Here is a 57,671-nt window from a genome sequence, read left to right as displayed (position 1 = left end):
AGCGTATACCTTTTTAAGGGCCGGATACGATTCCGACCTTGACAAATTAAAAAATTTCATATATTTGTAATTTGATTGTTAGTTAACAATAGTGCTGGACACACTGTGTATTAATGATCAAAAAATAGAACGGGAAGTGTTGCTGCATTTCCCGTTTTTCGTGCTTCATGGTTGTTACTTCATAGGCAAACTTATTTAGGGGTTATACTTATATTTTTTCCTTTCACGTGATAGGCTATGTTACTTAAATGGGATAAGGCCTCCAATACATCTGCAATTGTTTCTTCCTGTATTACACCATTGTAATGTATATTTTTACCTAAATCTCCCTGAATATGAATATCGACATTATACCATCTTTCTAAATATTTACAGACATCCCCCAATGACATATCATCCATGTAAAGCTTATTATTCAGCCATCCATAAGAATGGGACAAATCACCACTAAGCTGTTTCAATGTACTAGTCCGCTTATCGAACTCTGCCATATCACCTGCTTTCATCTTCAGTTTGTCATTATTATGTCCCAGTTCAATATGCCCCTCCACCAACGAAGCTTGTATAGTCGGGGCATCTGCATACGCTTTCAGGTTAAAAGATGTACCTAATACTTTCACCTCTACTCCATCAGTCATTTTCACAATAAAAGGGATTTTACTTTTCGATACATCAAAATATCCTTCCCCCTGGAAACGAACTTCCCGAATTTTCTTCTTCGAGTTATACACATAGGTAATATCCGACCCTGAATTCAACTTTACGACCGACCCGTCAGGCAACGCTATTTCCGAACGGTTCCCGTAATCGGCGGTCAAGCTGACAGAGATATCCTGCTCCCTATCAAATACTCCGGTAACAGAAAGAACAACCATCAATAAGACAGAGGCTGCGATACCTGACAATGTATAATAAATATTATTCATACGTTTCCGGAGAAGAGCCTTCTGTCTGTTAGACGTATCTACTTTCTCCCAGGCACGATCCACATTAAAAACACCGGGATCCATATAATGTCCGGATTCCTTCCAGATCCTGCGATACCGCTCCAGTTCCTGACAGTTCTCCCCATTTCGATCCAACCATTCCTGTAGGATCGGGTCGGTGACCTCTTTTTCACCGCTGAGCAGGTAATCTATTATATGATCACTTATATGTTCTTTTTCTTCCATGAATCTTCCTTTTATAATTAAGACACAGTAAAACAAAAAAGGTCCTATACGGACCTAAAAAATTTTATATACCTTTTACTTCAAGGCACTTTTTCAATCTCTGGAGAGATACCCATATCTGATTTTTAATTGTTTTGACTGAAATGGATAACTGGTCTGCAATCTCTTTTTGCTTCAGCCCTTTTACGCGGTGAAGGAGTAACACCTCTTTACACCTGTCAGGCAGCAGGTTGATACAATCGTAAAGGGCCATGCGAAATTCTTCAGTCTCAAGCGGATTTTCTTCGTAATAAGGAAGTTGTTCTTCCCGGTTATCTAAAACTGTTTTGTAATTTGTTCGCGTACGGATATGATTCAATGCCAGATTTCTCGCCATCTTATACAGGTAGCCGGAAACATTCTCTCCAACCAATATCCTCTTCCGGTTGTTCCAAAGGGTAAGGAATAGTTCCTGCACAACATCCTCAGCATCCTCTTTCTCTCCTAACAGACGATAGGCATAACAACACAGACGGCTGTAGTAACGGACAAACAGCTTATTGTAACTGATGTAATCATCATTTGCGATTGCAGCAATTAGTTTATCATCTGTAATAGAGATATTCAATATATATTAAGTTAAATATTCAACAAATATTATTCTGTAATTATCACGACTATTTCTTAATGATATGGCTGTATGAGCTAATTAAAATCTTTTTCTATATAATTGCACGCTATAATCCAATGCAAATGTAGACTTATTTTTGTTATAAAAAATAGTATAAAACTACTTATTTGATGGACTATCCTCTGATCCGCCAATCACCTCTTACCGGAAGCTGCCACAAATCGTAAAAGTTCGCAATGCCCGGCAATATCCATTATTCCTTTTTTATCAATTCACTTTCACGATACCTTTACAAAGAAAAGTAGTATATCTTCATGCCCCAATATTCATGCTTAGGTAAAATACACAAAACAGCTAGGTTTTTTACATCGCATGCAGGAAAAGAAAAAAGCAAGATAGATTGTTATTTCCCATATGACAAGCAAAGAGTTTATCGTTTTGTCCTTATATTTGTCTCAAATAAAATAAGTTCGATATGGAAAAAGAAACAGAAGAGAAAATCCAAAAGAACGTTCACCAGGGTTCGAACGTCCGCAAATTACGTAATATAATGGGGATCAAACAGAGCTCATTAGCGAAAGATCTCGGCACTACTCAGCAAGCGGTTTCACGTATCGAAAGCCAACGGGTGATCGAAAAAGATACCTTGATCCAAATCGCGAACATCTTAAATATTTCCCCCAAGATCATTGAAGAACTGGATGAAAATCCGCTGTCAGTTATTATTGAAAATAATAATTTTGAAAGTGGAAGCTATAATACAGGAATAATTTCAAATGATCAATACAATCAAAATACCATTCATCCTTTAGAGAAGATAATGGAGTTGAACAAACAAGCCACCGACCTTTTTGAACGCATGCTGGCCGTTGAAAAAGAAAAGTCCGCTTTGCTAGAACAATTATTGAAGGAGAAAGGGTAATATTCATGGTTACAACCCGATATAACCTGAATTTCATCCCAAAGAAAAGATAAGATCCCGTCATAGTAATTGCTTGTCGACAATTATAAACAAATCTGTCGATAATTGTGAGCAAGCTTGCCGATAACTATCAACAAGCTTGCCGACAATTATCGACAGTAAAATAGTACAACAAAACAACAGCACATTGTTACCGTTCTAATCAGATACCGGTATAACAATATTCCTTGCTTCCTGCCCATTATTATCTATCATTTTCCGGTAACAACCTTAAATGTTGCCAGATTACCTTTATGGTCTGTCGGCCAGATTCCTTTCGGAGTGAAGAACTTGTCCTGAGAATCACTCTCTTCTATCTTTCCACGGATGACAGTTTCAGACGGCCCAACAAGAATACTTTTTTTCAAAGAAAGTGTTGCATAGGTCGGATAATAATAAATAAAATCAATACGATCCCGTTCATCAACATCTGGAGCCCATGCCAGCTTCTCCAACTTTGCCTCTTCAGCCAATTTATTGCCAGCCGGGAATGTGAATCCCGGATATGCAACCGGATCCGGATATTTCTCACGGTAAACATCTTTAAATCCGGCATTATGCAGCATGACAGAACAATCCCAATTAATAACGGCACCATTATGATCCCATAGGTCTTTGGTATTCGCCTGCCAATCCAAATGAGAAGGTTCGTTGAAATCACCTCCCATAATAACAGGAATACCCTTTTGTATTTCAGCCAATGCATCCTGAATAAAAGCAGAGATACTTTCATCCCGGTATGCTAATCGATTAGCCTCCAAAACTGTTTTTTCATCCGTTACCGGAGAATCTATTTTTTCCCAACTCATACCACTGTATCCACGAGGCATATAACATTCATAATGCAAATAATCCAGATGGCAGGAATAGAAAGAAACCGATTGTCCGGCAATCGTAATTGCAGCTTTCAACATTGCCCTACTCTCATCACCGGGGACAATACAGCATTTTACGATACTATCCGGTTTATACTTTGTTAAAAGACCAACTACCATCCCCAAAGTCTCCCCATAATAATGCTTTCCTCGTTTTTCCAAGTCCTTCAAAATTCTAGGCATGAACATTTTCCCATCAAAATCTCTGATTTCACACAAGAAAACAACATCCGCATCGACCTCATCCAAAACATCGAGAATGCCCTGGTATCCATTCGGAACTTTCGAGCCCTCATGCCATAAGTTCATCTGGAAAACAGTAAAAGTATCATTTATTTTTTCCGCATTTATCCATACCGGCACACTCAGCAGGTAGAGTAATAAAAATAATATCTTTTTCATATAATCATCTCTTTTCAATAAAAATTATTTCAACAACCACATCACGTTATTAACATTATCCGTCCCCCCCCATTGACGATCCAATGCTGCAAGATATTGTTCCTTATTATATAATAATTCGTTCTCCGGATATTGCCAGCGCATCGGAATTTTAGTCTTATCATCATTCAGGTTCGTATTCGGATTTATCGGGAACTCCGGATAAGTATTCCGACGATAGTCATAATAATCATCATATTGCATATGATAATAGCGAGCAATATAGGCCTGAATCCAGACCTGTTTCAAACGATCCATCTGCGTCCCTTTCGCATTATAAGCCACATAAGAACCTTTCAAATAACGATCAATATACTCATCTGTTATTTCTCTTCCATTCCGATATTCCGCAGGAACAGTAGTACGCACAAAATTGAAAGAAGCACGGATACCTTCTTCATAATATTTCTGTGCATCTCCTTTTATCCATCCACGCTCTATCGCTTCTGCAATCGTAAAGTTCATATCTGCATATCCTAAACGAATATAAGGTACCCCTGCATAACTTAAGCGGTATACACCATTAGGGCGCGAATGCAACTTATTTGCAATCTTTTTAGATTCTTCTCCAAATACAGCAGCAACATCCAATCCCTGATAAGCATTCCAGTCACTCGGCTCCAATAGTTCCTGTCCCGGAGCCAGATACAGTTCATCGGTCATAGCCTGAGCCGGAGAAAAATAATAGAACAAACGATAATCCTCAAACTTCTTCAACGGATCGATTAACAGAGAAGAACCTGCATACTCATTAATACTTTTCACAAAACTATTATGAAACGGATTCTGCTGCCCCTGCTTATCTGAATAAATAGCCTGCAAATTGTCATCGTTACTTTGGAACAGATTACCTTCTGCCACTATTTCTGCAAATGTGTCCTTAATATTCAACTCTGGTGTATCATCTACTCGTTTCGACAAGGAGATCAACACCTTCAGACGAAGAACATTCGTTGCTTTTCTCCATTTCACCGGATCTCCTTTATAAAACGGATCCCCTTCAAAACTTTTGGCTGTGGCGAAGAACTCATCCGCTTTTTCCAGATCCGATAAAACACCAATAAAAACATCTTTTTGATTGTCATAGACCGGATAACGATATGCCTCAATATCCAGAGCCTGAGAATAAGGGATATCCCCCATACTCATCGTACAACGCCAGAAGTTCCAACCTTTCATGAAATAGAATAACCCGGAATAGGCATCTTTATCATCTTCAGAAGCTAACTCCATCATTTGCTTCGCATTAGTCAGTATCCGAATATAAGAAAAATCATCTGCTCCGAAACGGTTATACTGGGCATTATTAATTTGTTCACCCCAAAACATCCGTCGACTCAGGAATTCATTATATTCCCATATCTTTGTAACCATATCTTTTATTACGTTGGTTGCCAACATAGACGACTTGACTTGTGTCGTAGCATCCGGATTCGTATTCATATCGTCAAAAGTCGATGTACAAGCTGAAAACGAAAGAACATAGATCAGTAAACAGCTTACTATTTTGATACTTTTTATATTTTTCATTTGTATACTTTATTAGAAATCAACTTTAATATTAAAACCCATATATCGTTGAGAGGGAGAGTTCAGTTCTTCTTTCTCACCACCTTTTTCCGGATCTGCATATTTAAAATCTTTAGCCCACAAAAGCAGGTTCTGACCGGTAAAGCTGACTGCTGCATTCTTCATGCCCACTTTATGGCAGACAGCATAGGGTATTTGATATGTCAACGACAAATTCCGAAGTTTAAAGAATGTCTGGCTCAACATATTTTGCCAACTTGGACTGGCATGGGAATCGTGATATTTCGTAATATAACTTTCATAAGACACCACAACATCGTTAGGAGCAAAGACTCTGGTATCTTCCAGCACATTGCCATCCGGATCTCTTCTCACAGCACCGGAAACAACTTTTACACCTTCTCCAACATAAGATATTTTTCCGTCTACTACTTCGTCGTATCGATACTGATTATCCGAATCCACATGTGTTCCCGAATTCCATAACATCTGATGTGTTTTGGAATAGGATGTTCCTCCTACACGTCCGTCAAACGTAAAGCTTAACGACCAATTTTTATAAGTAAAAGTATTTGTTATACCCCAAACCAGATCAGGGACATATTTACCCACTTTCTTTTGGAAAGTCTGCCGCACAGGTATACCGCCGTTATGAACGATATTACCATCCGGATCACGTTCCCAATCATTAATAGCAATCCAATCCCAATCGGCTCCTTCTTTAATCCAGGGACGTTTAGTCGAATAATCAGGATCCAGCTTATGATAAGTATACTTATCGTGTGACCAGTTTGTCAGAATATGCCAATTGAAATCTTTCGTTTGGATGGGTGTCCCTCCCACTACTAATTCTACTCCGCTACGTAAACGCTGTTCTTTACTATTCGTCTGGATAGATTTATATCCTGTAGATTCACTTACGCCTCCATTAATAATAAAATCAGACTCTAACTTATGATAATAGGCAAAGTCTATATTCAACCGTTTCTGGAAAAAGGTTTGAGCCAGACCAGCTTCCCAAGTTTCCGATTTCTGAGGAAGGACAATCCCTCCAATCAAAGTTTCAGGATAGGAAGCTGTAGACAAACCATCCCAAACGTTCGTTGTAATGCCGTACACATTATTATTAGCATATATCTCTGCATCTTGCTTGGTTGTAGTCCACGATCCTCTTACTTTCAGAAAATTCCACCAGGAAGGTAACGGCAATATTTCCGACAAAATTACACTACCAGCCACTGAAGGATAAAAATAAGAACGTTCATCAGAACGTAGAGTTGAAGACCAGTCATTACGTCCCGTAATATCCAAATAATAGGTACTATTCCAAGAGACAGAAGCCTTCCCATATAGACTATTTACCCGTTTCTGCTTCAAACCGCTTGTTGCACTGACAGGATCGGAAGATGAATTCAATGAGTAATATCCAGGGATCGAGAGTCCCCCCTGCGTTTTACTCAACATATCATCATTATGCAGATAAAATATGTTACCGCCAAACATTCCATTCAAATTAAACTTTCCCCATGTCTTATCGGCCATTAACATAGCATCCGCATTAACACTGAACTTAGTATCTTTATTTATACTGTAATATCCTTTCTTATCCCATGCTCCGTTTGCACTGATCGCATTTCTGGATTCTTCCCGTTTGTTATAGACATCAGCACCGGCACGAGCCATCGCCTTCAACCAGGGAGTAATCTCATAACTGGTATTGATGGATGTATTGAACACATCTGTATCATAGGAAGTAATCTGTTCATAAGCTTTAAACCAGGGATTGTCATACCAACTCTTATCATACCAGTTCTGCATTTCATTCTCTTTCCCTTTTACCCAGTAATCCCTATAATCGCGGATATCATATTCAGTACCACCCCAGATTACCATATTATAGATATAGCTACTACTATATCCCGAACCTACTGTGTTTGACGATACACGTTTATTGTATGCTGCCGTTGCATCCATCGAGAACTTTTGCCATTTCATTTCACCACCTACGGAAAAAGTCATTTTATTCAACTTCTGATTCGGATATTCTCCCTTATTATAAACCTGTGTTGCAGATGCTCTGAAGGAACCATACTTCCCTTTTTGGGTAACGCTTACATTGTTATTTGTTACCATGCTAAACTGAAGGAAGTTTTTGAAATTATCTTTTCCTTTGGATGTAAGTTCCATTTCTCTATATTCGTACGTTTTCGGATCCCACTGAACAGCCGTTCGTCCTATATCCAGCTTATCTCCCCACACTGAATTATTATTATACTTACCGCCGGTACCTGCACTATATGAATGCTGAGTTTCCGGAAAAGCCAGATAACCGGAGAAAAACATAGTATTACTATTAATATTAATGTTTAATCCTTCCTTATCCGATCCTTTCTTTGTCGTAATCATAATTGCACCGCTTGAACCTCTTGCCCCATATAAAGCAGAAGCAGTTGCTCCCTTCAGGACGTCTACGGATTCAATATCATCGGCAGCTATTTCATTTATCGATAAATTGGCATATGGAATACCATCCACAATCAACAAAGGAGTGGAACCGCGTAAAGAGATCGTTGCATCCTGATCAAATTCAGTGTTGTTCTGAATATTCAACCCGGCGATTTTACCCGTTAATGAAGTAGTAATATCGACAGATTTTGCCATCGGCATATCATCACCACTCATCTTTTGAACAGAATAACCTAAGGCTTTTTCTTCTCTTTTAATACCTAAAGCTGTAACTACAACTTCTCCCAGGGCCTGCGAATTCTCTTTCAAATGAATAACCAGTGTAGCCCTATTCTTAACCGGTAAGTCCTGAGTAATATAACCAACATACGAAACGACCAAAATTGCTCCCTCTTTTACAGTTAGTGAAAAGTTACCATCCATATCGGTAATCGTTCCATTAATCGTTCCTTTTTCCATAATATTCGCTCCGATAATGGGTTCTCCATTCGCATCAGTTACGGTTCCTTTCACAAATTTAGTAAGATTGGTATTCGTATTCTGAAGTTCAGGTTCAGTAAGTACTACCTGAGTCTCTCCTTTTATGGCATAAGCAACAGGTATCTGTTGAACGATTTGCCCCAATACGACTTCGATACTTTGATCATTTGTTTCAACGGTAATCGGGGTATTCATACCAGGAAGACCTTTCTTATAAAAAAAGCGATATTTGCTTACTTTTTCAATTTGCTTCACCACTTCCGAAGCGGGTTTGTCTTTCATTTTGACGGTTATCTGAGCGTGGATTTCCAATAGCGGAAAGGTTAACAATAATGTCAGAATAACCATCTGTTTAAATAAATGCTTCATGTTACTCATTTTTCTTTTAATTAGAAATAAGATGTAGATAAAATAAATGTTTGTAACTTTGTAAGCAGAAGAGTCCTGTTAATAATAGTCGGTCTCCTACATCGGCTATATCAACTTTAGGGATATCTGCTAAAACTGTATTGGTGAGGTAACTCTGTAAAGGGTTACCTCTCTTCTTTTCTTTTATTCCTTCCTCATAGGCATTTTGTTAGATTAGACATTAGATTTATTTCTATATATGGTTAACAGGCCCTGTTAAGGATCCCTTCTTTTCAGGAATACAGTATCTCCTTTATTTTCATATACCACGGGAGTAGTCAGGTTGATGATGTCGATAAAGTTTTCAAGGCTATTATTTCGGACAGTGCCTATATAACATTCTTTCTTTAATGATTCATCTTCTATATATATAGTCGTATTGTACAGGCGATTTATTATGTGTGCGATTTCCTCCAGCGACTCGCCATCGAATGTGATTTCATTCTCCCGCCAAAGGGCTATATCCTTCATAGTATTATCTTCGTATTGGAAGAAATCCCGGGTCAATAGATCGACTTTCACAGACTCATGCGGTTTAAGGATAGTCACATGATCCTCATAACTCACTCGTACAGATCCCGAAAACAACGATGCAATAATTTTATTATCATTTTTGTATGCATTTATATTGAATGCAGTTCCCAAAGCTTCTACTTGCATACCTTTTGTTTCCACAATAAAACGTTTATCCGGATTTTTAGCTACTTCAAAATAGGCTTCTCCCATCAATGCCACATTCCGTTCTTTCATACCATAATCTGCCGGATAACTGATCTTCGTATCAGAATTCAACCACACTTTCGTACTATCAGGCAAGGTGACAAAAGCTCGTTGCCCTTTCTCTGCCGATACCGTAAAATTTTGTGTCGACAATTGTTTTTGTTTATGAAACATATTATAATTAGCCAGACTCAAAACAACGATTATGCAGGCCACCGCAACCCGTTGCCAGATCTTCCGGGAAAAATACGAATGCCACGGAATAACTTTTATCGTTTTTTTCTCTTCACCCAAATCACGATTCAGCCTGCGATACATACGTTCCTGTACGTCCCTAGGCATCTCATCCGGACTATCCTTCCATACATTCTCAAAAAGCATGAAGAACTCTTCCTGGGATGCACACTGCCGGAACCATTCCATCAGCTCCCGGTTTTCTTCTTCGGTAGTGGAACCAGCTATCAAACGGTGAAGTAATTCTATTCTCATCATTGACTCGTTTATTATAATAGTCAGTTAAATGTATCTACTACTTAGTCAAAATATAAAATACGCACATGTTTAACTTTAATTCACAGATTGATTATCATTTATAGCAAGAAGTATTTAGTAAAAAGAAGTGTATACTACATGGAAAGATAAATAAGAAGGAAAGCTATCGCTTTATTTCCAAGCACTTTACGAAGTTCTTTCAAAGCCTGATAGATATGTGCTTCTACCGTACGTTCGGACAAGGATAGTTTTTCCGCAATTTCTGCATGCGATAGGTTTTCAAAACGGCTCATGATAAATACTTTCCGACGCATTTCCGGAAATGACGAGATAACATTAAAAATGTATTCCCGCAATGATTCGGCTTCAATCGCATCTTCTTCTGAGCTAGACATCCATTTTACATCATTGAGATCTTCAACCGGTAGATTTTTATGAAGAGCTTCTTCAATATATTTATAAGCTAAATTACGGGCGATGGTTGAAATATAGGCTTCAAAATTAAGTTCGGGCTGGATATTCTCGCGTTTTTCCCAAATAGTCAGAAAGAGTTCCTGTACCACATCTTCAGCAATATCAGAATCATTCAACAAATACAGAACGGTATTGTATACCTTGGAGCTATACTGCCAATAGACGGAATTAAAAGCATCCCTGTCTCCTTTTTTAAGACGATATAAAAGTTCATTATCCATACTTATCGCAATCTCCCTCCATTAAACATAAGCTCTTATGTTTCTTCCTGAAATAAAGCACCAAAGATAATAATTTTATCCTCCAAAGAAAATACAAAAGCCCAAGAAACATATTACAACCCGAAGCAACAATAAGTGTGTCACTCCAGGTCGATATGCACTTACAGCCAATTCATACAAACAGGCAGTAATAACTCATAAAAATTAAAACAAACGGACGATCAGCTCAAAATCAGAATCACGGAAAGAAGATTCCCATGGTGTCGTATCCGTCTGTTCCTTTCGTGACTTGAGCATTTCTGCAGCTTTCTCTTTTTCACCACGGTAGATAGCAGTACACCACTCAGCTATACGATTTTCCGGAAAATCCGTACTCCAAGAAGTAACCATACGGTTTGCCTCCGACTCTTTTCCTAACTCACGTAAAGCCAAAGCACTTAACAGATTTCCGGAATTGAAATAAGAATGGGATGTCTGATAACCGGCAACGGCAGATAACAACGCAGATGCCTTTTGCTCATCTCCTTGTCCGGCAACCGCCTTTGCTTCCAGATAATCTTCCAGACGGCTGTCGATCATATTATCGTAAGGTTTACCTACACCTAAGTTCTCCGGCCATTCTTTCGATGCTTCTACACTTTTCATCACCTGTTTATAATTCTTGCTTCTCAGTAGTTCCATCACCCGATACAAATTGGCCTCACGATAAACTGCACGTCCTGCATACGAACCTTCATTCGGTAACACCTGTATTTTACTTAATAAAGAGATACATGGCTGATATTGGCCCGTTTCACATAATGCTTTTGCATACTTCAAGCCAATATAATAGTTCGAAGGATATTTTTTTATATATTTCTTTCCGATTTCAACAGCCTGTTGCCATTGATTATTGGAGATATAATAGTTGATCAAAGCAAATCCGGTGCGCCACGATTCATCTACCTGCTCTGCCTTTAACAAATCCGTCAACCGGGATTCACCCTCTTTTAAAGAAGCACGACTCAGATAAAACGGTGCATAATTCGCTCCGCTACACCCCTCAAACAGTGCCAATGCTTTCGCTTTATCCTGATTAACCCAATAAATCAAACCTTCATAATAGCTGATTTTCCAGTCTGGCCGAATCGTCTTTGCCCACTCCAACGCTTTTAAAGAAGTAGGACGAAAAGGAAATACAACTTCCGGAGACTGAGCGTTTGCCTTTTCTAACGCAATCATGCTTCCGGCCTCATCTCCACTCTTATGCAATAGCCAAGCTTTTTTATAAGCTGCAATCGGATAATTTTCTGCAAAAGATAATAAGGTCAGGGCCTCTTCATTACAACCTACTGCTTCATACCATTCTGCCAATTCCATGTAAATCTCGAAAGGAAGCTCGTTACGAATCAGAGATCCGAAGTCTTTTTCATCCATTCTGTTCAGCAGGTAATTCTCAAAACGTGCGGCATGATACAATGGAAGGTCTTCCAACAATGGGTCGATAATAGCCTTCGCTTTATCCGGCTGACCGGTTTTACGATAAACCACCATTAGAACATGATCCGCACTCAGATTCATTCGATTGAACTCTTTACTTCTCAAGGCATAATGTTCGGCTTTCGACCAGTTATTATCCATCAGGTACATTTCTGCTAACTTCTCATAAGCTGCACTACGGACATCCATTGAATAAGAGGCTACCGAAAAACCGTCTTTGGCATCCGTTTTATTTCCCAATGCCATGTTGCATAAACCATACAGATAATTCGTTTTCCCTTCATACGTATTAATACTCAAAGCGGTTTTACAACGGGAAAGAGCCTCCTCATAATGACCCTGGCGATAATAAAGAGAAGACAAACCAATCAAGGCGGGCAGGAAATAAGGATCTTTTTCCAGCGAGGACAATAAATACTTCTCCGCTTTATCAAGTACTTTCTGGTTCATCCATTGCTCTCCCTGAGTGTAAAGACCATACACGGAATTCCAATCGAAATCGACTGGTGTTAGTTTAGGACGGCTCGTTATATTATCTGAAGGAGCCTCTGAATAGACCAACAGGTTCTCACCTACCACTACTTTCAGTTTCCCGGCAGCAACACTCTCATTCAACGGAATAGAATCTTTCCATGTTTCAAGCACTCCACAGTTAAGAGCGAAAGAACCCACTTCCTTTTCTCCTTCATAAAGCTTTACAGTCGTAGAGAGTTTCTGCAGAGGAGAAAAATACAATTTTAGGTAACCTTTTTCACGCAATACATTCAGGGCACCGATACGACCTGCTTTCGATACTCCTTTGATTCCTTTTACAGGAAACCAGTACTCAGTCCATTGATCCGTTACCTGCGGCCCGAACGCTGTATGTTTATACGGAGTAAAGCTACTGTTAGAAGCAGGTTGATTATACATACGCCCAGATTGAAGTTCGATATACTGACCATCGGTATCTGTCAACAAATCCTCCCAGATACCACCTTCGCGAGAAAGCCCCCATAAGAAAATCTTCATTCCCAACTTCTCATCATAATCTGCATGATGAATAGAGCCAAAATCATAATCATGCCAGTAAGCACCATAAAAGTCGTTATATTTTCCTACTACATGGTATGATTTAGAATTACCAAAGTCGTTCTTTTCATACCAGGAAATATCCCGATCCTGTTCATCCAGAGGGAAAGAATGGAGTTCTCCACCGTGCCCGATATAGTTAGTTCCAGGATAACAGAACTCGACATTTCCGGCTGCCGGATAGCCAGCATTCATCCATTGGTAATAAGGCTGATCGATGGAAGAACTGTTGTGCCAAGTCGTTGTTGTCGTAAAGTAAGCCTTATCCTTCGGTAGATTAACTTCAACTGTCCAAAATGTTCGAGTTACCAGTTCATAGGAAGAGACATAACAACTCACACTTCCGTCTGCTTTCTGTTTGGTTACATAGTCAACCGGAGTGCTAGAGGTCGGCACATGACCAATAATACCAAAATTAAACTCAATTCCCCCCGATGTCCAGGGACCGCGCATCGCAATATCACGAAACTTAACGACATGATTATTATAGATAAATTCCCTCCCAGTAGTTTTATCTACTGCCCCCCAAATCTTTCCGCCGATCTCCGGGAAAAGAGTCAATTTGATATACTCGTTTTCAAGTGAAACTACTTTCCATTGTTTATCAGTCCCTTTAGCAGAGAAACCGTCAAAACGGAAATAGGGATAATACAGATCGGATGGATTGGCCACCGGATCCGGATCGGAGAATGGATACGTTTTAATTGTTTCCACACTTTCGGAAATAGTTGCCTGTTGCTGTGCAAACAAAGGCTGTACCAGCATGACTACGCAAAGGAGTAGTATACTATTTTTCATGATAATCTATATTAGTAAATCAAAATTTTTAAGAAGAGATATAAAACAGAAAAGGAAGTTCTTCTCCAATATTCTCCAAACAGGATCAGAGCAAAGACCTTCCTTTTCTTTTCATAGTATTTTTGATGAAGATCTAAAGGTCATCATCGCTTTACGTAATAAAACCAGAGACTATTACTTTCTTGATAAAACCAACAGCCAACCTTCTTTACTTTTTACAGGAATCCTGTCATCCAGTTTAAAAGTAGAAGCTTGCTGAAAATCTTTTACAAACGGAGCTTCTAATGAAACAGTTGCTTCATTCATGCCTAACGCTTTCCAGTCAAAGGTCAGATGAATACTTTTATCCTGATTGGAGAAGTTTCCAATCGATATCAGCACCTTATCTGGCTTTACATAAGCCGTCGCTTTCACTTCCGGATCGGAGGTTTTGATCGGACAGGCCTCATCCCAGTAACCAAGCATCTTTGCTTCTTCTATCCCAAACGATTTCCACAAAGCCCAAACCGGAGCCGGTGAATATTTTCCATAAGAATGACGTGCAGTCGTTCCGTACACCATACCCAGGAAACGGTTACCACCATCCTGTAACATCTCACTCATTACACCGAACGGAATACCGGAGAAAGTTACGAACCATTCATCCGGATGCATTTCGTTGTACTTGAAGCTCTCGCCAAACCATAACCGATCTACATATGGGAAAAAGCCTGTATACTGATTTGCGGGGCCAACGGAATACCATGTATTAGAATGTAAATCTATCAAAGCCCCCGGATGATATTGATTCATTATCTTCCGCATACGCTTCATCACCGGACGGTCGAATGAAACGTCATCCATATAAATTCCATCCAGATCATAGTTCTCAAACATCCAACGCAGCCCCTCCAGATAATAGTTGATCCAACGGGAAAAACCATTTAATACCAAAGCTGCATCCGAAGTCTCATTAGGCATTTCCGAATACCAAGCTGCCCGATAATCATCGATCAAATGTTCACAGTGCCAAGGTAAACCATATCCCGGACCAGAAACAAATATCTCATGTTTCAAACTTTTCAGAGCATATATCTCCTGTACATAATTCGTCAATTCACGAATGGTATAATATAACTTGACCTTTCGTCCGAACTCATGTTCGTGTTTGATAAATCCAATCAACGAATCCCGTACGATAAACGGATAATTAATAACCGGATTCAAAGGTTTTGCATGATGAATATTAATGATATTCGCACCCTCCTCGGCCGCTTTATCAAATCCCGTATGTTCCGCATGATAATAGCGTTCAGAAAAATGCTTAGCTGGCTCCAATGGCTTAAGCGGTGTAATTAATAAGGCAAACTCGTAACTCCGAGGTTGTACCGACAAAGTATCGACACCTGTACTTGCCACAACCCTAGCGCTTCGCCCTTTAGCCCCTGATATCTGAACCGTACCTTTTCCATGGTTCGACCAAGCTCTGGGTGCTGCCGGTTTGTAGTCATTCAACAGAGGACCATGATAACCTCCCCCTCTATACTCTACGTGTAAACCTGCTTTCGCATTTCCCATCCAATAGCTATCCCATGGACCTTCCCAGTTCCATTGATAGGAGACTGGCCGGAAGCCTCCGCCAAAACCTGTCCCCATGAAATACTCCGAAGCATAAGGTGTATAGTCGGTTTCCAAACGTACATCCTTCACTACCATATCCTGTTCTGCAAAAACTTGTAAATCATAATGGACATATCCATCATACTCCATAGAAGCATAGTTCGTAAAATGGATACCGTCTTTAGAATAAGAGGACTTCCAGGAAACCAGGCCATTTGCATCTTTCTTCAAAACAGCGTCAGTCGCATCAAAAGAAACAGGTCCTTTATTTGTAACGATAACGAAACGGAATGGCTTTGCCAGAACCTGTTCGCCATTGATTTGGATAGAAGCAGGCAAGCCGTTAGATGCAATTTGCAGCGTTTTATCAGTAGCCTGAATCTTGTCGCCATCGACCTCCATTGCCTGGTAAGGAGTAACCGGTTCATTATCTTCACCTATCCGGGAATTCAGCCATCTCAACCTGGCATGTCTCCAAAGGTCACCTTCTCCTTTATCTGCCAGAATCTCTCCAGTAACAGTTATTTTAACCGGAATTGTTTTTGAAGCAATCCCTTCGGCTGAAAAATCGACAGTCCCACGATAAACTCCAGCTTTTGCATTTTCAGGAATCTGAACTCCACACCAAAGAGCCTGAATATCTCCTTTCGACACATGAATATTAAAAGTGATCGGTTTACCATCCCAGTTAATGCCTTCCTGATTAAAGCAAGTGATTTCCTCTTTAGCAATCGTAGCGGAACCATTTGTCAAATCGCTGAATGAAAGCCTGACGTTATTCAATTCCTCACGAGCAGCCCAAACTCCAATCTGCCAAACATAATACTCATTTCGTAAAGCAACACCTGCAAACGATCCGGCTGGTCCGTTTTTTACCCAACGAACAGGTAGCTGGTGAGGTAAACGAATCGGAAAAGCCCTGTCTTCCGGGAATAAGATCGGAGTTTCCGGATACTGTCTCAGTAAACTATCCGTTTCAGCAGCCGTTGCAATAATTCCCATCGGAGTAAAAGCATCAAATTTAGAACGGCTTTCAAAACGGAGTACTTCTGCTTCAGGCAGATCTCCGGACAATGCAGACTTCCATGTATTATCCGCTTCATAAACCGGAGACAGATAGTCATTCCAAGGCTTACCATAACGGGCATCTCCCCATCCTTTTCTATATTTGTAAGGCAAATAATAAATATAGTAAAGCCCTTTTCCTGATACAGGCTCAAAAATAACTGTACCAGACTCCGAAGAAAAATCCGAAACTTCTACATTCCTGATCTCCTGGCCTGTTTGCGCATCAACAACTATAATCTTTTTGGTTTCAGGACGTAAATCCGGCCGACGCCATGGTAATACAGCCTTAACAGCTGTATTACCATTTATATCGGAAACCTGCACCACTGCTCTGTGATTACCTTGCATATCAGCTCTCCACATACTATCCGCCACCATGAAAGGTATCCCATCCGGGGCAAACGGAAGATACTGACTATCGCCATTCAGAGTTTCTGTTTTTGGGGAACAAGACAACAAACATAAGAACAGTCCTACATATCCTATATATTTTTTCATCGATTCATCATTGATTATACATTAATAACCTGGATTCTGATCATCCTTCAACAATGGATTCACATCTATAGCAGTAGTAGGTATCGGCATCAACATCAAACGATCGTCCCATTTCTTGTTAATTACCATATAACCATTCGGAGCAGTTGACGGGCCATTCAGGTATTTATTGCAATATTCACTTCCATAGCGCCTTACATCATCGTAACGATGACCTTCTACAGCCAATTCAATACGTCTCTCGTTACGTAAAAAATCGATTGCTTCCTGTGTACCCAAAGAAACTGGAACATTCGGCATGCCACAACGATCACGTAGCAAATTCAAAGCAGAACGAACCTGATCATCATAACCGACTGTCATTAAATGAGCTTCGGCAAATGTCAGCAGGACCTCTGCATAGCGGATAGTTGGATAATCTTCGGCTGCACCATATGGACTAGCAACGTAAGGATTCCAGGATACCATTTTACGATAACTAAACCCAGTCCACGATTCATTACCATTCTTGTTGATCACATCCGGGTTCCATTTGTAATAAAACTCACCAACAGCTGTTTCATGCCATCCTTTAAACGGGAACATCAACGTCACATACAGACGACTGTCACGATTCTTGAACTCTTTCATATAATCATAGGTCATCAAGTTGGGACCGGTAGCAAAAGCCTTATAATCCCCGGCACTTAAGTCTTTGGTGTCGTTCCATATCTTGTCATAATTAGCCTTACGGGTATCCACCGAGATTTTCTCCGGAATGGTCTTTCCATCTATATTCCAATAAGCATCTACCAGATCCTGCATCGGTTCAAAAGATGAATAACCATGATGAATAGACATTGACAATGGAATAAAATAAGTATAACGGTATTGATCGTAAGCATATGGATCCTCCATATATTCATGAGTCAGTACATATTCCGGATTAGCTGGTGTTGCATTCGCACCTTGCCAAAGAGCTTCGTAGCTAAACATGCCTTTCACATATTTATCCTTATCAATACCCAATCCTGCAAAATCTATATACAAGTCCATTTCTTTTGCTTCCTGCTCTTGAGCTGCACTTAATGATGTCAGTTTAAATAATGAATATTTACCACTATCCATTACTGCTTTAGCTGATTTCTCTGCTTCCGCATAATTACCAAAATACAACGCGGCACGGGCACGTAGAGATAAAGCTGCATAACGTGTTACACGACCTGTTTCGTTCATGAAGCCACCACTATAACTCTCTGGTAATATTGCTGCTGCCTCAGCCAGTTCTGTCAGGATAAAATTACGAACTTCTTCCACGGAATTGCGAGCGACAGTTGGTGCGTCATAAGGTAATTCTTCTGTAACAATAGCAATTTTACCAAAATACTGGGTCAGATTCAGATAAGCGAAAGCTCTAAAAAAACGAGCTTCAGCCTTTGTCCTTTCTTTTAGTTCTTCACTCATATCACAACCTTCAACACGGGCTATATATGAGTTAGCTGTCCGGATCGCATTAAATTTATAATCACCATAGGTAGCAGCAGTGTTGATACCGTTTTGCTGAACCATCTCCATATTACCTTCCCAAGGCTTATGGCTGTGTGCATTATCCGTACACATTTCATCCCAGATATCCAATCCCGGCATAGATTGATAACAGCCGTTCAAAGCATACCAGGCATCCTTTTCCGTTTGCCAGAAATTTTCGGCAGAGATCTCTGCCGGTGGAACCACATCCATATCGCAAGAGGTTAATACTCCTGTTAATGTGCAAAATAGAACTAAACTTTTTATATGTAATTTCATAAACAATTCTCCTTCTATTAAAATGAAACATTTACACCAAACGCTAAAGATTTACTACCTAAAGCACGAACAGTACTACTGGTTGCCTCCGGATCAAAATCCTTCATCTTCTTGTCTGCACGAATAGTAAACAAATTTTCTCCGGTCAAATATACCTTCAATGAAGAGATACCCAAACGTGACACTACATTCTTTGGGATATTATACCCTAAAGTCATTGTTTTGAAACGGAAATAGTCTGCATCAAACAAATGATAGTCATTAAAAGCTCTATTATAAGTAGTATGCGGGCTACTTGCCGTATAAATTCTCGGATAAATGGCATGAGGATTGGGATTAGCTTCCGTCCATCTGCCCATATGGTATTTTCTCGGATTATCCTGACCATGGAAGAATGGATGTACCTGATAAACTTCAAAGGCCACGTCTGCACCACTAATTCCTTGTCCAAAAATTGAAAATTCAAAGTTCTTATAATTTACCGAAAGGTTGATGCCATAAGTAAAATCAGGTACTTCACAACCAATAATCATACGATCATTATCCGTAATTTCTTCTCCCCAATTCAACTTACGTTGAGGGATAAATTTGGTATCACCTGCATTGGGAGTAACTCCGCCATAAGTATAATAATGTCCGGCATCAATCTCTTCCTGGGTATATAAACCGTCACTCTTGAAACCATAGAAAGAGCCAATAGATTCTCCTTCACGCAAAATATATTTAGCCACACCATGACCATTTTCCAGATTCTTGATTATATCGTTTGAAGAAGATAAATCAGTTATCTCATTATTGTTTGTTGCAATATTTGCACTGATCATATAAGAGACATCTCCTATTGTATTACGATGTGCCAATGCAAATTCAAATCCACGATTACGTACTTTCGCTACATTTTGTGAAGGAGCATTTGCAATTCCTGTTTCCAGTGGAACATTGTAAGCCAGCAGAATATTGCTGGTATTTTTGATATAATAATCAGCTGTACCACTCAATTTACCATTCCATAAATCAAAGTCCAGACCAATATCAGTCAAAGCCACCTTTTCCCAGTTCAGTGAAGGATTAGCCGGTTTCGTTTCCTCGATCACTTTGGCAGGTGAATCACCAAAAGAATAATAAGCATCTACATCTGAAATCTTACGACTTCCATAGTTCTGAAAATAATCATAATTACCGACATTATTAATATTACCTAGCGTTCCATAAGATGCTCTAAGTTTCAAATTATCAATAATGTGACGTGTACTTTCCATAAAAGACTCTTCACTGATCCTCCAGCCTGCTGAAAATGAAGGGAAATATCCCCAACGATTATCAGCATGGAAACGGGAAGAAGCATCCGCTCTAAAATTTGCTTCAAGCATATATCGTTCCATCAACGTGTAGTTGATACGGCCGAAATAAGAAAACATCTTATATTCTTGCATACTGGAACCATTCTTATATAATGAACCGGATGTTGCTCCTGCTGACAGGTCGTCAAATGAATCAGCCGGGAAGTCCTGGCGGGAAGCCATTAGTGTTTCTTCCTGATAATGTTCATAAGATACACCGGCCAAAGCTGAAAGCGAGTGGATATCTTTTGTCCAATTATAACTGGCAGTTCCTGTATAAGTCAAGAAATTGTGTTTTTTCCAGTTTACTTCCATTGAGTTAACAGTATTACCCGTACCACCGATTACCGTACCCGGATTCAAAAAGCTTGGTACATCGTCTTTCAAACTAGTATATGCCTTATTTTTGTATTCATACGATTTATAGGTACCCTGGCCTGTGATAACCAGACCTTTTATCGGTTTCAAATCAAATGCCAGTTCATACATTGAATTTTCAACCGTATTTTTAGTCCAATCATTCGTACTATAGGCACGCAGTGGATTACCTCCGGCAAACGTACCACTGGCTTCATGCCCCGACTCTACTGATCCCCATTCACCATTAGATTGGCGAGCTACGAAAGTACTCGGAACAATCAGCATATTATCAAACGAAGGTGTTCCTCCGTCAATATCTTTATTACGTTGGATATATTTCACACTTCCACGAAACGTCAACCAATCTGTTACATCTGATGATACATTCAAATTCAGATTATACCGTCGGGTATCCCGATTCCGGATATTTTCTGTATCATATACATAGCCTAATCCTGCAAAATAGCGCAACTTCTTAGTTCCTCCCGAAAAGTTCAAAGAATGCTTGGTAGTAACAGTCCAATCATCAAATACCAGGTCCACCCAATTCGTATTCGGATACAGATCAGGCTCAGTTCCTTTTCTGAACAGCTCTATATCACTATCCGAATATCCCTGATTTTTCCCTGCGGAAGGGTTCGTATTATACAATGCCTCATTATACAATTCTGCATATTCCCAAGAGTTGACCAGATCCTGTGTATAGCTCGGTGCTTTCATACCCACCATACCGCTGTAAGAAACCTCCATTCGTCCGTCCTTCCCTTGCTTTGTTGTGACCAACACGACACCATAGGCTGCACGTGAACCATAGATAGCTGAAGAAGCAGCATCCTTCAGAAAAGAAATATTTTCAATACTGTTCGGATCCAAATTTGAAAAGAAAGTTGCATCAGCAATAGCACCATCGATTACATAAAGAGGTTCGGATGTGCCTAAATTACCACGACCACGAAAATTGATAGAAACGTCCTTACCAGGACGGGAAATAATAGTTACACCTGGAACTGTTCCTTGAATAGAGCTTAATACATCTGTCTGTACCCGGTCTTTGATATCATCTGAACTGACAGAAGCTACAGAACCAGTCAGGTTAACTTTCTTTTGTGTACCATAACCAACTACGACTATTTCATCAAGCGCCTTAAAGTCTTCACTTAATGTAACATTTATCACCGTTCTTCCCGCTACATTAATCTCTTGCGTATTATAGCCTATATATGAAATAACTAATTTGGCATTTGCAGGAACAGTCAATGTGAACTGACCATCCATATTAGTTACAGTTCCATTGGTTGCAGACTTCTCTAAGACATTTGCACCGACGATTGGTTCCCCATTCGAATCTTTTACAACACCCGAAATAGTAATACCCTTTTGCTGATTGATATTTTCTAAAGCAGGAACGGCTTTATCTGCTTTATATAAAACAATATGTTTATCGCTAATAAGATATTTTACACCTTCTTTTTCAAAAAGCTGATCCAATACTTCTGTAACGGTTTTGTCTTCAATGGTTATGGAGACTTTACGTTGTGTATTAATCTGGTTAACATTATAAGTAAAATAGAATGCACTTTTCTGTTCAATAATTGAAAGGACATCCTGCACCGAAGAGTTCTCAACATTCAGAGAAAATTTTACCGACTGCGAATAAGTCACACTTGCAGTAATTTGCATTGTACCCAATAGTAAGAACAACAAGATACATCTCATAATAAACAATGTTTTTCGGAGCCATGGCGACTTCTTATTATCGCATGACATGCTTTTCATAATAAATTTCATACATTTGTAAATGATTAGTTAGTAATAAATTTAGGTCATCTCTAATACGTTACTTGCTTAATCCGAACCGGGGATGTTTGCGGCATCTTCGGTTCTTCATTTTTTACAACATCTAAGTATTCTTCATAAGCATCCTTATTTTATAGGTTTATAAATTTGTATATGATCCCCCTGAATTTTATAATCCAGTTTGCGGGTTTCTTTCAATAATGTTAGTACCTGATTTATTTTAGCAGTTTCTTTAAAACGACAGGTAAATAATTCAGTGTCGAGCTCCCGGTCTTTTACTGTAATATGAATATTGAAACGACGCTCCAGATCAGTTACAATATCAATCAACTGCTCATTTACATAAGCAGCTTCACCAACTGTCCATGACCTGACTAAAGAAGCATTGATTGACTTATTAACTGTCAATCCATTTTCTTTAGAATAAGTTACCTGCTCATTAGGTCTTAGTGTAACTTTATGTTCATTATCATTTGTAGCGACTTCTACCTTTCCCTCTGCCAATGTTACTGCAGAAGGTTCTTCATTGTATACTTTCATATTAAACTTGGTACCCAATACCTTTACCTGAAGTAAATCTGCATGTACGACAAATGGGACTTTCTCATTATGCGCAACCTCAAAAAAGCCTTCACCCTCAAGCTCTACATCGCGATCCTTAGAAGAGAACCGGGCAGGATAAGTAAATTTACTATGAGAATTTAGCCAGACTTTTGTTCCGTCAGATAAGGTCAAAGAAACTCTTTGGCCATTAGGAACTTCAACTATATTCATAGAAGAAGGTTCTTCCTGCAATAAAAAATATAAATTGGTACTTAATAATCCAATCATTATAATCGCTGCAGCATATTTTACCCATAATAGATAGGACGATTTTCGGCTTGTCTCTACTTTTATATCCTTTTCCTGTAATCCGGACATAAAACGGGCATAGGCCATTTCAATTTCTTGTTTGTCAGAAAAACGCAGCTGGTCTTTCAAGCTCCAAATACGTTCCATCTCAAATAACCAATCGGCATTAGCCTGATCGGCAGCAATCCATCCATCGACTTCTCCTATTTCCTCCGGTGTGCAACGGTGAGTTAAAAATCGTATTAATATTTCCTCATTCATACATCTTCCTTATCGTTTATATAAAGAAGACAACTGAGACATTCAAAACTACGTAGTCAAAAATGGAAAAAATTCAACTTAATTTATAATCCGGAGAAAAACAATATAAAGTATCAGCAAATCTTTCAAATCTTCCCGTAGAAAAAGGACTGCAGTCCGGACATGGCTCGCAACTGTGCGCACTGATATTTCAAGTTTATCTGCAATTTCTTTGTGGGACATATCTTCATAGTAACACAAACGGAACACTTCCGCTGCTTTTGGTGGTAATTTTTTTACAGAAGTCTCAATCTGTTCACGAAGATCCCAATCAATTACTTGTTTCAAAACATCATTAGAATCAGTCCGGTCATTAAGGAAAGAAATACGAGCTTCGGCTATTCGTATTTTGGCTGTATATTCTTCTATAACCATTTGATGCTTCAGGTAGTTCAAGCACCTGTTTTGAAGGACTTTAAAAAGATAGGATTGAACATTGTTTACATCTATCTGATGTTTTTGTTCCCAGTAATATGCAAAAATATCCTGTACCAAATCCCTAGCTGCCTGATCATCTACGAAACGGCAAGCTAACGACATGAGCTTCGGATAAAAGTGAACAAAAAATCTTTTAAAAGCTTCCTGATCTCCTTCTTTTATTCTATGTACATCAATAGGCCCCAAGTTATAAATTACTTAATTGCATAATAATCCTCATCAGTTGTAATACGAAGTTCTTGAGGAACTAAGATATTTCTTCAGTGACAAATATAAACTATTTATATTATAAATGGTTAATTACAGTGTTTTAATCCAACGATTTCATTATAAATAGAAAAATAGTCTTTAAAAACGAGTATTTGTAAGTGAGTAAGATAATTCATTTATAATTTTGATTATCAGATATATAACATTATAAAAGTACCTTAGTTCCTCAAGAACTCTATTCTTTCATTAAAAAACTAAGTCTAAAAAAAGTATCAATCCTGCTAAAGTGAAACACAGTCCCTACATGCAGTATCAATTCTTCCGTTATAGCCAAAAAACATTCAGTAAATAAAAAGGAGAGAATTATAGAAAAAAAAGGTCTGAAACGCATGCGTTTCAGACCTTTCCTTTTTCTGTTGTCTCACGAGGATTCGAACCTCGACAGACAGAACCAAAAACTGTAGTGCTACCATTACACCATGAGACAATCCGGCGCTTTATCTAAAGCGATGCAAAGGTAAGAATAAAATCTTACCCTGCAAGCGTTTTTTGCAATTTTCTTATTTTGCAAGCAGGAGATAGTAGTTCTTTTTACCTCTCTGAACCAGCATATATTTTTCATTCAACAGAGAAGAACAGTCAATAACAGTTTCTGCATCAGCCAGTTTATCTTTGTTTATACTGATACCGCCACTCTGCACCAATTTACGCATTTCACCTTTTGAAGCGAAGACGGGCGCCTTCTCTGTAAGCAAGTCGATAGCCTTCACACCGGCACTCAGTTCATCGCGACTTACCTCAAACTGCGGAACACCTTCAAATACAGCCAACAGCGTATCTTCATCCAACTTCATCAAAGATTCGTGGGTAGAGTTACCAAACAAGATATTAGATGCTTCAACAGCTGCCTCATAGTCTTCCAGAGAGTGAACCATTACAGTGATTTCTTTTGCCAGACGTTTCTGCAACGGACGAAGGTGAGCTGCTGCTGCTTGTTCTTCTTCCAGTGTCGTAATCTCTTCCTGACTCAAGTCTGTAAAGATCTTAATATAACGGGCAGCATCGGCATCGCTTACATTCAACCAGAACTGGTAGAATTTATAAGGAGATGTATAACGGCGATCCAGCCAAACATTCCCTGATTCTGTTTTACCGAATTTACCTCCGTCTGCTTTTGTGATCAGCGGACAAGTAAGAGCGAATGCTTCACCACCTGTTTTACGGCGGATCAGTTCCGTACCGGTAGTAATGTTACCCCATTGGTCGGAACCACCCATCTGAAGGCGGCAACCTTCATTCTGATACAAGAACAGGTAATCGTATCCTTGCAACAACTGGTAAGAAAATTCAGTGAAAGACATACCTACACTCGATTCGGAGCTAAGACGTTTCTTTACAGAGTCCTTAGCCATCATATAATTAACCGTCAGGTGTTTACCGATATCACGGATAAAGTTCAGGAACGAATAATCCTTCATCCAGTCGTAGTTGTTTACCAACTTGGCTGCATTAGGAGCATCTGAATCGAAATCCAGGAACTTCGACAACTGCTTTTTGATGCTGTCCTGATTGTGACGAAGCGTTGCTTCATCAAGCAGATTACGTTCTGCCGACTTCATTGAAGGGTCTCCGATCATACCGGTGGCACCACCGACCAGAGCGATAGGACGGTGTCCGGCACGCTGCAAATGCTTCAGCATCATTACACTAACAAGGTGTCCGATATGTAATGAATCGGCCGTCGGGTCAATGCCTACGTAAGCAGAAGTCATTTCTTTCTGTAACTGCTCTTCTGTTCCGGGCATCATATCATGAATCATGCCCCTCCATCTTAATTCTTCAACAAAATTCATCGTTTTAATTATTCATTATTATATACTTAATGCGGACAAAGATACGACTTTATGTAGACACACAAATCATAAAGTGAACAAAAGCATAACATTTATTCAACTTAGAAAGCTTTATCATATGGTCGGAAACAAACGGCCTACCGTTTGATTAACCTGATTACCCAACTCATTAACAGAGATTTGGAGACCTGAAGCAAGACGTTGGTAAATATCTTGTATGGAACAGGACGATTCATCTGTTTCAATCAACAAACGTTCCGGCCAGGCTCTACGTAAAGACGATATCTGAAAATGTTCTCCAAAAGACAGATAAAAACCTTGTAAAATCAATTGCTGTGCGAGTTCTCCGTTACCACGAAAGCCGTGAATGATCCAGGGGATATGAGGTTTCACTATTTTTCTGACAGCAATAAGTTCTCCCCAGGCTTTTACACAATGAATAATAAGTGGTTTTTTCAACTTTTCAGCCAATACGGCTTGCCTTAAAAAAACATTCTTCTGAATATCTAAAGGTGTTTTCACCAGCTTGTCAAGTCCGGCTTCACCAATAGCGACAATAGCAGAGGAAGAAGCAACCGATTCAAGACAGGAAATCTGCTTATCTACATTATATATATACCACGGATGAATACCGGCAGAGCACCATTGAGCAGGCATGGATAAATCACATTCCTCCCTTATAATCGTATTTACGATTGCGATATCCTCCGGATGAACCGAGGGTTGATGAGTATGTATATCGTAGTAAATCATATTTACGGCACCGGATCATACCCGCTTCCACCCCAGGGATGGCATCGGAGCAATCGTTTGACAGCGAGGTAAAGCCCTTTGATCGGGCCATATTTCTTCAGGGCTTGCACAGCATATTCGGAACAAGTAGGCGTATACCTGCACGAAGCCGGTGTCATGGGAGAGATACAATATTTATAGAAATAGACCGGCAACAGAAGGAGTGTAGTAAAGAATTTCTTCATTATTCCTTGTCACGCAATATTTTGATTGCTTTCGTCATTGCTTTCTCCATATCGGTAAAAGGATGTATTTCTTTGTCCAGATACAGGAAGGCAACGAGCATTCGCTTATTTTTTTCTGTCAACGGATCGATCAGATCATATTTACGTACCCGGTAGGCTTCACGTACCTGACGCTTGATCAGGTTTCGTTTAACGGCACGTTTGAATTTTTTCTTGGGAACGCTGATCAGGATAGAGACAGGAGCCGCCATCTCTTCTTCCAGCGGTAAATAAACGACCCGCAGTGGAAACGCCACAAACGATTGTCCTTTTTCAAACAACAGGTCAATGTAACGTTTCCACGACAGGCGCTCTTCTTTAGAAAGGGTATACCTTTTATTTTCCATTCTTTTTATTTCCACCCAACTCTTTCTTCAGATATAAATCCAAAGCAGCCGTCATTGAGGGAGCTTCGGGAGTAGGTGCTTCCACATCCAGCCTGAGGCCGGCATCCTTTACCGCTTTCGCTGTAGTAGGACCAAAACAACCGATCTTTATATCTTCCTGTTTAAAATCGGGGAAGTTCTTCAATAAAGAAGAAATACCTGAAGGACTGAAGAATACCAGCATATCGTAATCGAACTTCTCATCTTTTGCAAATTCGTTACTTACTGTTCTATACATAATAGCTTTTGTATAGTTAATCTTCTTTGCATCCAGCATAGCGGTCAGATCTTCTTTATGCACGTCTGATACAGGCACAAGATATTTTTCTTTCGCATGCTTTGCAATAACGGTAACCAAATCTTCAGGCTTCCCGGTCTGACCGAAAAATATCTTACGTTTTCTATACACGATATACTTCTGAAGATAAACTGCAATAGCTTCCGTCATACAGAAATATTTCATTGTTTCCGGAATGGTGACACGTAGTTCTTCACATAAATGAAAAAAGTGGTCAATAGCTGTACGGGCAGTAAAAATTACCGCCGAATAGTCCAGAATAGAAATTCTCTGCTGTCTGAACTCTTTAGATGAAAGAGCTTCTACTTTGATAAAAGGACGGAAGTCGATTTCAACCCCGTATTTCTCTGCTATGTCGAAATACGGTGACTTCTCGGATGCAGGCTTCGGTTGCGATACCAACAACTTTTTGATGTTCAATGCCATAGAGTACTCGTCTCGATAAAGTTATACAAAAAAATCATACCTTCATACAAAAATATAAGAGGTAAAATTTCTTGGGTGCAAAGGTACAAACTAATATATAATAAACCTGCATTATTCTTGTGAAATATCCGTATTGTCTTATAAATTATTACAAAACGACACAAAAAATAGAAAATACAAAACAATATAACGGGTGCTACTGTTTTACTTCCTACAAACAATAACCAAAGGACAGGAATATATAATAAAATGCCCCAACTACCCATCGTTGCATTATAACTTTTCTTCCAAAATCTGTATTTTTCAGGAGAAGCAAAAATAAATCCCAACAGCGAATAACAAAATTGCTTAAACTGGAAGAACAAGAACAGCACACAAAAAATAAAAACAATTGTAAAAAGGACTTCTTTTTCTCCTAAATGGCTGGCTATGCCTCTTGTACGGGCAATAGTAAACAGAGCTATACTACACAGAAAAAGCGCCTGAAATATCATAAAATGGCGGAAGAAAGTTTCACTTTTCCCTACTGTTTCGTCAAACAGATTCTGCCGTTCCTTTAAATACAAGACATCCTTCAGCATCTTTATAAAATGCTGATAATTAGCCCGGAATATAATAGCAAAAGCAACCAGCAAGGATAGCAGCAATGAGAAGATCACATCATCCACCAACTGTCCGTCCCACAAACGAATTCCCACATATCCTTCAAACATATTCATGCATTGCAATTTAGCTCTGCAAAGATAGGGAATAATATAAGGCAGAACAAAAAATCAGCAAAACAGGAAATCCGAATGCTTTGCTGATTATAGTTTCACCCTAATGAAACAACTGTTTCACCTAGGAGAAACAAGTGTTTCATTAGGGTGAAACTATTTAAACCAAGTAATTAAACGAACAATGTTTCTTTTATAATCTCCCCAACGGTAGGATGTGGGAAAACGATCGACCGCAACTCGTCGGCTTTCATGCCTTTTTCTATTGCAAGACCTGCGATAACGATCAGTTCAGAAGCCGGGTTACCCAGCAGATGGGCACCGATCACTGTTTCATCTTCGGCCAGGATCAATTTACAGACCCCGCTTCCCTGTTCATTCTCTGCCACAAAACGACCGGAGAAAGCCATCGGTAATTTCTTTACCGTATAAGGAATACCTTCCGCCTGAAGTTCTTCTTCCGTTTTACCAACACCGGCAATTTCGGGATTTGTATATACAACACCCGGTATTGCTTTATAGCTCATTCCGTCGCCGGCTTTTCCCTGAATATGTTTCACCGCTACTTCAGCCTCACTGACTGCTGTATGAGCAAGTAAAGAGAAGGCCGTGATGTCGCCGCAGGCATATACATTGGGCAGAGAAGTCTGCATATATTGGTTCACTTTTATACCGTTCCGGAAAGGTTCAACGCCTAAAGTTTCCAGGCCGAAGCCTTTGGTTACCGGACGCCGGCCTACACTCAGCAGGACTTTCTCTCCACTGATAACAAAGCTTTCGTCCTCTTTCTCGACAGTGACTTCACCACCGTGAACAGCTGTCACCTTATGGCCCAGATAGAACTTGATCCCTCTTTTGGCATATTCAGCCTGAAGCATTTCGGATAGTTCCTTATCCATCGGGCCTAATATCTTATCCAGCATTTCCACCACATGTACTTCCGTTCCCATGCTATTGAAGAAAGAGGCAAATTCCATACCGATCACTCCTCCACCGATAATCACGAGAGAGGCGGGAAGTTCTTTTGTCTGCAAGGCTTCACGGCTCGTCCAGTATTCTGTCTCTGCCAGGCCGGGGATCGGCGGGATCACGGTTTCAGAACCGGTACACAGCAACAAGTTGGCTGCTTCATAGGTTTCTTCACCACAGGCAATAGTTATGGTTCCATCAGCGGCACGCCCTTTTATCTCAGCTTCACCGTTGACTACAACCACTCCATGTTCCGTCATCTTCATACGGATACCGGCGGTAAGTTTCTTTACCACTTTATTCTTACGGGCAATGATCTTAGGAAAATCAAATGTCGGATTCTCCGCTTTGACGGCATATTTCTGTGCATGCTTAATGGTATCATACACTTTAGCCGAATAAAGCAATGTTTTTGTAGGAACACATCCTTCATTGAGGCAGACACCGCCCAATGCGTTTTTCTCGAAAAGTATGGTAGAAAGTCCACCGGCAGCCGCTCTTTCGGCCGCAGTATAACCGGCAGGTCCCCCACCGATTATAGCAACATCGTATTTCATGTTATCAGATTTAATTAAGTTTTATATTGTGATTCTATTCTTCTTGTTATAACAACCCGGCATTACTCCTAATCTCGATATCCGGATTAAACTTCTTCAGCAGCTTGACAAATTCTTTCTCATTCTGGGGAGATATCAGCATCCACATCTGTCCGTTCTTCCAGATAACGATTCTATCCAATGATAAAGAATAACTGAAAACGGGAAGGATAGAAGGTTGCAACGCCTCTATATCAGCAATAGCGATTTCTTTTTTAGGAAAGAAACCGCAACGGAGCAGCAGCATGCCGTCTGTCGTAACCACATAATAGGTATTGAAAAACACATGCAATGTCAATGCACTGGCGACCAACGAAATAACAATAGCCGCTACATTCTGGTGCAATACGGATACCACACACAAAACTGCCAGCACAATGATCAGCAAATGATACCACCAACCGATCTTAGATTTAAAGACTCTATCCATTTTACGAATTTTCGCGCAAGATAGTCATTTCTTCATTTACTTGTTGTAAAGCCGCCACAAAACCTTCGGTATCGACCGGATGAACCGTGTTCGTATATTCTTCGTCTTTATAAGGTTTACTATAATATACTACCACGCTACCCGACTCTTTTACAAAGACTTTATCGATTGCTTCAACAGGGATGGCCACAAAATTTCCTTGTGTCAGGTATTTGCTGTCTATTCTGTATGGCTGGAAGGCAACGCAGGCGATCGCTACAACTGCAACATAGATAAACCAGGGCACATCATTCAAATAGAATAACCCGAAAATGATTAACAGGCAAACGGCAATCGAGAGATGTTTCGGAGTTATCATCCGTTTTCTAAATGCTTTCTTTTCCATAACTTTACGTATTAAAGTTAGTAATAAGCAATATTAAGCATTTTTATCCTTATAATCAAGTACTTTCCGTTATTTTTATGGTTCTTTGCTCCTATCCGAAAAAATCCCCTGAAAAATGAATACGCTGTAACTTTACAGAAACAGCGTATTCATTGTAAAAGGTTATTTCGATCGTATTCAATACACTATCTCGGGTATATAAACCGATCTGTAGGACTGATGTAATCCCAGGATCGTACGTAAAATTGTTCCTTTCTTATCCGTAAAGACAACAGTACTGGTTTGTGTCGAACCAAACATCAATAAATTGTCATTCAATATCTGGACATTACTCATATAAGGAGAGCTGTATTCCGGTAAAGTCACTTCCATAGTCACCTCCGCTTTTCGGTCTTTTTCATCGACTGAATAAATCAATGCACGGGAAAGATGATTGTAAATGCCATTATCAAACACCAGAACTTCATTCGGTTCTAACGGGTCAACGCTATGCATACCGTTTGCATAACCAGCCGCCGGCATATCGACATTACCATCTTTACCAACCCTATACAAAACTTTCCCCGTCTTTCTCTCTATCTTCCACAACTCACTTCTCCAGTTGAAAGACATATAAATATTACCTTCGGAATCAAAATTAACCGAGTTGGCATGCAGCCAATCGTCTTTATACCATATAGGATTCTCCAATACGCTGGTAACAGGTACCATTTCCATGATATTAGGATCATCCGCCGGATGCAATTCGCCGAAACAATCCCATTCTTCGAGCTTGTTACCTTCCATATCGAAGATCGTATAGCCGTCTCCCCATACCGTCTCTTCTTTACTCCCTCCACGTTCTGTCAGATCAAATGTTTTAGGAGTATAATTAACCAGGATCAGGTTCCCGTCCGGCATGCGGCGGATATCATGGTGAGCATAAAATTTATCAAATACCTTATCCAGCAGTCGTTTCCCCGTCAGATCCATCACTACGATTTCATTGCCGGTATAATCCTTTTCCGCATAAGCACCTATGATGCAGGAGATTGTATTCGTTTTTTCATCAAAATTTGCCACACGTACTGCCTTTTCCATATTCTGATACCAGACAATGTTACCTTTAGTATCCACTATCGTAATATGACCGGGTTTATCTGTTTTCATCAACAAGATATAACCGGGAAGATCTTCTTCCATCTTATCGATGGGCATTGAATAGACCGGAACACCTGATGGCAGCGAAGATGTCGTAAAGGTATATCCTTCGGAGACCGTCGAAACTGCTCCCGTCGAAGCCTTTACCTTGAAAGTATATTCGGTTTCCGGCTCCAGTAAAACCAAAGTGCAGGTAGAAGAACCGTCAGCTCCAGCCAACGCCGTCATCTTTTTAGATGCTTCATCATCACTTTTCCAATACTCGATCTGATAGTCCACAGCTTGCTTGAACTCTATATTGACCTCCATCCTCAACACATTATCCGATTTGGGGGCTACCTGTATCGCCCGAATCAACTCTGTCGGGGGCACCTCGCCTTCCGAATCATTGTTGCACGCTACAAACGCGAGCAGTAACATCATACACAAATACTTCATTAGCTTCATAATATCACATTTATTGATTAACGAACTGCTATTTCATCCACCATGGTCCATACATCGCTTCGGGCATCTCGATGCCACATAGGACAAACCGGAACTACTTTAACCTTAACTTTTATATAACGAGCCTCACAAGGTGTGAACCTCAACTCAAACACTTTCGTTTTATAATTCTTTTCCCTATCCATCTCATTCACGATCCGGCCAACAGAATGGTATGTCCGGTTATCAGCAGAAACGAATACTTCCATCCCTTCCGGCAGGAAAAGACGATCGAGAATAGACTGGATAAACCGGGTATCGACCTCCGAAATAATTTCTTTCTCTCCAAGATCGACCGTTATTTCGAAGTCATCGTGTTTAAATCCCAGCCAGTTTTCATCATAATTGCGGGCACCCAACACACCATCGGTTAATGATCCGGTACCTTTTGCACCATACCGGGTTAACGGTAAGTTCACTGTAGCAGGCTTCCCCAACGCTTTGTTCCCTTTGGCCAGAAACTTCAGATATTGCAGGGGAACATCCGTCATCTCCTCTTTATATTCGTCTACCGGTGTCATCCATTCACATAAACGGCGTGTGTTATTTACCTTACAGCAGGAGATAAAATGATCCAATTTATGCATAAAATCTTCATTCACCGACAAATCCCCATCTTTGCCATCGATCAAGAACCCTCTTTTACCGACAGGCATCAGACTAGCTTGTTCCAGCTCTGCAAAGATAACAGGCAAACGTGCAAACTGCACACGTGCCGTCAAGTCCTTATCATCGGCAACGACTTTTTCCGCCTTATCAAAGCACTGGCTATAAGCATCCAGGTTCTCTGGTGACAGATAACCATTGACCGGGGTCAGAGCATTACCGAAAATACTTAGCTCCTCCCCGCTTTTCTCCAGATTATCATGTAATAAGGTCATATACTCCTTAATATATTTCCCGGCCTGCCCATAATAACCTTCCAGGAAATCGTCAACCACAGCATCGAGATCGCAATCCGGATTCCATAACAACTTTGCCGAGACATAAGCTCTCAAATGACACATCTCCCCGGCTGGCTCCGGATTGCCCTGGGAGAAAACGGAAGTGACATGATTACCTGCAAAATACTTCATATTAGGCTGCAAAGTTCTGAAATTAGGGAAAGGAGTATATAAATTGCTGAACTGCACTATATAGTCCCATAAAAGAATATTACGAGATATTTCCGCCCAGTCATCCATATCTTTTCTAAAGCCAGCACTCAATGTATCCAAAGGAATCGGTTTACTCCGGTTACATTCGATATTACAAAACATGATATTCACATTCCCGGCCGGTTTAGCCAGCTTAGGAGCTTTACGGGTAAACTGATAGGCCAGGGTTGAAATGATCTTGTCCGGATAGCGTTCCGCCACTTTATTAATAAAGCGGATCAATAATCCGGAAGGGCTCCCTTCCTCTTCGTAAACCTTTTTACATGCTTCGCATTTACAATAATTGTAGTTATCATTCTGACTGACCGACCAATAGAGCGCTTCCGGTTTTTCAGATATGCAGGAGTCGAGTTCTTTACAAAGGACATCCAGTAATTCCGGATTGCTCAGACAGAGTTGTGAAGGGACACGTTCCCCTTTCTCATTCATCGCATAGTATTCGGGATGCCGAGCAAAATACTTTCCGGGAGGAACCAGCCGATCGAACGTATGTACCCAGAAACCCCATTTGCCCCTGTCCACCCAGCTGGTAGGAGTTTGCGTCAGCCGCAACCAATCAAAATAGGCATTGTCATTGGCACATACATATAACATATTCCGGGATGTAATAACCGGAACTTGCCAGTTATCTATATTGGCAGGCAATACGACTGTCGACCGTTGCGGAACAACTTCTACAGTCGGTGTATATTTTCTGCATCCCCAATATTTTTCCAATAATTCATAAACGCCATAGAGAGTGCCGTAGCTATTCCCCCCCATTATATAAAGTTTATGTGCATTCGTTTTAATATAGAAACCATCCTGTTCCAGCTTATCTAATGAAATAGCCAGCGGAATAACCCGGTTGGTATTCCCTATCGAAATTTCATGATCGACAGGAGCAGCATTATCTTCAACAACCGGCAGCATCACCCCAGCTATTTTGTTTAGATATTCATTCAGTTCCTTTGCTGCTCTTTGTTCTATCATTGTAGGGGATTGGGGTATTACAATGACATAATCACTCTTTCCGGATTTTATTATTTCCAGATCATTGTTACATGCTCCCAGGCACATAATACAAAGAATCGTCAATGAGATAGTTACTATATTTTTCACGGGATTATATTTTTGTTAAACAGAGTCTTATTAACGGATCATTCGTGATACCGATATTTTACATAATCAAAGATACCATAGTTTTCCTGTGTCGACAGGTTGTCTCCAATAAACTTCAGATTCTCAACACTGCAAAAGATATAAAATGCGAATGCCGTACCAAAGGTCTGCTGTACCGTACTGACAATCTTCTTATCTATCAACCAATCGACTTTATAGTTGCCATTCACCAGAGTAATGTCTATTTCAAAAATGTGCCATCCTGTCTTTATCTTCACTGGGACAGACTTAAACGGATGATCCTGCGTAGTCATATAGGCGATCATCTCGTCAGGTTCGGCTCCCAGTTCTTCCCGTACCGCCTGTTTTCCATATCCTACTTCAAAATCGATCTCATGGTGATCGTCACAATAAATCCAGGAGCCGACACTTGCCTGATCCCCTTTTCCCATTTCCGGGATATAAGTCTTCCATGTATAACGTCCGGTCGTATAAATTTTATCTGCTGTACGAACTTTCTTCCTGTCCCACGAACCGGCCCGCGTAAAGATGCGCAACTTACCTTTCTCCAACACACATTGGTGATCAGGGTTATCATCCTGGTGTGCATACACCCAGCCTTCCAGGTCATTAAAATTCCAGACTTTTTTCTTCGGAGGTTGTGCATAAGTATTGACTGCGCACAGGATAAATACCCAAAAAACAATCCGGCTTATATATTTCTTCATATTCAGTCTATTTATAATTCATTGTGGTAAAATCGACAGATAGGTCACCTGTCGGGACAAGTGCCTATCTGCCTATCAATTATTTGGAAAAACTCCTACAATTTGCCAGATCCGGATTCAGATCCAACTCTCTTTTCGGTACCGGGAAATAACGTCTGATATCGTTATCCGTCAGGTCCTGAGGATATACCTTCCATTCAGACGTATAATCCGCATTCGGATCTTTTGAATTCTTCTGTCGCCATTCCGATTTCACTTTTATGGCAGCTATATACTTATTCAAACGGTCTTTCCACAATCCCATACGGATCAGGTCGGGACGGCGTACACCTTCATTATTTAATTCCAAAAGGCGTTCGTCACAGATAGCATTGCGTAAAGCATCTTTTGAAGAATAAGCAGCCAACGACAGATTATGAGTGTCGTCCTGGAACGCACGGCTTCTGATCTGGTTGATCAAATCGATCGCTTCCTGGGTCGGTCCGTTCAATTCATTCAGGATTTCAGCTTTGCACAGGATGATATCAGCCAGGCGAAGCATTGGCATATTATTCTTGGTATTGTAATTATAAGTACCCGGTCGGAGATATTTATACTTTTTAGTATAGGAAGCTCCCAGTTCGTTGATTGTCTGTGTTTCCGAATCCGCATAGACAGTACCTACCTTTTCCACCGATTCCGGTATGATATAATATCTGGGCTTTGGAGTCGCATCATTATCATAAACATTTCTAAACTGGGTAACCAACAATTCTGAGTAACGTTCGTCTGACTTATCGAACATCCAGGTCAGTTCCAGAGGGACACTGAACAGATTCCATCCCATATCGTAATCCCACGGAGTAAAGTTCATACCTATATCGGAGCTTCCGGAAGGAATATCTTGGCTGGAACGTACGGTAAAGATCAGCTCATTATTATATAAGGTAGCATCTGTTTCAGGGTTAAACACATCCCATACTTTTGGCTGCAATGAATAAACACTACCATTCAGTGCCAGTACTTCATTGGCATATTCGAGCGCTTTTTTCCATTCCGACGCGTCATCTCCTCCAGATAAGCGAGCACGACCGGCTGCTCTCATATGAAGACGGCACAAGAAACCCGCCGCCACGCCATAAGTAGCTCTTCCTGCATCCAGCTTATCGCTATAACTCTGTGGTAAACCTCCTTTAGCTGCATTCAGATCCTTGTCTATCTGTGTTTCTATTTCTTCTATCGAAGCAGGAGGCAAAATAGCATCTACAGCCACATCACTACTAATAACCAATGGCACGGTATAATATAAATCCGTCAGTTGGTAATAGGCAAAACCCCGCATGAAATGTGCTTCGGCCAATAATCTACCTTTCAGTTGCGCGGCGGTAGCCTCGTCATCCCCGAATTCAGCATCAGGAATTTCAGGTATCTTATCAAGTGCGATATTTGCGCGGCTGATAATCTTATAATAACCGTTCCAAGAAGACGAAACATCCTGGTTTGTACTCATTTTCAGTTCATTCAACAATTCGCAGTCCATCTCTTTCATGAAACAGGCATCTGTCGGCATGTCGTTCAAATAAAAAATCGCCCTGTTGGATACCCCGTGAAGAGGTTCATACATTGAGTTAACAGCTGCCGTTGCATCGTCTTTCGTTTTAAATGCATTCTCTGATGTCAGTTCCGAATAGACAACCTCCTCCAATGTACTGTCACAAGAAGTAATGATGCCTGCCGAAAGAAAAGCCGCAGTATATATCAATCCTTTTTTCAATATGTTGTTCATAACCGTATTCATTTAAAAAATTATTTTTGCACCAAAGTTAAATGTCCTGTAAGCAGGATAAGAACTAAAATCAAGCCCCTGTGAAACGGCTTTACCGCCATTCGTACTTACTTCCGGATTGAAGCCTGTATATCCAGTGATGGTAAACAAATTCTGTGCACCTACAAATACACGCAAGTTCTTGACATATTTATACATATTCCCCCATTTCTGTAACGGCAGCGTATAACCCAATTCCACATTCTGCAAGCGCAGGTAGCTCGCATCTTCAACAAACCGCGAGTTGATATAAGAACCGTATTTAACACCGGCATCTTTTTTATATCCTTTTCGTGGAATTTCATTAGACGGATTATGCTGTGTCCACCTATCTTTTGAATCGATCAATCTGTTATCATCTTCCAAAACTACGCGCGACAAGTTCAATAAATCGTTACCGATAGAAGCATCGAAAAAGAATGAAAAATCGAAATCACGAATCTTGAAGTTATTACCCAAACCCAAGATCACATCCGGATTACCGTCACCAATCACTTCACGGTCATTGATAGTAATTTGTCCGTCACCATCCAAATCTTTAAATTTCGGGTCACCCGGAACTGAACTCGGCTGTGCAGCATACGTTTCTCCTGTCTGGATAATGCCATCAAATACATAACCATATAAAGAACTTAACGGATAACCCTCCTTCAACATAGCATATTCTTCCCAGTTATACCATCCTTGCGGACGAACTGTTTCGAAACGAGCTTCCCCCTGATTCAGTTCAAGCACTTTGTTTTTATTTCGGGAGATATTGAATGTTGTGTTCCAGCTAAAGTTATTATTCACAATATTGTTGGATTTAATAAACAGTTCAAAACCTCTGTTCTGGATTTTGCCATTATTACCAGTCATAGTCTGAAAGCCACCTGTAGAACTGGATACTGAGATAGGATTCAAAAGATCTTTCGTACGTTTATCATAATAGTCGAAATTCACTTCAATACGTTTATCAAGCAAAGAGAAATCGATCCCCAAGTCAAGCTGTGAAGTAGATTCCCATTTCAGATCTTTATTTTCGGGGTTGGAAGGATACATACCTTTTACGATCGAACCACCGCCCAAATATACATCTGTCATGGCAAATTTACGTTGTGAAAGATAATTACCGATCCCGTCATTACCGGTAACACCATAGCTGGCTCTCAGTTTAAAATCATAGAACAACGGTTTGATGAAGCTCATAAAAGGTTCGTCACCTAATTGCCACGCTACGGATGCAGAAGGAAAATATCCCCATTTATTACCCGGTCCGAAGTTTGAAGCACCGTCTGCACGAACAGAAGCATTGACAATATATTTCTGATTCAATACATATTCCGCTCTTGCAAAGAAAGAGGTTGTCGTATTATCCGATCTGGAAGAGTTGATCCATTGTACCGTCTGGGCTGCTCCCATATTATTGAAAGAGAATTCGTCTGTAGAGAAACCGAATCCCTGCATTCCGTTCTGTTCGTAAATATGTTTGGTATATGTCGTACCGGCAACTACTTTCACATCATGTTTTTCTGTGAACTGCTGGTGCCAGGTCAAAACAGCGTCCAATTGCTGTTTGTCATTCTTATAATTCCAGATCGTAGCCAGACCGTCATTGGCTTTACCTACATTCGTACTTTTCGGATAATACTTCTGATACTTTTCGTTATCATTACTGTATGTATATTGAACACGTGCGGTCAATGATTTCAGGATATCGGCTTCACCATACAAAGTTATATACATATTATTTGTAATATCTTCGAAATCCACATCGTTCAACTCACTGAAAATACCCGGTTTCTTTCCTTTCTTACCAAATACATCATCACCGGTAACAGTTGTCAGAGGAGACATCATGAAGATGTTATAAATAACGTTGTCGGTCGTTGTATTGGTTCCCATATTCAGGAAATTCTTATTGGAACGTGCCATATAAAGATTTGAGCCGAAACGAACCCTGTCATTCAATTTGTAATCCATATTCATACGACCGCTGAAACGGTTGAAATTCGTATTCTGTAACACACCCAGATCATCCAGATAGTTACCTGAAATAGACATAGTCATCTTATCGCTACCTCCGGTAATAGAGAACTGATGAGTCTGTGTCATTGCTGTTCTTGTAGTTGCATCGATCCAGTCTGTTCCTGCTCCCTTATATTGCAGTTCTTCCTGTGTATATGGCGGATTGCCGGTACTACCGTTGTCCTCCCAAACTTTCATGTTATATCCCATCACATCCTGTGCATCCATCAATTTCCAGGGATTCTGTAAATTCTTTACAGAAGCATTATAAGAATAACTTACATTGAATGCGCCTTTCGAACCTTTCTTCGTCGTAATAAGGACAACACCATTGGCACCTCGCGCACCATAGATGGCAGTAGCGGCTGCATCCTTCAGAATTTCGATCGACTGAATATCTTCAGGATTGATCTGGTTTCCGATCTCTGTCTGAAAACCATCGATTACATATAAAGGTTCGTTATTTGAACTGATGGAAGAAGCTCCCCTGACACGGATAGAAATACCTCCTCCCGGTTCCGTCGAGTTTTGTTTTACCTGAACACCAGCTGCACGCCCCTTTAACAATTGTGCCGTACTGGTTACAACACCAGCCTTTATCTCATCAGTTTTCAATGAAGTAATAGCCCCGGCCAAGTCACGCTTACGAGTGACGCCATATCCTACCACCACGACTTCATCAATATTCATGGCATCCTTTACCAATTTAATATTCAGGTCTGACATGCCATTCTTCACAGGAATCTCTTGTGTCACCATTCCTAAATAAGATATGGAAAGAGTTTCACCGGCAGAAGCCATAATAGAGAATTTTCCGTCCAAATCCGTTGTCTGGCCGTTCGTTGTGCCCTTTACCATTACTGCTGCTCCAATTAAAGGCTCCATCGTATCAGCCTCATAGACGATTCCGTTTATCTTTTGCTGTGCAAAACCTGCACACCAAACTAAACAGAGTAAATACAGAATTACAATTTTCCTCATAAGAATTTCAATTTAAGATTTATAAAAACCAAGGAATACTTATATAGATCTAAGATTCTAAAAATTAATTATTTTATGTATATAATCCATACGTCCACAAAAGTATAAGGTCCCTTTTTAAAAGGCGTCAAATCCTGTCTAAATCTGTTCCTCTATTGTCTATTTTGATCTATAAGTCCTAAAAACAAGGACTTATATTCACATAGAAGATGCATAATACTCATGTAAAATATATTTGAAAATTGATATTTAAATGTATCTTTGCATCAAAGAGAGATCAATGATTAAACATTTTATCACATTCTTATTTGGCCTATTTTCTATATGCGGATACGTCGATAGCGGTTGGTGTAATAATACCAATTACTATTTTAAGCAAATAGCAATAGAGAACGGATTATCGCAATCCAGTATCAACTGCATCTTATGTGATCACAAAGGTATGCTGTGGATCGGGACTAAATCCGGATTAAATCGTTTCGATCAATATGAACTAAAGAACTACTTCAATGAAAAAGATAATCCGCATTCTTTGCCCGGAAATTATATCCAGTTCATTGCGGAAGATCAGCAAAAAAATATATGGGTGTCCACCAATAAAGGACTTACCCTTTATAACCCTGATAGTAATTCTTTCAATCTGATCCTCAAAGAAAAAGCTTTGTCATATCTAAATCTGCCGGGACTGCTTTTAATAGGAACCGAAAATAATATCTATACATACGACCTCGAAAGCAAAAAATTACAGGATACAATCGGCCAGCAAGACGATAAACAGATGCAAGGAATTATCAAGTTACTTCCTTTAAACGAACACACGGTGCTTGTCACCACCAAGAATAACGGATTATTTGCCTACAACTACAAAACCGGTCACATAGAAAAAGTTCCGTTTGGTAATTATACCACTTTACTGGATATCTACCGGGGATCAGACGGATATATATATTTGTCGGCCTACAACAGAGGACTGTTCTGTTACAGTCCGAACGGAAAACTGATTGCCAACTATACCACCCGAAACTCCCAACTAAGCAATAACATAGTCCTAAACATCCTGGAAAAAGACGGGGAGATATGGATGGGAACCGATGGAGGAGGTATCAACATACTTACCCCCCAGACACAGGAAATCACATGTATCAAACATATTCCCGGTGATGCCGGCTCACTTCCGGTAAACTCCATCACTGTTCTTTATAAAGACAATGAAAACAATTTATGGGCTGGGAGTGTCAGAGGCGGTATATTCGGAATCAAAGAAACTTATATAAAAACCTATAAAGATGTCGCAATAAACAATACCAACGGACTCAGTGAAAAAGCGATTATCAGTCTGTATGAAGACGAGGACAGTATTCTGTGGATAGGAACCGACGGAGGAGGTATAAACCAGTATAATCCTTTCACCGGGCAATTCAGACATTACCCTTCCACCTATGGAGACAAAATTGCATCCATAACCTCCCTGTCTTATTCTGAACTGCTTGTTTCTTTATACAGTAAAGAAGTATTCATATTTGATAAAAAGACCGGAAAATACAAACCTTTCACCATCGTAGACAAAGAAACCAACATCGAGGAGTGTTATTCCGGATATATGCCTCTTACACATAAAGTCGCAAAAGATAAGATCTATATACTCTCTCAGAGTGCACTCATATACAATCCGGAAACCAAACAATTCTCTTCCCTTAAGATGAACGAAGGGGAACTCGATCCCGGAGCACTTAATCTGGTATATGCAGACGACTCTTTGACGTACCTGATAAAAGAGCACTATGTACTTGAAGGATTACAACAAAATGACAGTTTACATATCCTATTCAGCGTCGATCCTTCCGAAACAATCCATTCGCTTTCTTATGACCAAAAAGGTACATTCTGGATCGGTAGCGATCAGGGACTAAGTTATTACAACAAAGATGAAAAGGTATTACACAGGATCGAAACCAAGCTTTTCAATAATATTACCCAACTATTCCTCGACAATCAGGGTAGATTGTGGATATGTGCACAAAATATGCTCTTCTCCTATGTTATAAATGAGAACAGGTTCGTAGTCTGGAGTGAGTCGGATGGTTTTTCTCCCAACGAAATACTTTTCATGTATCAACAATCATCAAAAACCAACAATATTTACCTCGCAGGAACAAACGGCCTGGTAAAAATAGATAAAAACATATCCTATAACGACAAGGTACAACCACAAATAGAACTGACAGATATCATTTTCAACGGAAGTTCATATATGAGCCAACTCGACGGGAAAGAAAAAAAGATAAATATTCCCTGGAATTATACCTCTTTATCCATCACTATCAACCTTAACGAGAAAGACGTATTCCGGAAAGCACTATTCCGCTACAGTATAGCCGGGCTAAACAATCAATATATAGAATCCTACAATCATAAACTTGAATTACCTTCGTTAAACCCAGGTAGTTACTCCATTCTTGTATCCTGTAATACCAAAAGCGGTATATGGAGCCAACCTATAAAAATAGCCACGCTTCTTATCACTCCGCCATGGTACAAAAGTAACTGGTTTATTTCTTCCATGATCTTCTTATTTTTCATTCTATTGTCCGGTTCCGTCTATCTGATCATCAAGAAAAAAGAAAACAAGTTGAAATGGGAGATGAAAGAACATGAACAAACCGTCAATGAAGAAAAAATACGCTTCCTGGTAAATATCAGCCATGAATTGAGAACACCTCTGACACTGATATATGCACCCTTGAAAAGGCTTATCGACAGGAGTAACGAAACTTTAAGGCCGGAACTGATCCGGGAACAGCTAAACAGTATATACAAACAGGCTCGTCAAATGAAAAACATCATTAATATGGTTCTCGATCTGAACCGGATCAAAACAGGAGAAGAGCCTTTGCAAAAACTCCCCCATCAATTGAATGAATGGGTACGTTCCGTATCAGACGATTTCAGAAATGAATGCGAAGAAAAGAATATCAATTTACAATATCAACTGGATGATACGATCGAATATATTTGGTTCGATGAGTGGAAATGCCAGATCATTCTTTCCAATTTGTTGATGAATGCATTAAAATTCAGTGATCCACAGACAGAGATACGGGTAACGACCCTATTGATAGATAACGTAGTACGTATTTCTGTCAAAGACCAGGGCATCGGACTGCAAAATATCGATACCAATAAATTGTTTAACCGTTTTTATCAGGGAGAACACAACAAAAGCGGTAGCGGTATCGGCTTATCTTATGCCAAAATATTGATAGAAATGCATGGAGGGGATATCGGTGCCTACAATAACACAGATAAAGGAGCTACATTCTATTTTGAACTACCAATCTTAACTGAAACTTCACTACCTGAAGAGGTCATGAACGATAACAACAGTGAGAATATTCCTATCCCACTGGACATCTCTTCCATGGATATATCATGTTCAAACTATTCATTATTAATTGTAGAAGATAAGCAGGAACTCCGTACATTTTTAAAAGACTCATTCAAAGATGTATTCAAATACATCTATACGGCGGAAGATGGTATTTACGCATTAGATACTATAAAAAACAAACAGCCGGATATCATAGTGAGCGATGTCATGATGCCGCGCATGGATGGATATGAACTTTGTAAGAGCATTAAGAGCAATATTGAAATCAGCCATATTCCTATCATCCTGCTGACAGCCAAATGTGATCAGGACAGTACTTCTGCCGGTTATAAACTAGGAGCAGATTTTTACCTGTCAAAACCTTTCGAACTGGACTTTCTTCTTACAATTATTGTCAACCTGTTGAAAAGCAGAGAAGTCATAAGGCAAAAATATAAAGAAACAGCAACTGCCACTATCCTGCCCCAAGACTCAACGATTAGCAACGCTGACGAGGTTTTTATGACTAAACTGAACGGCTTAATCTACAACAACCTGTCAAATCCGGATCTGGATGTAAAATTCTTAATGGGAAATATGGCTATGAGTCGTGCTTCATTATATAATAAGGTAAAAGCACTCACCGATATGGGAGTGAACGACTATATCAATAAACTTAGAATAGAGAAAGCCTCCTCCTTGTTAATTCATACGGATTTGAGCATCTCCGAAATATCATTTGAAGTAGGTTTCACCTATCAACGCTATTTCAGTACTATTTTCAAACAGATAAAAGGGATGACACCCAGCCAGTTTAAAGAAGAGAGCAGAAATAAAAATAACGGAGTCCAACAAGAACTACGGTGATTTTTGCTAATAATATTACTGAATTAGTCTGTTTACCCTTGATTTCAACACTAATAATCGACAAAAAACATCTATGCAGCCATATTTTGAATGATTTTTGCTTCAAATAAGGTACATTTTAACCGTAGTTCTTGTTGATCTCTGGTAAAAAGACAAACGATTATAAAAGAAAATACGCCGCCGCTTCACAGCAACAGCGTATCCACTTAAACCGGTCAAACAATTCCAAAAAGGAATATATTTTACTTGAATCCCCTTATTCCCATAAAAGGGATATAACAATAATTGTCAGTCGATTACAGTTTCCTCGTAGTTTCTACTTTAGGAAACTGAAGTTTCCCGCATAGGGAACTAGCGTTTCCTCCCTGGGAAACTGTAATTTCCTCCTAGGGAAACCGGAGTTTCCTACGGAAGAAACTGCGGGGCACTCAGGGGCCGAATACGGGAACTCCTCTTATTTTACTTCTTCGAGTACGGAATAAGATTGCAATACATTATTATTGTCATATTGTTCTGTACGGACAACTCCAATGTTAGGAGCATACCATTCGTATCCGTAACCTTCGATTGTTTCTTTCGGGGAACGTGATTTGATTTTAAATTTTACCTTCGTACAATCGAATGTTCCTGCCGGAGTGGTAATCTCTTCCGTTTTCACATATTCGCGGTCGTAAATAGAAATATTCTTTCTGTCTTTACGATTCTTCTTTGAATAGATGTTGATTACCGCATCGTCGAAATAGACATCATCCGAAGAAGCTCCCTGCGCTACGCTCGGGTAATTGATCACGGCATCAGTTGCAGCCACTGCGGTATTCGTCGTTGTAACAAAGGACGGGTTGGACAGAACCTCTTTCATATCCATAAAGAATTCGCCATCCTGGCAAAAAGCTTCCAGCTCGCCTTTATCGATAACCGTTCCGCTATTATTGACGAACACGTAATCGGCTTCGACTTCCAGTCCGCCTTGTTTGTTTTCCACCTCATCCACTACATAAGTCATCACACCTGACAAGTTACCTTTGCCATCATAACTCTTTTTCACCAGTTTAGTACCTTTTGTCGTAGGGAAAAAGAATGTACAATCCTGTGCCATAGCCCCGCCTGCCAACATAGAGGCTAAAGCTAACAGTAAAACTTTAGATTTCATATTTCAAAACGTTTAAGTATTAATAATAAGCCGGATATCCAATGCCATGTTAGAACAGGGGAAGCCCCCGAATGTTCAGGGCTATTCCTTTAAAAATAGCAAAAGAATATCTATTTCAGCCTTATTTATAAGGAAAGGGGGCATCTAAAGGTACAACCATAAAAGTTAATTCCTAACTTTGGCGGTCTAAACAGTAATGTCTTATGGTACAAAGATTCGATTTCTTAGTGATAGGTTCCGGTATTGCAGGAATGAGTTTCGCACTTAAAGTAGCCAGTAAAGGGAAAGTTGCCCTGGTATGCAAAACTAATCTGGAAGAAGCTAACACATATTTCGCACAAGGGGGTATCGCCTCGGTGACAAACCTGATCGTCGATAACTTCGATAAACATATTGAAGATACAATGATTGCGGGCGACTGGCTCAGCGATCGCGATGCTGTTGAAAAGGTTGTGCGCAACGCTCCTCAACAAATCAAAGAGCTGATCAGCTGGGGTGTCGATTTCGATAAAGATGAAAAAGGGAACTTCGACCTGCATCGTGAAGGCGGCCATTCCGAATTCCGCATCCTTCACCATAAGGATAATACGGGTGCCGAGATACAGGACAGCCTGATACAGGCGATCCAAAAGCATCCTAACATCACTGTCTTTGAAAATCATTTTGCAATTGAAATACTGACGCAGCACCATCTGGGTGTCACCGTCACCCGCCAGACGCCGGATATAGAATGTTATGGCGCTTACATCATGGATCCGAACGGACGGATCGATACATTCCTTTCGAAAGTGACCCTGATAGCGACTGGTGGTGTCGGAGCTGTTTACCAGACTACCACCAATCCGTTGGTGGCTACCGGCGATGGTATCGCGATGGTTTACCGTGCCAAAGGGACTGTAAAAGACATGGAGTTCGTTCAATTCCACCCGACGGCATTGTATCATCCCGGCGATCGTCCTTCTTTCCTGATCACGGAAGCGATGCGTGGTTATGGTGGCGTTTTGCGTACGTTGGATGGAAAGGAGTTCATGCAAAAGTACGATAAACGTCTTTCGCTGGCTCCGCGAGATATCGTGGCACGGGCCATCAAGAATGAAATGGACACACGTGGTGACGATCATGTTTATCTGGATGTTACACATAAAGATCCGGAAGAGACGAAGAAGCATTTCCCCAATATTTATGAAAAGTGCCTGAGTCTGGGTATCGATATTACCAAGGATTATATTCCGGTTGCTCCTGCGGCGCATTATCTGTGTGGCGGTATCAAGGTAGACCTGGATGCCCGTTCTTCTATCGACCGCCTGTATGCCGTAGGCGAATGTTCCTGCACCGGTCTTCATGGCGGCAACCGCCTGGCTTCCAACTCGCTGATCGAAGCGGTTGTTTATGCCGACGCTGCGGCCAAACATAGTCTTAATATCATCGACTCATTAAGTTACCAGGAAAGTATCCCTGAATGGAACGATGAGGGTACCACTTCGCTGGAAGAAATGGTATTGATCACCCAGAGTGTAAAAGAGGTGGGGCAGATCATGAGTACATACGTCGGCATCGTCCGTTCCGACCTGCGTCTGAAACGTGCATGGGATCGCCTGGATATCATTTACGAGGAAACGGAAAGTTTGTTCAAACGCTCGGTCGCTTCAAAGGATATTTGCGAACTGCGTAATATGATTAATGTAGGGTATCTGATCATGCGCCAGGCGATAGAAAGAAAGGAAAGCCGCGGGTTGCATTATACGCTGGATTATCCGCCGGTGAAGAAATAACAGCACAAGTTGCATAATAAAAATAAAGGGAATGTAATCCGATTACCATAGTGTCATTCAGATTACATTCCCTTCTTATTTCCGGATATTCGTGTTTACTACAACATTAATTATATCCAGGGTTTTCAATAAGATCCGGATTAGCCCCTGTCCGTGTCGTCGTAATAGGAAAATAGTAATAATGCGGCCTGAACAAAGGAAGTGTTCCTCCATCGCCAAAAGAGATCTCCACATTTTCTATTATTCCCACTTTATACTTTCTTGTAGCATAATCCAGATAATAACGAATACCGGATCTTCCTCCCGTCAGAACCGTTTCTGCTTGTCTCCATCTTCTCAAATCCCAGTAACGGTGGCCTTCAAATGCCAATTCTACTTTTCTTTCCGCGCGAATAGCTTCCCTATCGATGTTCGTTTTGGAAGGCATCCCGGATCTGTTTCTAATCGTATTGACCGCGTCGAGTGCTTCTCCCGGCTTTCCTAATTCAAAAGCAGCTTCAGCCAGATTCAAAAAGATCTCTCCATAGCGGAACACTAAATAGTCGGTTTTCGAATTTTCTATACCTTCCATATTGTTGGCATCCGGATCCAGATATTTCATAACTCCGAAACCTGTACCGAAACGACCGTCTACACTTTGGTCACCTTGTGCCAATACTCCGTTATATGAACCTTCGGATTGAATCTCTCCATTTTCTTTTATAAGTCCGTTATAAAAAGTTATCGTACCTCCTTTCCAAGGTGTTCCTTCGGTATAGAAGGTAGCATGAAATCTTGGATCCCGGTTTCCCCAAAGTTCGTCTATGGAATAAAGACCGGATGTTAACTCTTGCCTGTCGATGGTTCCCGGAGTTCCGTCTATCTTTTCAAACGACTCGAGCATTTCCAGGTAAGGAGCATTTTTATTCCCTGCATTCCATGCCTGTGGTTTAGGTGATTGGGCAAAATCATATTTCCAGGCAATGCCACCATCGGAGACACCATTGTATTTCCGCGCCAAGATTACTTCCGGATTGTCCTTCACTAAAAAGATATTTTTAAAATTCTCCGTCTTATCCGCCTCTTTGTCATACAAGGTATACATACCTGAGTTTATAATCGCTTTAGATGCCTCATACGACTTTTGGTAATAGCTGTCAGCCATATTCTCCGGTATTCCCAACAAGCCGTCCAACTGCACCTTTCCATAGCGGGCAATACTACCTGCATATAGCGCAGCTCTCGATTGAAGGGCGTATGCTGCATATTTACTGATCCTGCCTAACTCAGCCGACTCGATTTGTTCCGGTAAATCTTTTACGATTTCATCTACTTCCGACAAGATAAAATCATAGATTTTCTGTTCTGAATTCCGCTTGGGATACAACTCTTCTTTCGGATCATTCAACTCTTGCACTTTGGTAATCAGAGGGACGCCTCCATATCTTTTTACCATAGCAAAATAATTGAAAACTCTTAAAAAGCGGGCTTCAGCAGCACGGGTTTTAATATATTCGTCGGAGGCATTCGCCATCTTTATATTGTCCAAGAAAATATTTATGTTCCTGATTGTCTTGTAAGGCAGCTCCCAGTATTCCAGTAATCCACCTCGTATAGTCCAGTTTCCTCCTTTATACCGGATGATGTCACCCCTGTTTTGAAGTCCCCAGTTATAAGTACACTCATCGGAAAGTTCATTTACATAAAACATTCCGACCTGGATGGCACTGTATTTATCCCATTCGGTACTTGTTGCATCATTGGTGAACACAGGTGTTTGGGCATATAGCTCGGCCAGATAACTGTCCATTAGACTCGGGTCGGACCACACATCCGAATCTGAAATATATCCTAACGGCTTTTTATCCAGAATATCGCAGGATGAAAGAATACAAGCCGATATAATTGCAAATAGAATCGTTCTTTTCATTTTCGTATTATTTTACGTTATTAGTACTAGAATGTTACATTTAATCCCAGGCTTATCGTTCTTTGCTGCGGATAATAATGCCCGATATTCGGTGCTTCAGGATCTATACCGTATTTACTCAGGTTGCTAAGAGTGAAGACATTAGTCCCGGATAAATAGACCCTGGCCTTTTCTATATTCATGGCTGTGATGAGTCTTTTAGGCAGATTATATCCAAAAGATGCTGTTTTCAAACGTATATAACGGGCTCTTTTGTAGAAATAATCGGAAGCGTAATTGGCTGTCGGAGCTATACTTCCAACACGCGGGATAAGGGCGTGAGGGTCGTTGTTCTCTTCCGTCCACCTTTCATTGAATGTTTCCCGAGTCACTTCAAGGGATAAATTCGAATAATAGTCGAATGCCCCCTGGAATAAGAGAGACAAATCGAATCCCTTATATTTCAGGTTGAAGTTTGCACCGAACATCCAGTTAGGAATACTGCCTTTCCCTATTTCGACCTGGTCGCGCCAGTCTAATACCTTATCTCCATTGGTATCTACCAGACGGACATCTCCAGGTCTCAGATTTTTATTACCACTGCCATCCTGGTCGAAACCAAGTGCATCGATTTCTGCCTGGCTTGTAAATAAACCGTCCGATTTATATCCGAACACACGATCAACCCACTGGCCGGAACGCTTTTCTATACGGATTTGATCCGGGTCGGTATACTCTGGCTCTTCATAATGACCGTATTTAGCTCTCGACCAGGATATGTTGCCACTAATATCATATACAAAGTCTTTCACATTTCCCGAAGTACCAAACAGTAATTCGAATCCTCTGTTATTGATACTGTTGAGGTTTTCTTCCGGTAGGACAGCACCAAAAGAAGAAGGTAGAGAGGATTGCCGCTTGGCAGGGATATCTTTCCGATCCCGGTAAAAAGCTTCTGCAACACCATAGAGCTTCCGGTTAAAGAGAGAAAAATCGACTCCGACATTGTAGATATCCATCGTTTCCCAAGTGAGGAAAGGATTGGCAAGCCCAGTAGAAGCAAGTCCTTTAATAATATTGCTCCCGTACATATATAATTTATTGAAGTTATAACCGGTCAGATACTGGAAACTACCGACGGCATCATTACCCGAACGCCCATAACTGGCTCTTAACTTCAAATTATCCAATACATCCATATTCTTCATGAAGCGTTCTTCAGACATCACCCATCCTAAAGAAACACTGGGGAAATAACCCCACCTGTGACTTTTAGCAAACTTGGCCGAAGCATCCGCACGGATAATTGTTTCGATCAGATATTTCCTGTCATAGGCATAGTTGAACCTGCCGACGAAACTCATACGCCCCATTTCGTAGGCATCCCCGTCATTATACATACCGATCGTGCTTCCTCCAAACAGGTAATCGATCTCCGTTGAAAGGAAATTTGTTCTTCCGGCCGATATATTATCGGTACGATAATCGATACATTCGAAAATACCGGCAGCTGTCAGGTGGTGCTTTTCATTGAATATGCGATCGTAGTTGACCATTCCCTGGAGAGTCAAAGTATGGCTTTTTGAGACAGTATGGGTTAATCGGGAAACATCGCCGAATGCTCCGGCCAGTGTGTAGGTATCACTCTCCGGATCCCATGTGTACAAGTCGACCGGCTTGGTAAAGTTTTTACCGAATTTGTAATCCAATACATAGTTCGCGAAGAATTTAGCAGATAAACCTTCTACCTGCAAAACCTTATAGTTCAATGACCCTGTAGCCTGGAACTTCTGATTACGGCCTTGATAATACCCGGACAGTTCGCTGTTTGATGTGATATGTAGTCCACCCATTCCGCCGCCATGGGCAAATGGTATCTTAGTAGGATCCGGAAAACTGGAATGATAGATAGGCAAAGTAGACCAGTAATCTTCCCACATATATCCACCCACTCCCATATCACGTGCTGGTGTATTCTGGTCTTCAAAAATACCGACTACATCCAACTGGAATGATAAACTGTTATTGATTTTTGCATCTATATTCGATTGCAGATTATACCGACGGTAATTACCTCCATGCTTCTTTATCATTGTTTGCTGATCCATGAAACCGATAAATCCGTAATATTTGATCTTATCGGATCCCCCTCTGACGGAAAGATTGTATTGCTGCTGTGGTGACCAGTTCCGCATCAGCACATCATACCAATCCGTATTCGGATAAAGCGGATTCGTTCCTTTATAATATTCTTGCATAGCCTCTTTGGTATAAGGGGCATTCTCTTCAGTACCTCCGCCATTAAAATGGGATTCACGCTTTATTTCCACATATTGCCCACTCGATAACGGTTTCAGAATTTTAGTCACTCCCTGGAAAGTCCCGGAAACGTTTAATGAGAACATAGGTTTCGAGTCTATACCCCGTTTGGTTGTTACCAAAATAACACCGTTACCGGCTCTTGCTCCATAAATAGAAGCCGAACCATCTTTCAGGATGGAAATAGATTCTATCTGGTTGGCATCAATATTATTAAAGTCGGATTCAACGCCGTCCACAATAATTAATGCATCTCCGAAACCACGTATTTTCAGGGCAGCAGCATCAGCACCCGGCTGTCCGCTGGACTGTACTGCAACCAAGCCGGGAAGACGTCCAGCCAATGCATTTGAAGTACTGGCAATCGGGGAAACGGTTAGTTCTCCAGATTTGATATTCGAGATAGCTCCGGTCATATTCCCTTTCCGTTGAGTTCCGTAACCTACTACAACGACTTCGTCCAATGCCTGCATATCTTCTCTGAGCGTAACCGATATCTGATCTTTTCCGGTTACTTTAACCTCTTGTTCGTTATATCCGATATAAGATATCTGTAAGGTTGCATTGATAGCTACCTCTAAAGAGAAAGTGCCGTTTACATCGGTTACCGTACCGTTGCCGGTTCCTTTTTCCACAATATTAGCTCCGATTACCGGTTCTCCATGCTGGTCTTCAACGTATCCGCGGATACGTTTTTTCTGTTGTTGCGGTAAGGATTCCCGCTTCATCAGCATGATATTGTGGCCCTCCATTGCATAAATGATATCCGAGTTTTCAAATATCCTGCGTAAAACTTCAGACACAGGCGTATCCGATAGTTTCAGGGAGATTTGTTGACTCAAATCCACTTTTTTATAGTTATAAACAAAAAGATAATCAGTCTGTTCCTCTATTTGTTTAATAACATCCCGTACCTGTACGTTCTCTGCATCAATATGGATACGCGCATTCTGCGAGTTTGCATTAAAAGCAAAAACCGTTGATACACACAGTAGTATAAAAGCAAAGGTTAACTTCATAACTCTATAAAGGTGTTTAAATTCGCTTAATAACAGGACATAACATGTCCTTGTACATTTTTTTTTCATAAATTTGTACTGATCTAAAATGTTGGTACTTGATTTAAATTCGCTAATTACGTCGTAGGCCGACATTTGGCCGGATTATGGTTGCAACATAATCCGGTTTTTTTAGGTTCTTTCTTATCTTCTAATCATAGGCTTTCTATTTTATTGTTATCAGGTTTAATTCATTATCTATCTTATAAGAGAATTTGTGCTCCAGCTGTAATACTTTCAGCACATGTTCCACGCCGTCTTTTACCCGGAATTTACCAGAATAGGATTCTTTCAGGAAAGGCAATGCCGCCACCTCGATTTTTACATCATAATAGAGGCACAATTTATGGATGATCTCCTCTATCGGTGAATTGGTAAAACAGAGTAATCCTTCTTTCCATTTAAAATAATCCATATCCTTTATTCCTGTGGATATGTATTTCCCGGAGACCAATCGTATCTGTTCTCCCGGCTTCATCTTGTAAGTGTTGGAAGAGTTTACAGAGGCCAGTTCAACAACCCCTTTCAACAAGGAGATTTCAAATTCCGGGACTTCCGAATAGGCAGAAACATTAAATTCCGTCCCCAAAACCTTTATATTCATTTTCTCTGTCTTTACTATGAAAGGAGACTTCTCATTACGCTTAACTTCAAAGTAAGCTTCGCCATCGAGTTCGACCTGGCGGCTGCTTTTCTGGAAAGTGACGGGATAAACCAATCTGGATTGTGCATTCAACCACACTTTCGTACTATCCGGAAGAGTCAATTCCGCACGCTGTCCTGAAGGAACAAACAATGTCTGATACAAAGGAATATCCTCTTCGGTTTCCTTCTTATCCAATAACGACCTTCCCCCTATCAATATGAGTACAATAGCCGCAATCTTCAACAACTCGATCGCAATCCGTTTCAGGGATACAGATGTATTCATCTTCCTTTGGATTTGTTGTTGTTTCGATTGATTCATGATGGAAATATCATACAGCTTATGTAAAGACATAAATTCCTTGACATGCTTTTCATCCTGATCCAGCCAGTCGACAACAGATTCTATTTCTTCTGTCGTGACACTACCTTCAATATACCGTTGTAATAGTTTTTTATCCATTTGCATATTTTTATCAGCTTCTTGTTAATATAGACAACACAGCAATAAGAACCCCTAAAAGCAAAAAATCTTTTTTCTACGATTTTTAGGCCCCAAACAAGAAATAAAATATCGGCAAGTAATCTTTTAAAGCAATTCGTAAAGCTTTTAATGACTTTGTTATATGATATTCAATACTTTTAGGAGAGATAGATAATTCTTCGGCTATTTCTTTTACAGATAGTGATTCATAACGGCTCATCTCAAAAACACGACGGGTTTGGTCAGGTAAGGATTGTAATGTATCCTGAATAATACGTGTTATTTCGGAAGAAAAGATTTCCTGCGGGTCGCAAGCTTCCAAGGTTGTGATACGATAATCCAAATCTCTCACCATCTTGGACGACATTGTTTCGATAGCCTTTTTTCTTACTTCCTGGTGCTTCAGGTAATTCAGAGTGTTATTTCTCAAAATAGTCAGAAGTAATGATTGGGGGTGCTGTATGGTTTCTTGTTTTGAGGTTTCCCATAATTTAATAAGAGCTTCGGATACAATGTCTTCTACCATCATATCATCTCTGATGTATGACTTTACAAACAAGAAGGAACGCTTGTAATAATTCGTATATATTTCACTGAAGCTAATAGTACTCATTGTACACGATCTCTCTCCGGGTTGATAGCAATATTCAGCAAAAGTAATTTTTATTTGATAATCACAAAGTTAAATTGCAAAATATCTCTATACCGACACAGAAGAGACCGCCTATCACCCACTCTTTCAAGGTTGATAAACGGTCTGTCACTTACAAATATGAATATGTTTATTTAAATGTTCTGACCTTATAGAGATCTATATCTTCAATTGTCAAAACTTTCTTAGGATTTTCCATATAAATATGATGTGTCCAAAAATTAATTTCAGCTTGTGTATATACCATATATCCTGTTTCTTTATTATAATTAACCGACTTGATATTCTCCCTGTCTGCCAGCGGTTCAAATGTAGTAAAAGACTCTTTGGCTATATCAAACCAGTAAACGCCATTATGCCCTGTGAAAATAAGTTCGTTGTCAGTAACAGCAATCAAATCATGCCCTCTCCCTATGGGTGTTTTCCAAACTTTTTCCAAATGAAGAGATGGTGAAGATGTTTCCCAATCCTTCAGTGAATAAGCACGCAGTTCATCAAAACCTAATGCATACAAAGTTTCATTGCTTTCTTGCCATACCGCTCCATGTCCGGAATAAAGGCTATCTTTAAAAAGCACCTGTTCAGGTTTTTGAATATCATATAGTTCCAGACTATTCCCCTCCACGCTGGTAGATAAAGCGACAACAATTCGTCCATTAGGCAATAAATCAGCAGAATGTGCCATCGGTACACGTGCATAAAACAACGTTTTTTTACTTTCCCTATCCAACAACAAAACTCCTCCACTGGAAGATGTCAACAAAATTTTTGAACCATTATCCACAGGTTTACATTCATCTAATGATTTCATATACTCTTTATACTCAACAGGAACCTGAGAATCCAGATCTTCTGAAGCTTTCCAACTCCACAGAATATCTATATGATGGTCTTCCGATTCATCAACATTAATAATCAGAGCCTGATCTTCGCCACAAACAATAATTTCCTTTGCTTTTGATTTTCCACATCCGGATGACAGTAGCAGGAATAAAGTCGCCAAACAATAAATAAGTCTTTTCATACCTCACAATTTTTAATTTGTTAATTAAAGAAGTTACATGTATATCTTATGACAAGATCAAGGCATTATTCCCTAAATAGATTTTGAACAAACATTGCATATCACAGCCGCATTCCGTTCATACCACAGATGGATTCCGTTTGTTTCACAGTTGAGTTTCTTTCATACCACAGCTGTGGTATGAAAAGGGAATGCAGTAGTAAGTAGCACTACTCGCCGGGGAAATGACAATATCCGGCAGGTAATCGACTATACCCCAAGGGTAATGGAGACTATAAGGCATTATATCGTGACGGCGATACCCCGAACTGGTTCATAAAATGCTTACGGAACGTTGTTATGTCGTTATAGCCTACCATTTCTGCAACTTCCTGGACAGAATACTTCCGCTGCATGATCAATGAAGCCGCTTTACTGATACGGATGCTGCGGATCACTTCTATGATGGACAGGTTACTTTGCTGTTTGATCTTCCGGTATAAAGTCGGCTGGCTTATATTCAAGAATCCGGCAAGAGCTTTCGCGCTGAAATCGGGATTCGTCAGATTGGCTTCGATGATGTTGATAACCTGTTGCATGAATGGATCTTTCCCTTCCTCCTCCGGCTCTTCTGCCGTATGTTTCAGCATCAATGTCTTTGTATAAATACGTTTCAACTGCTCCCGCATACGGATCAGATTCTCGACTTTTGCTTTGAGCACTTCCGGGTTGAACGGTTTCATCACATAATCGTCCGCCCCCATCCGGGTACTCTTCAACAGATCCTCCTCTTCAGCCTTTGCCGTAAGCATGATGACAGGGATATGGGCTGTCTGCAAATGTTGCCTAATCTCCCGTACATAAGCAAATCCATCCATTACCGGCATCATTATATCCGAAACGATCAGATCGGGGATTTCTGTTATGGCCGTCTCCACTCCTTCCTTTCCGTTATGCGCTTCCAAAACCTGATATTCCTTGCTGAATAAGGTATTGATATAACCCCTTATTTCATCGTTATCCTCTACTATCAGAAGCTTTTTACCCGAATTCGGTTGGGAAGGTTCACTCTGCTTCTCCACATCAAAATAAGTATCCTTTCCATCCGGCTCCTGTGTTTTTTCAATCAATTCATAGTGATCATCCCTGAAATGCTCTTTTCCACATGGGATATAAAGAGTAAATTCTGTCCCTTTATCCGGAGAACTCTCCAATAAAACATTCCCGTGATGCATATCCATCGTGTTTTTTACGATACGTAAACCGATACCCATCCGGGTAGAAAATGAGGGTTCATTCTTCCCCGTAATAAAAGAATCGAAGATATGTTCCTGCAACTCTTCGGCAATTCCAGGGCCATTGTCTGCAACAGAAAGAAGACAGTACTTTATTCCGTCGAGTTCCTTTTCGGATAATGAAACGCTTATTTTTCCGTTGCTGGAAGTATATTTGAAAGCATTCGATAAAAGATTTCTTAAAGCGGATTCTATCTTTCCACTATCTATCCAAAGGTCGAGGGAGCGGATACCAGAGTCCAGGATG

The 57,671-nt window shown here is 40.2% G+C and carries 37 protein-coding genes; 3 read left to right on the top strand and 34 right to left on the bottom strand.

The features are described from left to right. Positions 1-191 precede the first annotated feature (191 nt). Both HMPREF1536_RS09470 and HMPREF1536_RS09465 read right to left on the bottom strand, forming a co-directional pair. Entirely contained in the window at positions 192-1,172 is a 981-nt protein-coding gene (locus HMPREF1536_RS09470) for a FecR family protein (RefSeq protein ID WP_028730137.1), read from the bottom strand. A 64-nt stretch (positions 1,173-1,236) separates the two neighbouring features. Further along, positions 1,237-1,779 carry an RNA polymerase sigma factor gene (locus tag HMPREF1536_RS09465; protein WP_225607963.1) on the bottom strand — a complete coding sequence of 181 codons (543 nt, stop codon included), beginning with the start codon at positions 1,777-1,779 and terminating at the stop codon, positions 1,237-1,239. A gap of 478 nt (positions 1,780-2,257) precedes the next feature. Between HMPREF1536_RS09465 and HMPREF1536_RS09460 the strand changes: the two genes are divergently transcribed. Further along, positions 2,258-2,704, top strand: a complete 447-nt coding sequence (locus HMPREF1536_RS09460; RefSeq protein WP_028730135.1) for a helix-turn-helix domain-containing protein — start codon at positions 2,258-2,260, stop codon at positions 2,702-2,704. Positions 2,705-2,955: 251 nt separating this feature from the next. Here the strand turns inward: HMPREF1536_RS09460 and HMPREF1536_RS09455 are convergent, their stop codons facing one another. The 25 genes from HMPREF1536_RS09455 to HMPREF1536_RS09330 form a co-directional block, all read right to left on the bottom strand. Continuing rightward, positions 2,956-4,020 carry an endonuclease/exonuclease/phosphatase family protein gene (locus tag HMPREF1536_RS09455; RefSeq protein ID WP_028730134.1) on the bottom strand — a complete coding sequence of 355 codons (1,065 nt, stop codon included), beginning with the start codon at positions 4,018-4,020 and terminating at the stop codon, positions 2,956-2,958. Positions 4,021-4,044: 24 nt separating this feature from the next. Beyond that, on the bottom strand, positions 4,045-5,589 hold the full coding sequence (locus tag HMPREF1536_RS09450) for a SusD/RagB family nutrient-binding outer membrane lipoprotein (RefSeq protein WP_028730133.1): 1,545 nt from the start codon (positions 5,587-5,589) through the stop codon (positions 4,045-4,047). Between the two features lie 12 nt (positions 5,590-5,601). Then, positions 5,602-8,904: a SusC/RagA family TonB-linked outer membrane protein gene (locus HMPREF1536_RS09445; RefSeq protein WP_225607964.1), complete on the bottom strand. Its 3,303-nt coding sequence runs from the start codon at positions 8,902-8,904 to the stop codon at positions 5,602-5,604. Between the two features lie 255 nt (positions 8,905-9,159). Beyond that, positions 9,160-10,155 carry a FecR family protein gene (locus HMPREF1536_RS09440; RefSeq protein WP_225607965.1) on the bottom strand — a complete coding sequence of 332 codons (996 nt, stop codon included), beginning with the start codon at positions 10,153-10,155 and terminating at the stop codon, positions 9,160-9,162. A gap of 134 nt (positions 10,156-10,289) precedes the next feature. Continuing rightward, positions 10,290-10,850, bottom strand: a complete 561-nt coding sequence (locus tag HMPREF1536_RS09435) for an RNA polymerase sigma factor (protein ID WP_044193562.1) — start codon at positions 10,848-10,850, stop codon at positions 10,290-10,292. Positions 10,851-11,054: 204 nt separating this feature from the next. Next, the gene (locus HMPREF1536_RS09430; RefSeq protein WP_028730129.1) at positions 11,055-14,198 is read right to left on the bottom strand and encodes a DUF5107 domain-containing protein; all 3,144 of its coding nucleotides are present in this window, start codon (positions 14,196-14,198) and stop codon (positions 11,055-11,057) included. Positions 14,199-14,372: 174 nt separating this feature from the next. Further along, on the bottom strand, positions 14,373-17,363 hold the full coding sequence (locus tag HMPREF1536_RS09425) for a glycoside hydrolase domain-containing protein (RefSeq protein ID WP_028730128.1): 2,991 nt from the start codon (positions 17,361-17,363) through the stop codon (positions 14,373-14,375). A gap of 21 nt (positions 17,364-17,384) precedes the next feature. Next, the gene (locus tag HMPREF1536_RS09420) at positions 17,385-19,148 is read right to left on the bottom strand and encodes a RagB/SusD family nutrient uptake outer membrane protein (protein ID WP_028730127.1); all 1,764 of its coding nucleotides are present in this window, start codon (positions 19,146-19,148) and stop codon (positions 17,385-17,387) included. A gap of 17 nt (positions 19,149-19,165) precedes the next feature. Beyond that, complete coding sequence (locus HMPREF1536_RS09415) at positions 19,166-22,564, bottom strand: TonB-dependent receptor (RefSeq protein ID WP_044193560.1); 3,399 nt, start codon at positions 22,562-22,564, stop codon at positions 19,166-19,168. Positions 22,565-22,771: 207 nt separating this feature from the next. Further along, positions 22,772-23,758, bottom strand: a complete 987-nt coding sequence (locus HMPREF1536_RS09410) for a FecR family protein (protein ID WP_028730125.1) — start codon at positions 23,756-23,758, stop codon at positions 22,772-22,774. Between the two features lie 78 nt (positions 23,759-23,836). Beyond that, positions 23,837-24,421 carry an RNA polymerase sigma-70 factor gene (locus HMPREF1536_RS09405; protein ID WP_044193558.1) on the bottom strand — a complete coding sequence of 195 codons (585 nt, stop codon included), beginning with the start codon at positions 24,419-24,421 and terminating at the stop codon, positions 23,837-23,839. Positions 24,422-25,005: 584 nt separating this feature from the next. Next, on the bottom strand, positions 25,006-26,298 hold the full coding sequence (gene tyrS / locus HMPREF1536_RS09395; RefSeq protein WP_028730123.1) for a tyrosine--tRNA ligase: 1,293 nt from the start codon (positions 26,296-26,298) through the stop codon (positions 25,006-25,008). Between the two features lie 114 nt (positions 26,299-26,412). Continuing rightward, a complete protein-coding gene (locus tag HMPREF1536_RS09390; protein WP_028730122.1) occupies positions 26,413-27,051 on the bottom strand; it encodes a TatD family hydrolase in 639 nt (212 codons plus the stop codon). 2 nt (positions 27,052-27,053) lie between these two features. Continuing rightward, entirely contained in the window at positions 27,054-27,275 is a 222-nt protein-coding gene (yidD, locus tag HMPREF1536_RS09385; RefSeq protein WP_028730121.1) for a membrane protein insertion efficiency factor YidD, read from the bottom strand. Then, entirely contained in the window at positions 27,275-27,661 is a 387-nt protein-coding gene (gene rnpA, locus HMPREF1536_RS09380; protein ID WP_028730120.1) for a ribonuclease P protein component, read from the bottom strand. The genes yidD and rnpA overlap by 1 nt, the downstream gene beginning before the upstream one ends. After that, on the bottom strand, positions 27,651-28,418 hold the full coding sequence (locus HMPREF1536_RS09375; protein WP_028730119.1) for a uroporphyrinogen-III synthase: 768 nt from the start codon (positions 28,416-28,418) through the stop codon (positions 27,651-27,653). The genes rnpA and HMPREF1536_RS09375 overlap by 11 nt, the downstream gene beginning before the upstream one ends. Beyond that, complete coding sequence (locus HMPREF1536_RS09370; RefSeq protein ID WP_028730118.1) at positions 28,415-29,143, bottom strand: DUF4271 domain-containing protein; 729 nt, start codon at positions 29,141-29,143, stop codon at positions 28,415-28,417. The genes HMPREF1536_RS09375 and HMPREF1536_RS09370 overlap by 4 nt, the downstream gene beginning before the upstream one ends. Positions 29,144-29,313: 170 nt before the next feature. Continuing rightward, a complete protein-coding gene (lpdA, locus tag HMPREF1536_RS09365; RefSeq protein WP_028730117.1) occupies positions 29,314-30,666 on the bottom strand; it encodes a dihydrolipoyl dehydrogenase in 1,353 nt (450 codons plus the stop codon). Positions 30,667-30,712: 46 nt separating this feature from the next. After that, the gene (locus HMPREF1536_RS09360) at positions 30,713-31,135 is read right to left on the bottom strand and encodes a PH domain-containing protein (protein WP_028730116.1); all 423 of its coding nucleotides are present in this window, start codon (positions 31,133-31,135) and stop codon (positions 30,713-30,715) included. A 1-nt stretch (position 31,136) separates the two neighbouring features. After that, entirely contained in the window at positions 31,137-31,520 is a 384-nt protein-coding gene (locus HMPREF1536_RS09355; RefSeq protein ID WP_028730115.1) for a hypothetical protein, read from the bottom strand. A 177-nt stretch (positions 31,521-31,697) separates the two neighbouring features. After that, the gene (locus HMPREF1536_RS09350) at positions 31,698-33,107 is read right to left on the bottom strand and encodes an aryl-sulfate sulfotransferase (protein WP_052735497.1); all 1,410 of its coding nucleotides are present in this window, start codon (positions 33,105-33,107) and stop codon (positions 31,698-31,700) included. A 17-nt stretch (positions 33,108-33,124) separates the two neighbouring features. Next, positions 33,125-35,404 (bottom strand): DUF4838 domain-containing protein, encoded by a 2,280-nt coding sequence (locus tag HMPREF1536_RS09345; protein WP_147337523.1) that lies wholly within the window; start codon positions 35,402-35,404, stop codon positions 33,125-33,127. A gap of 38 nt (positions 35,405-35,442) precedes the next feature. After that, positions 35,443-36,132 (bottom strand): hypothetical protein, encoded by a 690-nt coding sequence (locus tag HMPREF1536_RS09340; RefSeq protein ID WP_028730114.1) that lies wholly within the window; start codon positions 36,130-36,132, stop codon positions 35,443-35,445. Between the two features lie 79 nt (positions 36,133-36,211). After that, positions 36,212-37,897 (bottom strand): RagB/SusD family nutrient uptake outer membrane protein, encoded by a 1,686-nt coding sequence (locus HMPREF1536_RS09335; RefSeq protein ID WP_028730113.1) that lies wholly within the window; start codon positions 37,895-37,897, stop codon positions 36,212-36,214. Positions 37,898-37,909: 12 nt separating this feature from the next. Further along, positions 37,910-40,924: a SusC/RagA family TonB-linked outer membrane protein gene (locus HMPREF1536_RS09330; protein WP_028730112.1), complete on the bottom strand. Its 3,015-nt coding sequence runs from the start codon at positions 40,922-40,924 to the stop codon at positions 37,910-37,912. A 280-nt stretch (positions 40,925-41,204) separates the two neighbouring features. On the opposite strand from HMPREF1536_RS09330, the gene HMPREF1536_RS09325 reads away from it, so the two are divergent. Continuing rightward, positions 41,205-45,158, top strand: coding sequence for a hybrid sensor histidine kinase/response regulator transcription factor (locus HMPREF1536_RS09325; RefSeq protein ID WP_082207473.1), 3,954 nt, complete (start codon positions 41,205-41,207; stop codon positions 45,156-45,158). A 454-nt stretch (positions 45,159-45,612) separates the two neighbouring features. On the opposite strand, the gene HMPREF1536_RS09320 is transcribed toward HMPREF1536_RS09325, so the two are convergent. Next, complete coding sequence (locus tag HMPREF1536_RS09320) at positions 45,613-46,308, bottom strand: TapB family protein (protein ID WP_028730111.1); 696 nt, start codon at positions 46,306-46,308, stop codon at positions 45,613-45,615. A gap of 203 nt (positions 46,309-46,511) precedes the next feature. Between HMPREF1536_RS09320 and nadB the strand changes: the two genes are divergently transcribed. Continuing rightward, positions 46,512-48,080: an L-aspartate oxidase gene (gene nadB / locus HMPREF1536_RS09315; protein ID WP_028730110.1), complete on the top strand. Its 1,569-nt coding sequence runs from the start codon at positions 46,512-46,514 to the stop codon at positions 48,078-48,080. A gap of 106 nt (positions 48,081-48,186) precedes the next feature. Here nadB and HMPREF1536_RS09310 read toward each other — a convergent pair whose 3' ends face one another. From HMPREF1536_RS09310 to HMPREF1536_RS09285, 6 genes are all read right to left on the bottom strand, one after another. Further along, complete coding sequence (locus HMPREF1536_RS09310) at positions 48,187-49,989, bottom strand: RagB/SusD family nutrient uptake outer membrane protein (protein ID WP_028730109.1); 1,803 nt, start codon at positions 49,987-49,989, stop codon at positions 48,187-48,189. A 26-nt stretch (positions 49,990-50,015) separates the two neighbouring features. Further along, positions 50,016-53,306, bottom strand: a complete 3,291-nt coding sequence (locus HMPREF1536_RS09305; RefSeq protein WP_044193647.1) for a TonB-dependent receptor — start codon at positions 53,304-53,306, stop codon at positions 50,016-50,018. A gap of 205 nt (positions 53,307-53,511) precedes the next feature. Beyond that, entirely contained in the window at positions 53,512-54,453 is a 942-nt protein-coding gene (locus tag HMPREF1536_RS09300) for a FecR family protein (protein WP_028730107.1), read from the bottom strand. Positions 54,454-54,538: 85 nt separating this feature from the next. Then, positions 54,539-55,087, bottom strand: coding sequence for an RNA polymerase sigma-70 factor (locus HMPREF1536_RS09295; RefSeq protein ID WP_028730106.1), 549 nt, complete (start codon positions 55,085-55,087; stop codon positions 54,539-54,541). A gap of 169 nt (positions 55,088-55,256) precedes the next feature. Further along, positions 55,257-56,150 carry a DUF6528 family protein gene (locus HMPREF1536_RS09290; protein ID WP_028730105.1) on the bottom strand — a complete coding sequence of 298 codons (894 nt, stop codon included), beginning with the start codon at positions 56,148-56,150 and terminating at the stop codon, positions 55,257-55,259. A gap of 272 nt (positions 56,151-56,422) precedes the next feature. After that, positions 56,423-57,671: hybrid sensor histidine kinase/response regulator transcription factor (locus tag HMPREF1536_RS09285; protein WP_044193555.1), on the bottom strand; the 1,249-nt coding region annotated here is incomplete at its 5' end.

Origin of the sequence: Parabacteroides gordonii MS-1 = DSM 23371 (assembly GCF_000969825.1) — a bacterium.
Classification (GTDB): domain Bacteria; phylum Bacteroidota; class Bacteroidia; order Bacteroidales; family Tannerellaceae; genus Parabacteroides; species Parabacteroides gordonii.
This window is presented reverse-complemented; position numbering and strand designations above follow the sequence as displayed.

Bases quoted from the DNA above. Each gene is read 5' to 3' on its own strand.
- rnpA (WP_028730120.1), bottom strand. From the start codon at position 27,661: ATGGAAAATAAAAGGTATACCCTTTCTAAAGAAGAGCGCCTGTCGTGG.
- HMPREF1536_RS09350 (WP_052735497.1), bottom strand. From the start codon at position 33,107: ATGAAGCTAATGAAGTATTTGTGTATGATGTTACTGCTCGCGTTTGTA.
- HMPREF1536_RS09300 (WP_028730107.1), bottom strand. From the start codon at position 54,453: ATGGATAAAAAACTATTACAACGGTATATTGAAGGTAGTGTCACGACA.
- HMPREF1536_RS09420 (WP_028730127.1), bottom strand. From the start codon at position 19,148: ATGAAATTACATATAAAAAGTTTAGTTCTATTTTGCACATTAACAGGA.
- HMPREF1536_RS09335 (WP_028730113.1), bottom strand. From the start codon at position 37,897: ATGAACAACATATTGAAAAAAGGATTGATATATACTGCGGCTTTTCTT.
- lpdA (WP_028730117.1), bottom strand. From the start codon at position 30,666: ATGAAATACGATGTTGCTATAATCGGTGGGGGACCTGCCGGTTATACT.
- HMPREF1536_RS09340 (WP_028730114.1), bottom strand. From the start codon at position 36,132: ATGAAGAAATATATAAGCCGGATTGTTTTTTGGGTATTTATCCTGTGC.
- HMPREF1536_RS09425 (WP_028730128.1), bottom strand. From the start codon at position 17,363: ATGAAAAAATATATAGGATATGTAGGACTGTTCTTATGTTTGTTGTCT.
- HMPREF1536_RS09310 (WP_028730109.1), bottom strand. From the start codon at position 49,989: ATGAAAAGAACGATTCTATTTGCAATTATATCGGCTTGTATTCTTTCA.
- HMPREF1536_RS09415 (WP_044193560.1), bottom strand. From the start codon at position 22,564: ATGAGATGTATCTTGTTGTTCTTACTATTGGGTACAATGCAAATTACT.
- HMPREF1536_RS09440 (WP_225607965.1), bottom strand. From the start codon at position 10,155: ATGATGAGAATAGAATTACTTCACCGTTTGATAGCTGGTTCCACTACC.
- HMPREF1536_RS09445 (WP_225607964.1), bottom strand. From the start codon at position 8,904: ATGAAGCATTTATTTAAACAGATGGTTATTCTGACATTATTGTTAACC.
- HMPREF1536_RS09290 (WP_028730105.1), bottom strand. From the start codon at position 56,150: ATGAAAAGACTTATTTATTGTTTGGCGACTTTATTCCTGCTACTGTCA.
- HMPREF1536_RS09305 (WP_044193647.1), bottom strand. From the start codon at position 53,306: ATGAAGTTAACCTTTGCTTTTATACTACTGTGTGTATCAACGGTTTTT.
- nadB (WP_028730110.1), top strand. From the start codon at position 46,512: ATGGTACAAAGATTCGATTTCTTAGTGATAGGTTCCGGTATTGCAGGA.
- HMPREF1536_RS09360 (WP_028730116.1), bottom strand. From the start codon at position 31,135: ATGGATAGAGTCTTTAAATCTAAGATCGGTTGGTGGTATCATTTGCTG.
- HMPREF1536_RS09295 (WP_028730106.1), bottom strand. From the start codon at position 55,087: ATGAGTACTATTAGCTTCAGTGAAATATATACGAATTATTACAAGCGT.
- HMPREF1536_RS09355 (WP_028730115.1), bottom strand. From the start codon at position 31,520: ATGGAAAAGAAAGCATTTAGAAAACGGATGATAACTCCGAAACATCTC.
- HMPREF1536_RS09470 (WP_028730137.1), bottom strand. From the start codon at position 1,172: ATGGAAGAAAAAGAACATATAAGTGATCATATAATAGATTACCTGCTC.
- HMPREF1536_RS09390 (WP_028730122.1), bottom strand. From the start codon at position 27,051: ATGATTTACTACGATATACATACTCATCAACCCTCGGTTCATCCGGAG.
- HMPREF1536_RS09430 (WP_028730129.1), bottom strand. From the start codon at position 14,198: ATGAAAAATAGTATACTACTCCTTTGCGTAGTCATGCTGGTACAGCCT.
- HMPREF1536_RS09320 (WP_028730111.1), bottom strand. From the start codon at position 46,308: ATGAAATCTAAAGTTTTACTGTTAGCTTTAGCCTCTATGTTGGCAGGC.
- HMPREF1536_RS09450 (WP_028730133.1), bottom strand. From the start codon at position 5,589: ATGAAAAATATAAAAAGTATCAAAATAGTAAGCTGTTTACTGATCTAT.
- HMPREF1536_RS09370 (WP_028730118.1), bottom strand. From the start codon at position 29,143: ATGAATATGTTTGAAGGATATGTGGGAATTCGTTTGTGGGACGGACAG.
- HMPREF1536_RS09435 (WP_044193562.1), bottom strand. From the start codon at position 10,850: ATGGATAATGAACTTTTATATCGTCTTAAAAAAGGAGACAGGGATGCT.
- tyrS (WP_028730123.1), bottom strand. From the start codon at position 26,298: ATGAATTTTGTTGAAGAATTAAGATGGAGGGGCATGATTCATGATATG.
- HMPREF1536_RS09330 (WP_028730112.1), bottom strand. From the start codon at position 40,924: ATGAGGAAAATTGTAATTCTGTATTTACTCTGTTTAGTTTGGTGTGCA.
- HMPREF1536_RS09455 (WP_028730134.1), bottom strand. From the start codon at position 4,020: ATGAAAAAGATATTATTTTTATTACTCTACCTGCTGAGTGTGCCGGTA.
- HMPREF1536_RS09410 (WP_028730125.1), bottom strand. From the start codon at position 23,758: ATGAATGAGGAAATATTAATACGATTTTTAACTCACCGTTGCACACCG.
- HMPREF1536_RS09460 (WP_028730135.1), top strand. From the start codon at position 2,258: ATGGAAAAAGAAACAGAAGAGAAAATCCAAAAGAACGTTCACCAGGGT.
- HMPREF1536_RS09325 (WP_082207473.1), top strand. From the start codon at position 41,205: ATGATTAAACATTTTATCACATTCTTATTTGGCCTATTTTCTATATGC.
- yidD (WP_028730121.1), bottom strand. From the start codon at position 27,275: ATGAAGAAATTCTTTACTACACTCCTTCTGTTGCCGGTCTATTTCTAT.